Origin of the sequence: Pseudarthrobacter sp. AG30 (assembly GCF_003116525.1) — a bacterium.
Lineage (GTDB): Bacteria > Actinomycetota > Actinomycetes > Actinomycetales > Micrococcaceae > Arthrobacter.
The window spans coordinates 230,687-287,430 of sequence record NZ_QEHL01000012.1 but is presented as its reverse complement, the minus strand read 5'-3'; the positions used below and the strand labels follow the sequence as shown (position 1 = coordinate 287,430).

The following is a 56,744-nucleotide window of genomic DNA, read 5'->3' as shown; positions in this document are numbered from 1 at the left end:
TGCGCCTGGGCGATGCGCCGGGACGTCGCCAGCCCCAGCCCGGTCCCGGGCCCGTCGCCGGGGCGGTTCAGGCGGACCAACGGCTGGACCGCCCGTTCCCGGTCCGCAGGCAGGATCCCCTTGCCGTTGTCGGCCACGGTAAGGGTGGCGCCTTGGGGTCCTTCGCTGGCGCCGACGATTATTCGCAGTGCACGGTCGGCGCGGCCATAGTTCAAGGAATTCGCCAACAGGTTCTGCACCAGCGTCCGCAGCTGGGCCCGGTCCGCGAAGATTTCCGCGTCCTCGCACGAGATGCCGCTGCCGTAGCCCAGATCCATGCCCAGGTCCTGCGCGGCCTCGGCGGTGACGGCCAGCAGGGATACCCGTTCCGGGCGGATTTCGCCGTCCACCCTGGCATAGGACAGCACTTCTTCCAGCATGCCCAGCATGCGCCGGCCGCCGGTGCCAATCAGGTCCAGGTATTCCGCGGATGGGTCTGACGGCGTGATTCCGGGATCATCCTGTGCCAGCTCCACATATCCCAGGATGGTGGTCAGTGGAGTGCGAAGGTCATGGCTGACCCGGCCGGCGAATTCGGAGAGCAAAGCGTTGCTGCGCCGCAGTTCGGCCAGGGCGTCGTTGAGCTGGAGGGTGCGGTGCTGCAGTTCCAGGAGTTCGACCACCTGGTGGGCCAACACCTCCAGCAGTTCGATTTGCTCCGGAGCAGGGAGTTTCGCCTCATCGGAGAACACGCACAGTGACCCAAGGACCAGTCCCGAGGATGTCTCCAACGGCACGGATGCGTAGAAGCGGACGTCGGCGATGCGGCCGGTGACGAACGGGTTGGCGGCGAACCGGGGATCCCGGGAAGCGTCCCGGACCACCGTGGTGCTGTGGTCGAGGAAGACCACGGCGCACATGGAATCCTCGCGGGCGCAGACCCCGGGGTCGATGCCATACGCAGCAATCTGGACCTGTTCACTGGACGTGATGATGTTGACCACGCTGTAGGGCACCCCGCACAGGGAGGCGGCGAGGCGGACCAGGTTCTCGAGCGCCTCCTGCGCCCCGTCATCAATCAGGCCCGCTGTGTCCCCCGCTGCCAATGGCAGCAGTCCGTAGGCCCGCAGGCCCGCGTCGCGTCCTGCATCCTGATCGGTCAGCACTTGCATAGCCGCCCCGTCCATAATTCCCTTGTGCCCCCAGTATCATCAGCGTGGGCCCGTGGCCCTTCCGCGATCCTACCGGCTGGCCCAAATGGCTGATGTACGCTCTTGACACGGGCGCCGGCCTGTCCTTAGATATTACGTATGCTGAAATAACAGTTCCATGATGCGGAAGCCGCTCGGACGATCGGCGCCGGGTCAACCGGCATCCGCATAGCCGTCACCATGGATGCCAGCATGACCACCAAGGAATACGCCAGCATGAAGCTTGCCGAATTCAACACCGCGGAGCCCGCCACGGCCCGGGCCACCCTCCGGCCCTGCATCGACGTCACCCGCTGGGTGGAGGCAGTGGCTGCAGCCCGGCCGTTCGCCAGCCGGGACGGGCTCCTGGCGTTCGCCGCGGACGCAGCCAAGCCGTTCACTCCCGCCGAAGTCGAAGCCGCCATGGCCCACCACCCGCGGATCGGGGAACGCCCGACGACGGCCGGCACCGAGGCGTCCATGTCCCGTTCCGAGCAGGCCGGGGTTGACCCGGCAGATACTGAGGCCGCAGAGGCCCTCGCCAGGGGGAACCGGGAGTACGAGGAAAAATTCGGCCGGGTCTTCCTGATCCGGGCCGCCGGACGCACCGCACCGGAAATCCTGCAGGCACTGAACCGGCGGCTCGCCAACTCCCCCGAAGAAGAAGACGCCATCGTGGCCCAGCAGCTGCGCGAGATTGCCGTCCTGCGGCTTGAAGGACTGATCAGCGAATGAGCGTTTCCCACGTCACCACCCACATCCTTGACACCGGCGCCGGACGCCCGGCGGCGGGGGTCGCCGTCGTCCTTTCAAAGAACGACGCCGGCACCTGGCGCGAGCTGGCGGCCTCCAGCACAGACGCCGACGGCCGGGCAAAGGACCTGGGCCCCGAGCAGCTGGAACCCGGGCAGTACAAACTGAACTTCGCCACGGGAGAGTACTACGCCGGGCTGCAGACAGCCACCTTCTTCCCCGAGGTTGACCTGGTCTTCGAAGTGACCGGCCCTGAGCACTACCACGTCCCCCTGCTCCTGAGCCCGTTTGCCTACTCAACGTACCGCGGGAGCTAGCGCGGACGTCAGGGTCGACGTGTCAAGCAGGTAAACCGAATGTCACGGCGGTCACAGTTCCGGCATAGGATCTGGAGGTATGGCTTCGAATAGAGACCCAGAATCCGATACCGACGCCGAGGGCGGCCAGTCCGGCGGGGTGCAATCCGTGGAGCGCGCCCTGACCGTGCTGGAGATCCTGGCCCGGGACGGCCATGCGGGCGTGAGCGAGATCGCCGAGGAAATGGGGATCCATAAGTCCACCGTCTCGAGGCTGATGGGTTCGCTCGTGACCCGCGAGATGGTCCACCAGAACAGCGAACGGGGCAAGTACCAGCTTGGCTTCGGGATCCTCCGGCTGGCCAGCTCCATTCCCGGGCGGCTGAGCCTGGTCCACGAGGCAAGGCCGGTCCTGGAAAGCCTTGCGGACGAGTTCAAGGAGACCGTCAACCTGGCGGTGCTGCGTTCGAATTACGCCGTTAACGTTGACCAGGCCATGGGCCCCTCGACGCTGGCCACCCACGACTGGGTGGGGAGCCTGACGCCGCTGCACGCCACGTCCAGCGGCAAGGTCCTCCTGGCCGCGCTGGAGGCCGACGACCGGGACCGCATCCTGAAGGAGACCGGCCTGGCCGCCCGGACCGCCCGGACCATCACCAGCCGCAAGGAACTGGACGCTCAGTTGCTCAAAGCAGCGGCCGACGGGTATGCCGTGGTGCGCGAGGAGTTCGAGATCGGCCTGAATGCCGTTGCGGTTCCCGTGCGCAACCACCAGGGAACCGTGATTGGCGCCATCAGTATTTCAGGGCCGGCATTCCGCTTCGACCCGGAGCGGATTCCAGGCCTGCTGGATACATTGAAGGAAGCAGGCCATAAGGTCAGCGCCAACATGGGCTACCACGGCCACTAAACGCCCTACCGGTGGATGGGCTTGTCGGAATCCGGTTCCGGCAAACCCGTCCACCGGCTGCATTTAACGGCCCGTTCCGTGATCAGCCCGAGCCTATTCCGCCGCCACACCCCGCGCCCCTGCAGCGCCCGCTATTACCTTCGCGAGCTTTAAGAACACCCACTTTGCGCAACTAATGGCGCAATACGCAACTTCTAGCCGGGGAATGCGGCGCTGTCAATAGTAATCCAGGGACGCGGGCGGCAGCCCCGTAACATCCGGATTTCAAGAAAGAACCCTTGACAAAGGGAGTGGCGTAAATCACTCTGTTGCGTAAGACGAAGTGCGTTGCTGCTAACACAACTCATTGAGTCACCCGAATTGCAGAAGAGTCGATCGCAGCTTGGCTGCCCTACCCCCGTTTCGACGACGTGCAGCGAGCACAATTCGAGACGTCCCCGATGTTGGGCCCGGAGCTGGAACGGATTCTCCCTGCGCCGGCGCGCGGCAAAATCTCTACCCCACCCAAAGCATGCGGTTCCAGCCTCCACCCAAGCAGGAGTACAGCCATGAACAACCCCGCCATCTCAGTTCGCGACCTTTGGAAGGTCTTCGGACCAGGGGGAGAGAAGATCCCGGGAAACAGGGAACTGTCCGCCCTTGGCTCTGCAGAACTGCTTGAACGCACCAGCTGCGTTGCGGCGGTCCGCAACCTGAGCTTCGACGTCGCAAAAGGCGAAGTCTTCGTGGTCATGGGATTGTCCGGATCAGGCAAATCCACCCTGATCCGATGCCTTACCAGGCTCATCGAGCCGACATCCGGACAGGTCCTGGTGGACGGCAACGATGTCCTGCAGGCAGGCGTGGCTGAACTTCGGGAGCTACGCCGGCGGAAAGTGTCGATGGTTTTCCAGCACTTCGGGCTGCTGCCGCACCGCACGGTCCTGGACAACGTCTCGTACGGGCTGCAGATACGCGGAACGGCGAAGAACGAACGCCACACCAAGGCCCGGGAAATCATCGAACTGGTTGGGCTCAAAGGCTACGAACAGCACTACCCGGACCAACTGTCCGGCGGTATGCAGCAGCGGGTCGGCTTGGGCCGGGCATTGGCCGGAGACCCCGACACCATTCTCTTCGATGAGCCCTTTTCGGCCTTGGATCCGCTCATCCGGCGTGACATGCAGGCGGAAGTCATTCGGCTCCACAAGGAAATGGGCAAGACCATGGTGTTCGTGACCCACGACCTCGCCGAAGCGCTGAAACTCGGAGACCGGATCCTGATCATGCGCAACGGAGAGCCTGTCCAGTGCGGCACCGGTGATGACCTTGTAGGATCCCCGGCGGACAAGTACATCGCGGACTTCGTCTCGGAAGTCCCCCGCGCCGACGTCTTGACCCTCAAATGGATCACGCGACCGCTGGCCGACACCACGCCCAGGGATGCCACAGTGCTCAACTCCAGGATGATCATCCGGGACGCCATCCCGGCCGTCATGCACTCCGCTTGCCCGGTCCTTGTCGAAGAGGGTGGCAGGATCACCGGACAGATCGACCGCGACAGCATTCTTTCGGTGCTGCAACCGGCAGAAGCGGCGGCCTGATGTCTGCCCTCCTCGAAAAACAGAACACCGTCCAGGCTGCCCCCATCATCCTTGAAGCACGCCGCAGGCCGAGCAGAAAGGCAGTCCTCCTGCTGGCCGCCGGCGCACTCTGGATCCTGGGATTCCTGCTCCTCAACGGCACGGCAACCCTGGCGTTGCCGGCCTCGGAACTGACTGACCTGCACCGCTCGCTGAACCAGTTCAACGCCTGGGTGGCGGCAAACCGGGCTGACAACCCGGTCTTCCTCTACTTCTTCACGCCGCTTCGGACGGCCGTGGATGCGGTGTCGAACCTGTTTACCACCACCTTCGCAGCAACCTCCACCGGCCTGCGCCTTCCGGAAATCGGCTGGCTGGGAACGGTAGGCCTGCTCACTTGGATCGCTCTTGCAGTCGGCAATGTCCGGGTAGCCCTGCTGACGGCCGTGGTGTTTGTCTTCTTCGGATTTCAAGGGCTGTTCGTGGAAGCCACCTACACGTTCGCCCTGGTTCTGACGTCCGTGCTCCTGACACTGCTGGTGGGCATCCCGCTTGGCGTACTGTCCGGCATCTACGGCAGGGTGGCCCGGGTCATCACCCCCGTGCTGGACTTCATGCAGACATTGCCCACCTTCGTCTACCTCGCCCCGCTTGCCCTGGTCTTCCTGATCGGGCCGGCGTCGGCGGTGATCGCCACGGTGATCTACGCAGCTCCGCCCGTCATACGCCTTACCGCACACGGCATCCGCCGCATTCCGGAGAACACCCGCGAAGCGTCCGACTCGCTCGGCACCACGGGCCTGCAACGGCTGCTGACATTGCAGCTGCCCATGGCGCGCCGGACCATCGTGATGGGTATCAACCAGGGGACCATGGCCGCCCTGTCAATGGTGACCATTGCCGCCCTGATCGCCGCTCCCGGCCTTGGCCAAACGGTGGTCCGGGCCCTGCAGTCCCTGGACGTCGGTACTGCAGTCAATGCCGGCCTCTCCATCGTCCTATTGGCCATCGTGCTGGACCGGGTGACCACAGCAGCCAGCCGCCGAGCGGAACCCGGCGCAGCCGCCAAACGCCGCCTGGGCCGCAAGGCCCGCGCCGGACTCCTCGGGATCGCGCTGGCCGTGGTCCTGGTCATGGTTCAGTTGTCCAGGACCATGCTGTGGGCGGCAGCCTTTCCCCAGGACCTGAACGTGGGGCCGGCCATCGTGCAGGCCGTGAACACCGCCAGCCACTGGCTGCAATCGAACGTGTCGCTGTTCACGGTATCCCTGCGTGAAGGTGTTACCGGAACAATCCTCAACCCGTTCCAGTCGCTGCTGACCGAGACGCCCTTCTTCATCCTCGTCGCAGTGGTCGCCATCATGGCCTACGCACTGGGCGGCTGGAAGCTCGCTGCCGTAACCACCGCCTGCCTGGGAGTCATCATCTACCTCGGGCTCTGGAGTGACGCCATGGTCACCCTCGCCGGAACCCTCGTTGCCACCGCCGTGGTGATGGTTTTGGGAATTGTCTTTGGCGTGGCCATGGGCCGGTCCAGCCGTGTCGACCAGCTCATGCGGCCCCTGCTCGACGCCGGCCAGACCATGCCCTCCTTTGTTTACCTGGTGCCCTTCCTTGGCCTCTTCGGAGCCACCCGCTTCACAGCGATCATCGCGGGCATCATCTACGCCGCCCCGGTCGCCATCAAGATCACCGCTGATGGGATCGCGGCGATCTCCCCAACGGTCGTCGAGTCCGCGATCGCCAGTGGTTCGACGCCGTGGCAGGTGATCACCAAGGTGCAGCTGCCCATGGCCAGGCAATCACTGGCGCTCGCTGCCAACCAGGGGCTGATCTATGTGTTGGCCATGGTGGTGGTGGGAGCCTTGGTGGGTGCCGGCGGCCTCGGTTACGACGTGGTGGCAGGCTTCGTCCAAAGCTCTATCTTCGGCAAGGGCCTCGCGGCCGGCCTGGCCATCGTGTTCCTCGGAATCATGATGGACAGGATGACGCAGGCTGCCGCCGCCGCTCCGACGCGCAGAATCCCGGTGTCCACCTCCGCCACGTAAGCGTCACAACCCCGCTTACGCCCCGAAATGCCCCCTGAAAACTTGCCTGCTCCCAGGCGAGAAGTCCCGTATGCCCTAACAAGGAGACCCACCATGAAGAAAGCTGAAAGGCTGATAAAACGCACCTTGCCGGCAATGGCCGGAGCTGCTGCCGCCGCCCTGTTCCTCGCAGGCTGTGGCGGCGCATCGGTAAACCAGGCCGCTGCGGCCGGCGGTGCCACGGGAACGCCCTGCGGCAATGTGAACGTCGCCATGAACGCGTGGGTGGGTTACACCGCTGACGCGGCCGTCTACAGCTACGTGGCGAAAAACAAGCTCGGCTGCAGCGTCGTCCAGAAGGACCTTAATGAGCAGGTTTCCTGGCAGGGCTTCGCCTCGGGGGAAGTGGACCTCATTATCGAAAACTGGGGGCACGCCGACCTGGCGAAGCAGTACATCACCGACCAGAAGGTAGCCGTCGATGCCGGCCCAACCGGCAACGAAGGGCACATCGGCTGGTACGTTCCGCCATGGATGGCAGAGAAGTACCCGGACATCACCGACGGCCAGAACCTCAACAAATACGCGTCGATGTTCACGACGTCGGAGTCCGGCGGTAAAGGGCAGGTCCTTGACGGCGACCCCGCCTTCGTCACCAACGACGAGGCACTCGTGAAGAACCTGAACCTTGACTACAAGGTGGTCTTCGCAGGGTCGGAGGCGGCGCTCATCCAGTCGTTCCGGACCGCGCAACAGAACAAGACACCCCTTCTCGGCTATTTCTACGAGCCGCAGTGGTTCCTTTCCGAGGTTCCGCTGAAGAAGGTGAACCTGCCCGCGTGGACCGAGGGCTGCGATTCCAACCCCGAGAAGGTTGCGTGCGACTACCCGACCTACAAGCTCAACAAGGTCATGTCGAAAAAGCTGGCGGACAGCGGCTCGCCGGCCGCCAAGCTCGCCAAGGCATTCACCTGGACCAACGAGGACCAGAACTCGGTTGCTACGGATATCCAAGGCGGCATGACGCCTGAAGCGGCGGCAAAGAAGTGGGTGGATGCCCACCAAAGCGTGGTGGATGGTTGGCTTAGCTGACACGCGTTCCCAGGGCCATACCAGGGGAAGCAGCCCGGAGCATTTCAGCGCCGGGCTGCTTCCCTTGGTCCTTACAGCCGCGCACGCAAGCTCACTGAGCAGCCAGGCTTCCCCGCTGCGGCCGGGCAGCCGGGCCCATGCAGCGGACCTAGGCGTTAAAGAGCGCCTCGCGCACCGCATGCTCGAAGCCACTCACGTGGACCTTGGCAAGCTCGGAAGCCCGCTCCTCGTCTCCGTCGATAACGGCCCGGAGCAGATCGAGGTGTTCGCGCACGTGGTGCGACAGGTCCGGAAGGCGGTCGATCACCATGCACCAGATCCGCGTTGCCAGGTTGTCGTACCGGATCAGGATGTCCTCCAGGTGCGGGTTGGCGGCGGCGGCATAGATGCCTTGGTGCACCCGGGCATCCAGCTGCAGCGTCTCGGTTACGGTTGCCGCGGCAACGTCGAACGCCTCGACCTTCTCGAGCGTGGCCCGCAACCCGTCCCGGACCGCAGGGGAGGCCACCCTTGCGGCCCGGGCGGCCGCAAGGGGCTCAAGCTGGGCACGGATCTCCGAGATGAAGGAAAGGTCCGTCACGTCCACCCGGGTGGCGAAAGTGCCCCGCCGCGGGTAGGTCTTCACCAGCCGGTCCAGCTCCAGCCGCTTCAGGGCTTCGCGCACCGGAGTCCGCCCCATGCCCAGGTTTCTGGCAAGGAGTTCGTCGTTGAGCAGCTCGCCGGGTTTGATTTCCAGCATAAGCAACCAGTCGCGGATGCTCTCATAGGCGACATCTGCCAGCGACTTCCTGCCGTCGTCGTCCCCCACCGCCAAAGCTCCAATTGCCATGCTGAGCCCCTTCTTCGCAACTTGGGAAAAACTATTGACCTCGCCTATGGCCCAGTATACGCTGACATCCAATCTAATATATCAGTCCGCAGCTTTTGAATATATCTAGTAGAAGGAGGAGGGACATGACCCTCATCGCAACAGCTTCAGCAACCGCTACCCTGCCAGCGCTCAAGGAAGAGCCGGCACGGAAGTTCGTTCTGACCTTGTCCTGCCGCGAGCAGGCCGGAATCGTGCAGGCCGTGACCACATTCCTCTTTGAGCGTGGCTTCAACATCGACGAACACCAGCAGTTCGATGACAGCCTGCGTGAGACACTCCACCTGCGCACCGCGTTCTCCGGCTCCCACGACTACACGTCGGCGATGCTCGAAGAGGAGTTCGCCGGCATCGCCAGCCGCTTCGACATGAAATCCAGCTTCCACGACCAGACCCCCAAGCGGGTCCTGGTCATGGTGTCCAAGTTCGGCCACTGCCTGAACGACCTCATCTTCCGCTGGCGCGGCGGCAGCCTCGGCGCAGAGTTGGTGGCGGTCGTTTCCAACCACGAAACCCACCGCGCCATGGCGGAAGCCGCCGGACTGCCCTTCATCCACGTCCCTGTCACCCCGGACACGAAGGCCGATGCCGAGCGCCGGCTCCTGGACCTGGTGGATGAGTACAACGCCGACCTCGTGGTCCTGGCCCGCTACATGCAGGTGCTCTCGGACGACCTCTGCCGGGCACTGGAGGGACGGGCCATCAACATCCACCACTCGTTCCTCCCCGGTTTCAAGGGCGCACGCCCCTACCACCAGGCCTACGACCGCGGCGTCAAACTGGTGGGTGCCACCGCCCACTACGTCACGGCGGACCTGGATGAGGGTCCAATCATCGAGCAGGAAGTCATCCGCGTGGACCACACCTATGGTCCGGCGCAACTGTCCACCGTGGGCCAGGACGCCGAAGCGCTGGCCCTCTCCCGCGCCGTCCGCTGGCACTGCCAGCACCGTGTGCTGCTGGACCAGACCAGCACCGTGGTGTTCCGGTGAGCACCGGCCCTTACCCAGGCACAATCCGTAAAGCAGCAGGAGAGACTACCTTGGAATCGTCGCCACGCATTGTCATTATCGGAGCCGGCATCGTCGGCACCAACCTCGCGGATGAACTCGTCACGCGGGGCTGGAACAACATAACCGTCCTGGACCAAGGGCCCCTCACCATGCCCGGCGGCTCCACCTCGCACGCCCCGGGACTGGTCTTCCAGACCAATCCCTCCAAGTCCATGGCCCTGTTCGCCAAGTACACCGTGGAAAAGTTGCTGTCCCTGACCGAGGACGGAACCAGCTGCTTCAACCAGGTGGGCGGCCTGGAAGTTGCCACCACCGAAACCCGCCTCTCGGACCTGAAGCGCAAGCTCGGTTACGCCTCCGCCTGGGGCATCGACGGCCGGATCCTCTCCCCGGCGGAGTGCAAGGAACTGTACCCCCTCATTAACGAGGAGGAGATCCTGGGTGGCCTGCACGTCCCCAGCGACGGCCTGGCCAGCGCGGCGCGGGCCGTGCAGCTGCTGATCAAGCGCACCGAGGCTGCCGGCGTGAAGTACCAAGGCAACACCACCGTCACCGGCATCGAACAGTCCGGCCGCCGCGTCACTGGCGTCCAGACCTCCGACGGGGTGGTCCCGGCAGACATCGTGGTCTCCTGCGCCGGCCTCTGGGGTGCAAAGATCGGCGAAATGATCGGCATGACCGTCCCGCTGCTCCCGCTGGCCCACCAGTACGTCAAGACCACCCCGGTCCCGGATCAGAAGGGCAAGAACGAGCTGCCCAACGGCGCATCGCTGCCCATCCTGCGCTACCAGGACCAGGACCTCTACTACCGCGAGCACGGGGACCGGTACGGCATCGGTTCCTACGCCCACAAGCCCATGCCCGTGGACCTTGACGAACTCGGCACCTTCAAGCCGGACGAAATCAGCGAGCACAACATGCCGTCGCGGCTGGACTTCACGGTGGAGGACTTCCTCCCCGCCTGGGAGGCCACCAGACAGCTGCTCCCCGCCCTGCGCCAAAGCGAAATCGAAGACGGCTTTAACGGCATCTTCTCCTTTACCCCTGACGGCGGCTCCCTCGTTGGCGAGTCCAGGGAACTCGACGGCTTCTTCGTTGCCGAAGCCGTCTGGGTGACCCACTCCGCCGGCATCGCGCGCGCTGTGGCCGAACTCCTGGTGGACGGCAGATCCTCCATCGACCTGGGCGACTGCGACATCCACCGCTTCGAGGACGTTCAGTTGACGCCCGAATACGTCAGCGAAACCTCGCAGCAGAACTTCGTGGAGATCTACGACGTCCTGCACCCGCTGCAACCCAAGCTCTCCCCGCGCAACCTGCGCGTTTCCCCCTTCCACGCCCGGCACAAGGAACTGGGCGGCTACTTCCTCGAAGGCGCCGGCTGGGAACGGCCCTACTGGTTCGAGGCCAACGCCGAACTGCTCAAAGAAATGCCCGCCGACTGGCAGCCCCCGGCACGCGATGCCTGGTCCGGGATGTTCAGCTCCCCCATCGCCGCGGCCGAGGCCTGGAAGACGCGCACCGCCGTCGCCATGTACGACATGACTCCGCTGAAGCGCCTCGAAATCTCCGGCCCCGGCGCCCTGAAGCTGCTCCAGGAACTCACCACCGCCGAGCTGAACAAGAAACCCGGGGCGGTCACCTACACGCTGCTGCTTGACCATGCCGGCGGCATCCGCAGCGACATCACCGTGGCCCGCCTGTCCGAGGACACCTTCCAGCTGGGCGCCAACGGCAACATCGACACCGCCTACTTCGAACGCGCCGCCCGGCACCAGACCGAAGGCGGCGGCGCCGGCGATTGGGTCCAGGTCCGCGACACCACCGGCGGCACCTGCTGCATCGGCCTGTGGGGTCCGCTGGCCCGGGACCTGGTCAGCACCGTCAGCAGCGACGACTTCTCCAACGACGGCCTGAAATACTTCCGTGCCAAGAAGGTGGTTATCGGCGGCGTGCCGGTCACCGCCATGCGCCTGTCCTACGTCGGTGAGCTTGGCTGGGAGCTGTACACCAGCGCCGACAACGGCCAGCGGCTCTGGGATGCACTGTGGAAGGCGGGCCAGCCGTTCGGCGTCATCGCAGCCGGGCGGGCAGCGTTCAGCTCGCTCCGCCTGGAAAAGGGCTACCGTTCCTGGGGCACGGACATGACCACCGAGCACGACCCCTTCGAAGCCGGCCTGGGCTTCGCGGTAAAGATGGCCAAGGACAGCTTCGTCGGGAAGGCCGCCCTGGAAGGCCGCACCGAGGAGAACTCAGCGCGTCGCCTGCGCTGCCTCACGGTCGACGACGGCCGCAGCCTGGTGCTCGGCAAGGAACCGGTGTTCTACAAGGACCAGGCAGTTGGCTACGTGACCAGCGCCGCCTACGGCTACTCGGTCCGGAAACCGATCGCCTACTCCTACCTCCCCGCCGACGTTTCGATCGGCGATTCCGTGGAGATCGAATACTTCGGGCGCCGGATCGTCGCCACGGTCACGCAGGACCCCCTGTACGACCCCACCATGACCCGGCTCCGCGGGTAGGGCCATGATCAGCTCAGAGTCACTCAGAAGCTACCTCGCCCGGCTGGCCGCCAAGCAGCCCACGCCCGGCGGCGGTGCTGCCGCGGCGCTGCACGCGGCCCAGGGTGCAGCGTTGGTGGCCATGGTGGCGCGGTACACCACCGGCGCCAAGTACGAGCAGCACGCACCCCTGGTGCAGCGCATCACGGCGGATGCCGACGGCCTTATCGAGGAGGCGCTGCACCTGGCCGAGGCGGACGAGGCGGCCTTCCAGGCAGTCATCGACTCCTACAAACTCCCGTCCGGGACGGCTGAGCTCAAGGCCGCCCGTGCAGCCGGGATCCAGTCCGCACTCATCCAGGCGGCTGAAACACCCGCCCGGCTGGTCACGTTGTCCGGCGAGATCGTGGACCTGGCCACGGAGCTGTACGACGTCGCCAACGCCAACGTCATCAGCGACGTGGCAGCGGCCGCAGATGCCGCCAGGGCAGCCGCCACTACTGCACGCGTGAACATCGACATCAACGTTGTGGCAGTCAAGGATCCGCAGGCACGCGCCCGGCTTGCGCGGCAGACGGACGGCATTGAGGAAAAGGTGGTCTTGGCGGCAGATGCCCTCTCGGCCCGCGTGCGCGAAAGGATCCTTGGTTGAGCACCACAGTACTTTCCGGGAAGCCGTTGGCCGGTTTGTTCCACCAGGAGGTCCAGGCACAGGTCAGGTCGCTGGAAGTTGAGGGCGTCCGCCCGGTCGTGGCAGTGGTCATGGCAACCGGCGACGAATCAACGCACTGGTACGTCCGTTCCATCCAGCGGGCAGCAGAGCGCGCCGGAGTCGGCTGCCGGATCATCGACCTGGGACACGACGCAACGGAGCCGGTCCTGGCCGGCATCCTGCGGGACCTCAGCGCCGAACCCTCCGTCAACGGCATCATCCTGCAAACACCCCTGCCTCCGGGAGTCCGGACCGACAACCTGGTGGGCCTCATCGCCCCGGAAAAGGACATTGACGGCGCCAATCCACTGAGCCTGGGACGCCTTGCCGTCGGCCAGCCGGCCTTTGCACCGGCTACCGCGCGCTCCGTCGTCGAAATCCTGGAGCATTACCGGATTCCGCTGGCGGGCAAGGGCGTTGTGGTGGTGGGCCGGTCCGCCGTGGTGGGCAAACCATTGTCCCTCCTGCTGCTGGCACGCGACGCCGCCGTGACGGTCTGCCATTCCAGGTCCGGGCCGCTGGCGCGCTATACGAAGGATGCCGATGTGGTGGTGGTCGCCGCCGGCCGCGCCGGACTGCTGGGAGGCAGCGACGTCTCCTCCCAAACAGTGGTGGTCGACGTCGGCACGAACGTCCTTCCCGACGGCTCGCTGGTGGGTGACGTAGACGAAGCCAGCGTCACCGGGACAGCAGCAGCGCTCACTCCGGTTCCCGGCGGCGTGGGCTCAGTGACCACGGTTTTGCTGCTCCTTCACACCGTAGAGGCAGCACGCAGGCAAGTGTCATCCCCGCCGCTGGCGCCCGAGGCCCCGGAGCTCCAGGTCCTGGAAGCCGCAGGCTAGGAACGCCACAGCGTTGGCAACGGGCGTCCCGTTCTCCGTGAAAGGTGCTTCGATGGGCCTAAGACCTGGGGAGGTATTCCTCATCGAAGCACCGTTTTCGGAAAACGGGACCCCGCAACAGCCGTGCCCGGAGCGCGCAACAGGAACGCTTACGGGCTACGTCTTTCTCAGGACACACTCTTGACATTGGGTGTGGGCTAGCGCACGATTTTGTTGCATACAGCGAACGTTGTTGATCATCACGGAACGTAAATCTCCTGGATATGCTCCTCCCGCCCTTCCGAGGCCACCCGCGATGGCATGGAAGCAGCCGGACAGAATTTATGAAGGCCGATCCGAGGGGGAGCCCGGCCCGCAACTCGGCCGCACACGCTGCCGCATCCACGCGGCAGCGCCAGATCACTAAAGGAAACTGTTTATGACTATCAAAGGTGCCAGCACCATCGATCAAAGCAGTGCCGAAGGGACCAGCTCGAAGTTCAAACGCCGCTTCATGGTGCGGCTCGTCGCTGTCTTCATCGGCGGGATGTTCCTCGACGGCTACATCCTCGGAATCATCGGACCCGTCACCGGCCCCATGCGGTCAGACCTCCAGCTCGACGCACTGTCCCTGGGCATGATCGCCGCAGGCCCGCTGGCCGGTATCTTCGTCGGCTCCCCGCTGGCCGGCTGGGCTACTGACAAGTTCGGACGCAAGCCCATGTTCCTCGTGGACATGGGCCTGTTCCTGGTTGCCTCAGCGGCCCAGTTCTTCGTAACCTCCGGAGACGGTGCCGTGATCCAGCTGGCCATCATCCGGTTCATGATGGGTGTCGCGATCGGCGGCGAGTACTCGATCGGCGGCCCCTTGCTGTCGGAGTTCTCTCCTCCAAAGCTCCGCGGGCGGTTGCTCGGGCTGACCCTGATCGCCTGGTACGTCGGTTTCATGATGGCATTCATCATCGGCACGCTCCTGCACGAGGCCGGCACCCCCTGGCGCCTCGTCATCGGGACGAGCACCATCCTCGCGTTCGTCCTGTTCCTCGCCCGCATCGGCCTCCCCGAATCGCCAAGCTGGCTCATCACCAAGGGACGGCGTGACGAAGCACTGGCGATTGCCCACAAGTATGTCGAATCGCCGCAGATGCACGACAGCATCACCGAGGAGATCGACCTGCGGATGATCCAGGAGGCCCAGGCCGCAAAGGGCAGGACCAAAATCAAGAACGCCTCCTTCGGAATGCTGTTCTCGAAGGAACACTGGCGCGCCACCGTCTTCACTTCCGGTTTTTGGTTCTGCGCGGTCACTCCGTACTTCGCGATCGCGACCTTCGCCGACGACGTGCTCACGCAGTTCGGCTTCGGCGGCGGCTGGGCCGGTGGAGTGGGCTTGTCCGCCCTTGCGGCCGCGGGTGTCGTCACCAGCGTGCTCCTGATTGACAGGCTCGGCCGCCGGATCCTCACCGTGCCCGGGCAGTGGCTCTGCGCAGGCATCCTGCTGGTCATCGGGGTCTGGGCTGACGCGCCGGCAATCCTGGTGCTGGCCCTGTTCCTCGCCTTCTCCTTCTTCAACGCCGGCTACACCACGTTGACCCAGGTCTATCCGGCCGAGGTATTCCCCGGCGACCTGCGCGGCATCGGCATGGGCTTCGCCGCGGCCTTCAGCCGCATCGGAGCCGCACTCGGCACCTTCGCCCTGCCGTGGGCGATCAGCAACATCGGCATGGGCCCAAGCATGGTCGTGGCAGCCGCCGTCGCATTACTCGGCGCAATACTCTCGCAATGGCTCGCGCCTGAGACGAAGGGGCGCACCCTCGCCGAGATCTCAACCAACTTCTCGCACTGACACCGGGCAACCGACCGCAACCCACAGGAGGCCTTCGCCGCACCAGCGGCGGAGGCCTCCGTCATTCCCGCCCTTCCCGGAGCCAGCCTGAACCCGCTGAAACAGTGACGGCAGCCGCAGCAACAATGCCGGAAACCCTTGACATTCCTTGTGAGCTACGCCACCGTGTTGCATATAGTGCTGCGCGTTGCTTATAGCGAAGCGCGGAGCCACGCACCAACCAGGAGAACCACGAACCATGAGCGCATCACCCCGCGTCGTCATCATCGGAGCCGGCATTGTCGGCACCAACCTCGCCGACGAGCTGGCAAGCCGCGGCTGGAATGACATCACCGTCGTCGAACAGGGCCCGCTGGAGCTGGCAGGCGGCTCCACGTCGCACGCTCCGGGCCTCGTATTCCAGAACAACCCGTCCAGGACCATGACGGAATTCGCGACCTACACCGTCAACAAGCTGCTCGCCCTGGGCAAGGATGGCCAGTCCTGCTTCAACCAGGTGGGCGGCCTTGAACTGGCAACGACTCCGGAGCGCCTGGCTGACCTCAAACGCAAGATGGGCGTGATGACCTCCTGGGGCGTCGAAAGCCGGATCGTGGATGCCGACGAGTGCGAAAAGATCTACCCCCTGCTGACCACGGGGAAGCTCAGCGGCGGCCGGGAAGTCCTGGGCGGCCTGCTCATCCCCACCGACGGCCTCGCCCTGGCGGCCCGCGCCGTCCAGCTGCTGATCGAGCGCACGCGCGAACACGGCGTCACCTACCGCGGGTCCACCACCGTCACCGGCATCGCCCGTGAGGGCGGCAAGGTCACCGGCGTCGAGACCTCCGCCGGACTCATTCCTGCCGATATCGTGGTGTCCTGCGCAGGGTTCTGGGGCCGTGAGCTCGGCAAGATGGTGGGCCTGGAGGTGCCGCTGCTGCCGCTGGCCCACCAGTACGCGGTCACCACGCCTCTCGCCGAACTTGAGGGCGTCAACGAGCTTCCCAACGGCGCCGGCAAGCCCATCCTTCGCTACCAGGACAAGGACCTGTACTACCGCGAATGGGGCGACCGCATCGGCATCGGCAGCTACGCCCACCGGCCGATGCCGGTGGACATGTCCGCACTGCCGAAGGTCCCGGCCGGGGAGATGTCCGACCACCGCATGCCCTCCCGGCTGGACTTCACCCTGGAAGACTTCGTTCCCGCGTGGGAGGACAGCCAGGACCTGCTGCCGGCACTGCGCAGCACCGAAATCCAGGATGGCTTCAACGGCATCTTCTCCTTTACCCCCGACGGCGGCCCGCTCATGGGCGAAGCACCGGACCTCGAAGGCTTCTTCGTGGCCGAAGCCGTGTGGGTCACGCACTCCGCCGGCGTTGCGAAGGCCATGGCAGAGCTGATCATCGACGGCCAGCCGCAGACAGACCTGCACGGCTGCGAACTGACCCGTTTCGAGAAGGTGCAGACCTCGGACGCCTACGTCAGCGAAACCTCGCAACAGAACTTCGTGGAGATCTACGATGTCATGCACCCGCTGCAGCCGCGTGAATCCCCGCGCGACCTGCGGGTCAGCCCCTTCAACGTCCGCCAAAAGGAGCTGGGCGCGTTCTTCCTGGAATCCGCCGGCTGGGAACGCCCGCACTGGTTCGAAGCCAACCGCGCGCTCCTCGAAGAACTCCCGGCCGAATGGCAGACCCCGGAGCGGGACTCCTGGTCCGCAATGTTCCACTCCCCCATCTCCGCCGCCGAAGCGTGGAAGACGCGCACCGCCGTCGGACTTTACGACATGACGCCGCTGAAGCGCCTCTCCGTCGCCGGCCCGGGCGCGCAGGCACTCCTGCACCGGCTCAGCACGGGCAACATCGCCAAGAAGCCGGGTGCCGTGACCTATTGCCTGTTGCTGGCGGACGACGGCGGCATCCGCAGTGACGTGACCGTGGCCAGGCTGGCGGAGGAAGAGTTCCAGTTGGGCGTCAACAGCAACGTTGACTTCGACTACCTCCGGGTGGAAGCCCGCCGGCAGTCCGCCGCCGACCCCGGCCAGTGGGTCCACGTCACCGACATCACCGGCAGCACCTGCTGCATCGGCCTGTGGGGTCCCCTGGCCCGCGAAGTGATTGGCAAGGTCAGCACCGACGACCTCACCAATGACGGCCTGAAGTATTTCCGGACCAAGGAAATCTCGGTGGGCGGCATCCCCGTCACGGCCATGCGGCTCTCCTACGTCGGCGAACTCGGCTGGGAGCTCTACACCACCGCCGAGTACGGTTTGAAGCTCTGGGACCTGCTGTTCGAGGCGGGCCAGGAGCACGGCATCATCGCTGCCGGCCGCGGCGCCTTCAACAGCATGCGCCTTGAGAAGGGCTACCGGCTGTGGGGCACGGACATGACGTCCGAGCACCACCCGTACCAAGCGGGCCTCGGTTTCTCCGTGGCCAAGGACAAGACCGGATTCGTGGGCGCCAAGGCCCTGGCGTCGCTCCGCGAGCAGCCTGCGGCGAAGATGCTGCGCTGCCTGACGGTCGACGACGGCACGTCAGTGGTGCTGGGCAAGGAACCGGTGTACGTGGCCGGGGAAGCCGCTGGTTACGTCACGAGCGCGGCGTATGGCTTCACCATCGGCAAGCCCCTTGCCTACGCCTGGCTGCCCTCGTCGGTGTCCGAGGGGGACGCCGTGGAGATCGAGTACTTCGGCCGGCGCGTAGCCGCCACCGTCAGCGCCGAGCCGCTCTTTGACCCGGGCATGGAGCGCCTCCGCGGCTGATCTGCCCCATCCACCACAAGGTGGTTGGGCCTGCTTGAGACCGGCAGGCCCAACCGCCTCTTTTGTTGCCCGCGGAGCGCGCGCTGTTCCACCCCGGCATGCCAACGGCGGCACCCCTGCTGAGCGGGGCGCCGCCGTTGGAACCTTGCCGTTCTTCACAAACGGGAACCGCGCATCAGTTGTTGAGGTAGCCGTTCGGGTCCAGGACGTACTTCGTTGCCGCGCCGGCGTCGAACTCCGCGTACCCGCGCGGGGCGTCGTCAAGCGAAATGGCCTTGGCGTTGACCGCCTTGGCGATCTGGATCCGGTCATGGAGGATGGCCATCATCAGCTGCCGGTTGTACTTCATGACCGGGCATTGGCCCGTGGTGAAGGACAGGGACTTCGCCCAACCGGTTCCCAGAGACAGGGACAGGCTGCCCTTCCGTGCGGCTTCATCCGCGGCTCCCGGGTCCCCCGTGACGTAGAGGCCGGGGATACCCACGGAGCCGCCGGCGGTGGTGAGGTCCATCAGCGAGTTCAGCACGGTGGCAGGTGCTTCCTGGGCGCCGTGGCCGTGGCCGCGTGCCTCGAAGCCGACGGCGTCGATTCCGGAGTCGACCTCCCGGACGCCGAGGATCTGCTCGATCTGGTCTGCCGGGTCGCCGTTGGCCACATTGACGGTTTCGCAGCCAAAGGACCGGGCCTGGGCCAGGCGGTCCTCGTTGAGGTCGCCCACGATGACCACCGCAGCTCCCAGCAGTTGGGCGCTGGCGGCCGCGGCAAGCCCGACGGGGCCAGCACCGGCAACGTAGACGGTGGACCCGACGCCGACGCCTGCCGTGACTGCGCCGTGGAAGCCGGTGGGGAGGATGTCGGAAAGCATGGTCAGGTCCATGATCTTTTCCAGGGCCTGGTCCCGGTCCGGGAACCGCAACAGGTTCCAATCGGCGTAGGGAACCAGGACGTATTCCGCCTGCCCACCCACCCAACCGCCCATATCGACATAACCGTAGGCAGAGCCGGGACGGTCCGGGTTCACGTTCAGGCAGATCCCGGTCTTGCGCTCCTTGCAGTTCCGGCAGCGCCCGCAAGAGATATTGAACGGGACGGAGACGATGTCCCCCACCTTGACGAATTCGACGTCGGGTCCGGTCTCAATGACTTCGCCGGTGATTTCGTGGCCCAGGATGAGGCCGGCAGGGGCCGTCGTCCGGCCGCGGACCATGTGCTGGTCCGAGCCGCAGATGTTGGTGCTCACGGTGCGCACGATGACCCCGTGCGGCACCTTCCGGCCGACGTTGGCGGGATTGACACCGGGGCCGGCCTTCAGTTCAAACGACGGATACGGGGTATCGATGACCTCGACAACCCCGGGCTCCTTGTACGCAACGGCTTTGTTACCTGACATGGGCGTGGCTCCTATGGTTAGGGTTCAATTGCCACGGAAGGCCTGACGCCGGCTGCATCAGACCTTCCGTGTGGTTATGACTTTCACTTGCGGTAAAACGTGGGACGGCGCGCGGCGCCGGCGGCTCAGGGAAGCGGCTAGGCGTCGATCACCATGTCGGTGCGCGCGGTGGAGCAACAGGGAAGGAACTTGCCGGCATCGATTTCCCGTTTGCGGATTCCACCCTGGTGGTTCATGTCGATCTCCCCGGACAGCTTGACCACCTTGCAGGAGCCGCACATGCCCTCCTTGCAGTTGGCGCCGATCCGGACACCGGCCCGCTGGGCCACACCCAGGATGGGTTCCTGCGGGTCGATCCGCACATTGATTCCGGTGCGCATGAAGGACAGGGTGAGGCTGCCAGTTCCCACGGTGTCGAAGCTTGACGCATCCGGGGTGGCGGCTTCGGTTGCGGCTTCGGCGGCTTCCACGGACGCGGCTTCCGCGGAGGCCGGGGCTGCAGCTTCCAGCGCCAGCCACGTGGCCTGCAGGGTTCCATCCTCGTCGTAGCCGGGCTCATAAATCCCGAACGCCGCCGGCTGGCCCTCGAAGTAGTCCTCGGCGGACTCCGCGATCTCGTCGGCGATTTCCTCGGCGATGTCCGCCGCCAGGGCGAGCTCGGCCTGGTATTCGAGGAGGGTCTGCCGGTCGCCGGAGAAGAACTCCATGTAGATGGAGGTATCGTCGACGCCCACGTTCCTGAGCAGTTCAGTGGCGGTGTTCAAGTACCCCTCGGGTCCGCAGGCGTACACCTGCCGGCCGTTGGCGTCCGGCGCCACCTCGTCGATCATGGCCGCCGTCAGCCGTCCGGTGAAGCCCTCCCAGTCCTCGGGCCTGCCGCGGTCGCCCAGAGCGTAGAAGACCTTGACGCGCGAGTCCACCGACGCGATGTAGGCCAATTCCCGGTGGAAGGCGAAGCCGCCGGCTTCCGCGCCGTGGTAAAGCACCACCACATCGGCGGTTCCGGGCAACGAGTGGATGGTGCGCAGCATCGACATGATGGGGGTGATGCCTGCGCCGGCGGCCAGGAAGAGGTACCGTGCCCGCCGATCGGCGTCAGGCAGGTGGAATGCCCCGACAGGTCCCAGCATGTCCAGGACAGTTCCGGGCCTGACGTTCCCGTGCACCCACGGGGAAACCAGTCCACCCGGGTCGCGCTTGACGGTGACGCTGAAGGTCCACGGTTCCGTGGGTGAACTGGACAGCGAGTAGCTGCGGTCCACCGGTTCCTGGTCCTCGCCGTTCACGGGGAAAGCGATATTCACGTACTGGCCCGCGCGGAACGCCAGGGGCGCACCGTCGCAGCGGCGGAAGACGAAGGTCATCATGCCGCCGGCTTCGGGAACGGTTTCGACGCATTCGGCCATGAACTCCTGCGGATGCCACGGGCCCAGCGCCTTGGCTGCACTGGCCGGGCCTTCCATGCTGCCCATCACCCGGTTCCACGGCATTTCAAGGCCGCGGATGCGCTGTGGTTCCCGGACCGGCGCCTGAGTGAGGACGTCAATCATGCCAAGTGCTCCTGCACGCGCTGGACGTACCAATTGATGAAGGCCTCCACCTGGTATTCGCTCTTCATGTAAGGGCCGGGCTCGTACGCGGGGCTGGCAGCACCCTGCTGGCACAGCTCAACGAACGCCTTGTCCTGCAGGTTGGTCTGCTTCCAGGTGTAGGTGAGCTTTTCGAGGTCGTAGTCAACGCCTTCCTCGGCGTCGTCAGCCACCAGCCAGGTGGTGCGGACCAAGGACTGGTGCTCGTTGATGGGGAAAACACCGAACGTGATGACGTGGTCACCCAGGAAGTGGAACCAGCTGTTGGGCTGCAAGTGCATCGAGCAGCGGCCCAGGCGGAAGTCCCGAAGGTCGCCGAGCAGCTTCTTGGAGAGCCTGCGGCCGTCTGCGGAGAACGACTCGCCTTCGCCGTCCAGGGATTCGCGCGAGATGCGGATACCGGCAATGCGGGTGTCGAGTTCCTCCACCACCTCGTAGGGCAGGCCGTAGCGGCGGCACCGCTCCTCGAGGGAGGACTGGGCTTCCTTGTTGCGGTCCCAGACCTCTTCCAGGTGGGCCGGGATCAGTCCCTCGGTCAGGCCCCACGTGGGGAAGAGCGAGCAGGCGAGTTCCGGGTGGCCGTCGCAGTGGTAGCACTCACGGTTGTTCTCCATGACGAGCTTCCAGTTGCCCTCTTCGATGATGTTCTGCTGGTAGGCAATCTTGGTCTTGGACAGGTCGTGGGGCGCGAGGTAGGGCTCGAAAATCTTGGCGGTTTCGTCGAAGTCTGCGGGTGGCTCGTCAGCAATGCAGACGAAGATGAGCCCGGCAACCTCGCGGCTGTGGGCGCGCTTGAGGGCAAAGCAGTTCTTGTCGAACTTGGCTTCGCCGGGGGCGGATGCGTGGATCAGGTTGCCCTCGGGGGAATACGTCCAGGAGTGGTAGCCGCAGACCAGGTTTCCGGTGGAACCGGCGGCTTCGGTCAGGACGCGGGCACCGCGGTGGCGGCAGACGTTGTGCAGGACATTGACGCCGCCCTCGTCGGTGCGCAGCACGATCAGGGAGTAGGGTCCGTAGTCGACCGTGATGTAGTCGCCCGGCTCCGGCAACTCGGCAACGCTGCCGGCAAAGATCCAGTGCTGGCCGAAGATGGCTTCCATGTCGAGCTTGAAGATTGTCGGGTCAGTGTAGAACGGGGCATCAAGGGAGTAGCCGGTGCGCCGCAAAGCAAACAACTCGGTAATTTCGGCCAGCTGCTCGGCAGGCAATGTTGAGGCGAGCTTTCCGCGTGCGCTGAGGGGCGCATTCACTGAGGTAGTCATGTGTTTCCTCCCGATAGGGCTGGGCATGGGGCGATTTGTGGGTGGATACGGAGCAGGTGGGGCACAAGGGGTGTTCAAGACGTTCTGTCAACGAATGTGGGGAGGTTCATCAGCAACAGAAGCGACAACTCCGGAATAAAACTGAAGCGCCTAACGCAACAACGATCACCATATGCAACAGTGTGACTCCAGCCACGCTCACTGTCAATCAATTTCGGATATGACGAAAAAGCATGGCCGACATGGTTGCGGGGCCGGATGCGCCGGTGCAGGCGCAGGAGATGGCGGTCGCGGCGGAGATCGGGTGTGTTTGGCCCTGGGTCCGCGCGCCGTGTCGTCGTTCCTGACGGCCTCGCACGGCGTAGTTACCTCATTGCCGAGGACATTGGAGGGGCTGCAGGCCGGGACCCTGTCGTGGCAGCATGCGGTGGTGATGGCGGATGAGACGCGTACCTTGATGCCGCGGGGGCGGCCGGGTTGGAAGCCCACTTCCTGGACCATGACGCCCCGGACCCGGTGCGGGGATGACCGGTGGGGCGGTTGCCGGCGCACCGGTTCAAAGCCAAGGCCCGGACCTGGCGGGAACGCCACCACGCCGAGAGCATCGAGAAACGCCACGTCGAGGGGGTGTCAGATCGGCGGGTAGAATTCCGGGCGGACCAGGACGGGATGGCCTGGCTCTCCGCGTTTCTTCCCGCGGACCAGGCCCTGGCGGGGTGGAACCGGCTCACCGCGATCGCTCGTGGCAAGGACCTTGACCCGAAAGCCGGTCCCGACGGGAACCACCCGGCATAAAAACCTGTGTGGGGAACGGCGACGGCGGCACCCGGCACCTGCCGGACTGCCGCCGTCGTCATTGCCCGCACCGGCGCACCTTACCCATCCGGTGGGGCTAGGCGTGCGTTCCGGCCAGCTCCCCTGCAGATTCCCCGGCAACCGCAGGCTCTCCCCGGTGCGGCTCGAACCTGACGAACATGGCCTTGAAGCCGGGGGTGTTGGATACGCGGGCCACGTTTTCCTTGTGGACCAGCGCGTTCGCTTCGGGGAAGTACGCGGCCGCGCAGCCCTTGGCGGTGGGATAGGCCACCAGCCGGAACTTGTCTGCCCGGCGGTCCACGCCCTGGAAGGTGCTGACGACGTCCACGAGTTCCCGGTCCTGGAATCCTTGCTCGGCGAGGTCCTCAGGGTGGATGAGGATCACGCGGCGGCCGCCGGAGATGCCGCGGTAGCGGTCGTCCAGGCCGTAGAACGTGGTGTTGTACTGGTCGTGGCTGCGGATGGTCTGCAGCACCAGGTGCCCCGGCGGCGGGGTGAGGTATTCCAGCGGGCTGACGGTGAACCGGCCGCGGCCGATGTCGGTGGCGAAGGAGCGGGTGTCGCGGGGCGGGTTGGGCAGCACGAAGCCGTTCTTGCTCCGCACCCGCGCGTTGAAGTCCTCGAAGCCGGGCAGGACCCGGGCGATGTGGTCGCGGATCACGTCATAGTCCTCGGCCATTGCCTTCCAGTCCACTGGGTGGTCCGGGCCAAAGGTGGCCTCCGCCATCCGTGCCACGATGACGGGCTCAGCCAGCAGGTGCTCGGAGACTGGGGTGAGGCGGCCTTGGGTGGAGTGGACCACGGACATCGAGTCCTCCACGGAGAGGAGCTGTGCGCCGTTGGGATGCTTGTCGTCCTTGTCGGTGCGGCCCAGGGTGGGCAGGATCAGTGACGTGCGGCCGTGCACCACGTGCGAGCGGTTGGGTTTGGTGCTGATGTGCACGGTCAGCCCGATCCGCTGCATGCCCGCTTCCAGCGCCTCGGTGTCAGAGCAGGCGAGCGAGAAGTTTCCGCCCATGGACACGAATACGTCCACCTCGTTCCGTTCGAATGCCTCCATCGACTCCACGGCGTCGTAGCCGTGGTGCCGCGGAGACGTGATGCCGAACTCGGCGTCCAAGGCCTGCAGGAGCCACTCCTTGGGTTTCTCCCAGATGCCCATGGTCCGGTCGCCCTGGACATTCGAGTGCCCGCGGACCGGGCAGGCGCCGGCGCCGGGCTTGCCGAAGTTGCCCTGCAGCAGCAGGACGTTGACCATTTCCTTGATGGTGTCCACCGAATGCGGCTGCTGCGTCACGCCCAGCGCCCAGCAGAAGATCGAGGCCTTGGACGCCACCAGCATCGCCGCGACCTTCTCAATCTGGCCCCGGGTGAGGCCGGTGGCCTTCTCGGTTTCATCCCAGTCCAAGGTGCGCCGGGCGTCGCGGTAGGCATCGAACCCGTCCGTCTGGGCGGCAATAAAGGAATGGTCGACGACGGTCCCCGGGTTGGCTGCCTCGGCCTCCAGCAGCAGGTGGCCGAGCGCCTGGAACAGCGCCAAGTCCCCGCCCACCTTGATCTGCAAGTACTCATCGGCCAACGGCGTCCCGCCGCCCACCACCCCGGAAACGGTCTGCGGGTCCTTGAAGTTGAACAGGCCGGCCTCGGGCAGCGGGTTCACGGCCACCACCTTGCCGCCCTTGTCCTTGCACTCCTTCAACGCGGACAGCATCCGTGGATGGTTGGTGCCGGGGTTCTGGCCCACCACGAAGATCAGTTCGGCGTCGTGGATGTCATCCAGGGAGACCGTGCCCTTGCCAATGCCGATGGTCGGGTTCAAAGCCGAGCCGGAGGACTCGTGGCACATGTTGGAGCAGTCGGGGAGGTTGTTGGTGCCCAGGGACCGTGCGAAGAGCTGGTACAGGAATGCGGTCTCATTCGCGGTGCGGCCGGAGGTGTAGAAGACGCTGCGCTCCGGGGTGGTCGCCCGGAGGTGTTCACCGATCAGCTCGAACGCGTCAGCCCATGAGATCGGCGAGTAATGCGTCTCCCCTTCGCGGATCACCACCGGTTCGCTCAACCGGCCCTGGTTGCCCAGCCAGTACTCGGTCTTCTCCGAGAGTTCGGCGATGGAGTGTTGGGCCCAGAACTCCGCGCCGACTGTACGCAAGGTGTTCTCCTCGGCCACCGCCTTGGCGCCGTTCTCGCAGAACTCGGCTGCTTTTCGCTTCTTGTCCGATTCCGGCCACGCGCAGCCGGGGCAGTCGAAACCGCCCCGCTGGTTCAGTCGCAGCAGCGACTGCGCCGTCCGGGCCACACCCGCCTGCGCCACCGCACGCTCGAGCGCAACCATGACGGCCTTGACCCCGGCCGCCTCCGTTTTGGGTTTGTGGACCGAAAGATCGTCCTCATTGATGTCCGCAACGGGGGCGGGCTGCTTGCCGAACTTCATCGTTCCAACTTCCTAACCGGCTTGTGCTGATGGATCGCCGGCGGAGGCGCGCCGGGTCCTCCCAGCGCGCCTCCGCCGGGCGCTTTCTTGACTTCTGGTTACTGCGTCACCTTCGCCAGCGTTTCCTGCTCGGCGGCGATGGTGGTGTTGTCCCCATGGCCGGTGCGGACCACAGTGTCGGCGGGCAGTGTCAGCAGCCGTTCACGGATGGACGCCAGGATGGTGGGGTAGTCGCTGTAGGACCGCCCGGTGGCACCCGGGCCGCCGTTGAACAGGGTGTCGCCGGTGAACACCGTTCCCTCGCTTTCCAGGTAGAAGCACGTGGACCCGGGCGAGTGTCCCGGAGTGTGGATCGCACGCAGGGCCGCCCCGCCCACCTCGAACACGTCACCGTCGGAGTGGTAGCGGTCCGGTTTCGCGTCCGGGTATACCTGCTCCCAAAGCACCAGGTCCTCCTGGTTCAGCAGGATCGGTGCCTCCAAGGCGTCCGCCACCTCACGCGCGGCACCGATGTGGTCGTTGTGCGCGTGGGTGAGCAGGATGGCCTTCACCTTCCGGCTGCGGACCTGGTTGATGATCGCCGCTGCGTCGTGCGGCGCATCGATGATGATGCATTCCTCGTCATTGCCCACGATCCAGACGTTGTTGTCAACGTCCCAGGTGCCGCCGTCGAGCGAAAAAGTTCCCGAGGTGACCAGGTTCTCGATGGTGACGCTCATGCGGACGCCCCGGCAGGCTGGACCTCGACGACGGAGCGCAGCACCTTGCCCCCATGCATCCGCTCGAAGGCCTCTTCCACCTGGTCGATCGTGATGCGCTCGGACACGAACGCGTCCAGGTCCAGGTTGCCCTGCTTGTAGTGCGAGACGAGCATGGGGAAGTCGCGGGAGGGCAGGCAGTCGCCGTACCAGGAGGACTTCAGCGAGCCGCCGCGGCCAAAGACGTCCAGCAGCGGCAGTTCAAGCGTCATCTCCGGCGTCGGAACACCCACCAGCACCACGCGGCCGGCAAGGTCGCGGGCGTAGAAGGCCTGCTTGTACGTTTCGGGCCGGCCGACGGCGTCTATCACCACGTCCGCCCCGTGGCCTCCGGTGAGGGCCCGGATGGCTTCCACGGCGTCCTCCTGCTTGGAGTTGACCCCGCGGGTTGCACCGAGGGACCTGGCCATCCCGATCTTGTTGTCGTCGATGTCCACGGCGATGATCGTCGTCGCCCCCGCGAGCTTCGCGCCCGCGATCGCGGCAATCCCCACGCCGCCGCAGCCAATCACTGCCACGGACTCGCCACGCTTGACCTCTCCGGTGTTGATCGCGGCACCGATGCCTGCCATCACGCCGCAGCCCAGCAGGCCCACCGCGGCAGCATCAACCTCCGGGTCCACCTTGGTGCACTGCCCGGCTGCCACCAGGGTCTTTTCCGCGAAAGCACCGATGCCCAGGGCAGGCGAAAGCTCGGTGCCGTCCTCAAGGGTCATCTTCTGCGTGGCGTTGTGCGTATTGAAGCAGTATTGCGGCTGGCCCTTGGCACACGCACGGCACTCCCCACAGACCGCGCGCCAGTTCAGGATCACCCGGTCGCCCGGGGCCACCTGGGTCACATCGGGGCCAACGGCACTGACAACCCCGGTGGCCTCGTGCCCGAGCAGGTAAGGGAAGTCATCACCGATACCGCCCTGCTTGTAGTGCAGATCCGTGTGGCAGACACCGCAGGTCAGGATGTCCACCAGCGCCTCCCCCGGCCCGGGATCCGGGACCAGGATGGTCTCCAACGACACAGGGGCGTTCTTCTCCCGGACAACAACTGCTTGAACTTTGTGAACCATGGTTCTTGTGTTCCTTTCCTGGATCCGCCCGGATCCGTGAGTCGGCACCAACTGCCAATCTAACTGACAGGCCGGCCCGGGGACCACGGCGCCTCAGCGTTCGAAGCGCAATGAGTTGCATAATAAACAACAGAATGCACATAGTGCCTACAGCAGAATATGGCAGCGACAAGACTCCATGTCAATAGATATATCAGTCTCCGAGCAGTTGCCTACCAGTGTGCCACTCCCGCCTCTCCGGGCCGGGAGCGCCAGGCATCCCCAGACACCCGTTTCCCGGAGCAAAACAGTGGGCAGTAGGCTGGATGGCATGTCTTTTGAAGAAACCCCCGCCGAGCGGCGCGAGGTTACCGTCCGCCGGGCACCCAAGTACGTTCCCTTCCTGGTGGTCGGAGCGCTGCTGGGAGCCGTCGCTGCCGCGGTGGTGGCGTACGGGGTGCCGGGGGACACCACCTTCGACCCCGGTGCGGTGTTCGGTTTCTTCCTGGTGATGTTCGCGGCCGCAGGGGCCATCCTGGGCGCCGGGCTGGCCCTCGTGCTGGACCGCCGCAGCGTGAAGCGCCAGCAGCGGGCGGTGGTGGAAGCCGTGCCGGATTCCGAACCGGATACCGACCCCCAGGCCTAGCAGGTCACAATCGGGCAGCCGGAAAAGTCCTACCCCATATCGTGCGATAATCGATCAGTGGCACGCGGCGATGGAAAACTTTCCCATGATCTTCTCCCCGGCGAAAAAGGCCCGCAGGACGCTTGCGGCGTCTTCGGCGTTTGGGCACCAGGCGAAGAAGTAGCAAAACTTACCTATTACGGGCTGTATGCACTGCAGCACCGCGGTCAGGAGTCGGCTGGCATAGCCACCAGCGACGGCAAACGGATCAACGTCTACAAGGACATGGGACTCGTCTCCCAGGTCTTCGACGAGACCACCCTGAACACCCTGACCGGGCACCTGGCCGTGGGCCACTGCCGCTACTCCACCACCGGCGCCAGCCACTGGGCCAACGCGCAGCCCACCCTCGGCGCCACCTCCACCGGCACGGTTGCCCTGGCACACAACGGGAACCTGACCAACACCGCCGAGCTCAACGCCATGATCAACGAACGCAACGGCGGCCAGCTCACCGGCGAAATGAAGCAGGGCAACACCTCCGACACCGCCCTGGTCACCGCTTTGCTTGAAGGCGAGCCGGGCAAGACCCTCGAAGAAACCGCCACGGAACTCCTGCCCAAGATCAAGGGCGGCTTCTGCTTCGTCTTCATGGACGAAGGAACCCTCTACGCCGCACGCGACACCTACGGGATCCGTCCGCTGGTCCTCGGCCGGCTGGAGCGCGGCTGGGTGGTGGCCTCCGAGCAGTCCGCCCTGGCCACCGTCGGCGCCAGCTTCATTCGGGAGATCGAGCCGGGCGAATTCATTGCCATCGACGAGGACGGCGTGCGGTCCAAGCGGTTCGCGGAGCCGACGCCGGCCGGTTGCGTTTTCGAGTACGTCTACCTCGCCCGCCCGGACGCCGCCATCGCCGGCCGCTCCGTCTACGAGTCCCGCGTGGAGATGGGCCGCCAGCTGGCCCGGGAAAACACGCAGCAGGCGGACATCGTCATTCCCGTACCGGAATCCGGTACCCCCGCCGCCGTCGGCTACGCCGAGGAATCCGGCATCCCCTTTGCGCACGGTTTCGTCAAGAACTCCTACGTGGGCCGCACGTTCATCCAGCCCTCGCAGACCCTGCGCCAGCTCGGCATCCGCCTCAAGCTCAACGCCCTCGAGTCCGTGATCCGCGGCAAGCGGGTTGTGGTGGTGGATGACTCGATCGTCCGCGGCAACACCCAGCGCGCCATTGTGCGGATGCTCCGGGAAGCCGGCGCCGCAGCCGTCCACGTCAAAATCTCCTCCCCGCCGGTGCAGTGGCCCTGCTTCTACGGCATCGATTTCGCCTCACGCGCGGAACTCATCGCCAACGGCGCCACCATCGAGGAAATCTCCCAGGCCATCGGTGCGGACTCACTGGCCTACATCTCCGAGGACGGCATGATCGGGGCCACCCGGCAGCCCCGCGAACGGCTCTGCACCGCCTGCTTCACCGGCAAGTACCCCATCAAGCTGCCGGACGCCGACAAGCTGGGCAAGAACCTGCTGGAGCGCACCGACCTTGGCGGCCTCAAGCCGTCCCCGGCCGCGCTTCCCGGCGAGACGGCCGCCCTGGCCGTTGATGCCGCGGAGGACCCGGCTGAGAAAGCCGGCGCCACCGGCTGCGATCCCGGACCGGACGCCGAATTCGAAAACCTGCTGACCGAAGCCGACCTCGTGCCCGACGTACACGCCGCCACCAGCGCCGACAAGAAGGACTCCGTATGACTTCCGCCAACACCGCCGCAGAAAACTCCGGCATCACCTACGCCTCCGCCGGCGTGGACGTTGAAGCCGGGGACCGCGCCGTCGAGCTCATGAAGGATGCCGTCAAGGCAACCCACAACTCCTCGGTGATCGGCGGGGTGGGCGGCTTCGCCGGCCTCTATGACGTCTCCAGGCTCCTGACGTACAAGAAGCCGCTGCTGGCTACCTCCACGGACGGCGTCGGCACCAAGGTGGCCATCGCCCAGGCCATGGACATCCACGACACCATCGGCTTCGACCTGGTAGGCATGGTGGTGGACGACATCGTGGTGGTCGGCGCCGAGCCGCTGTACATGACCGACTACATCGCCTGCGGCAAGGTGGTCCCCGAACGCATCGCGGACATCGTGCGCGGCATCGCCGCAGCCTGCTCCGTGGCCGGCACTGCCCTGGTGGGCGGCGAGACCGCCGAGCACCCGGGCCTGCTGGGCGAACATGAATACGACGTCGCCGGCGCCGCCACCGGCGTCGTGGAAGCCGACGCCCTCCTCGGCCCGGACCGCGTCCGCGCCGGCGACGTGGTGATCGGCATGGCCTCCTCCGGCCTGCACTCAAACGGCTACTCGCTGGTCCGCCGCGTCATCAACCACGCCGGCTGGGCACTGGACCGCCAGGTATCCGAACTGGGGCGCACGCTGGGCGAGGAACTCCTTGAGCCCACCCGCGTCTACGCAGCCGATTGCCTGGACCTGGCCCGCACCTTCCCGGTCAGCGCCGGCGCCGCCGTCCACGGCTTCAGCCACGTCACCGGCGGCGGCCTGGCCGCCAACCTGGCCCGGGTCCTCCCGCAGGGCCTGGTGGCAACCGTGGACCGCGCCACCTGGGAACTGCCCGCGATCTTCAAGCTCGTGTCCGAACTGGGAAATGTCCCGCTGCCCGACCTCGAGCGCACCCTGAACCTCGGCGTGGGGATGGTGGCCATCGTGTCCCCCGACGCCGCCGACGCCGCAGTGGCGCGCCTGAACGACCGGGGCCTGCCGTCCTGGATCATGGGCGCGGTCACGGAGGACTCGGATGCCATTTCCAAGTCCGGCCCCGATTACGTCCAGGGCGCCAAGGGCGTGGATGGCGGCGCCGTCCGCATGGTCAACGCCTACGCCTAGAGCCACCAACCATTGGGGTCCCGCACCGCACGGTGGGGACCCCTATGGTCTTAACTGACCTGGATGAGGCTGAGGATGCCGCCCTGCGGGTCCCGGATGGTGGTCAGTGAACCGTCAGCGGCATGCTCGTCCGGCTCAACGATGATTTCTCCCCCGGCCTGGACCGTTGCCGCCGCCGCAGCACGGACGTCCGCGGCGCCAAAGTAGACCTGCCAGGCTGCGTCCCCGCCTTCTTCGGCAGGAACGACGCCGGCCACCTCGGCACCGTCGACAAGCAGCGTACTGTAGCTGCCGCCGTCGTCCTGGGGATATTCGGTGACCTCGTGCCCGAACAGCTGCTGGAAGAAGCCCACCGCGGCCTGCGGCCCGGGCGTGGACAGTTCGGCCCAGGCCAGCGCCCCCGGCTCGTTGAAGAGATGGCTCCCGTAATGGGTTCCGGCCTGCCAGATCCCGGTGGTGCCGCCGCCGGGCGGGGCGAGGAACGCCAGCACGCCGGTAGCGCCCACCTGCTCCGGCCCGAACTGGACGGTCCCGCCGGCAAAAGCGGCATCGTCAAGGAGCGTTGTGGCGTCCGACGCCGCGAAATAGATGTTCCACCGGGCCGGCGTGCCGGGCGGCTGCAGGGGGCCCTGCGGCGCGATGGTGGCGACCAACCGGCCGTTCATGAAGGCCTGCGCGTAACTGCGGCCGTCCGGAGTAGGAAAGTCCTGGTAGGTCCAGCCGAACACCCTGGCGTAGAAGTCCTTGGCGGCGGCGACATCGGGGGTCTGCAAATCCGCCCAGCAGGGCTCGCCATTGGCGTAAGTCGTCCGAACAGTCATCCGGTCAGGGTACCAACGCGGGAAAGCCCGCTGCCACCGGGTATCCCGGAAAGCAGCGGGCTTCCTCATGTCAGCGGTCACCCGAAAACGGGTACTAAAAAGGAGGTCCTGTGCCATCCCAACGCTGCGGGAAGGCACCTGCGGAGCTTGTAGCGCGTAGCTGCGGTACGGCCTGGAAATCCGGGGCCACGGCGGCTTTACGACAACTAGCCGATGCGACGGCTGTCAACCTCGTCGTCATCGTCATCCAAATCATCCGCGTACTTATCCACATAAGCCGAATAGTCCGGCTCGACCGGTTCATTCGAGTAATGGCTCGTTGAACGACTGCCTGGGCCCGTCAGCTCGCGCTGAAGTGCCGAGTAATCAGTGTTCGGGGAGTAGTACTTGATGTCCCGAGCCTGCTTGGTAGCTTTTGCCTTTTGACGGCCGCGCCCCATGGCGTGACCCCCTTTTGTACTTGGACCGGAGGTGGTCACCTTGGCGATCGGTGAGGCCCCGGAATGTTTGGTCAATTTGTCGTACACCTAGATTACATGCTTTCGGCTGCCCCTGCTTGCCGCCCAGGGCCCCGGGACGGGGCGTGGGGTACCATGATGCACTTCGAGCCGCAGGAACACGGGATTTTTCTTCGCTAGAGTCACTTAGGAAGTGGCTGTTTCGCCCGGCCGTTGGCGAGCCGCGGCACACAAACCCAGGAGGATGCGCACCCGTGAACCACCAGGACATCCCACCCAAGCCTGCCTCGCCGCCGCGCACCGGCAGCCTGCCGGCGGCCCCACGCGGGGGCAGCGGTTCGGCGCCCGCCCCGGAAGATGTGACCTGGTCCCAGCGGGTCCCGGATCCCCCGCAGCGCCGGGCAGCCAACAGGGCCGCCTCCTGGAAGGTGTTCCTCATCGTCGTGATCGCGGCCGTCGCCGGCTCACTGACATGGCTTGCCGTGTGGTTGAACTCATCCTCCGGCGCGGAGAAGTCCGCGGCCGACGCGCCCGGAGTGCTGGAGACCACCGCCACCGCGCCGGCCACTCCCCAGCCGCTTCCACGCAACGGGGTGGCACCTGCCGCTTATGCGGTGGGCGACTGCTTCAAGGACTTCGATCCGGAAGCCCTGGCGTCCACCGTCGTCGCCTGCGATACCGGCCATTCGGCACAGCTGGTGGCAACATACCGCTACCCCGCCGGAGCCGCCTACCCGGGGGCTGATCCACTGAAAGCCAAGGCCCTGGAGGCATGCCAGGCGGCCACCCTCGGTCCGGCAGCCAACCAGTTCCACCTCAACTACCAGCGCAGCTTCCCCAGCAGCACCAGCTGGGATTCGGGCGACCGCCGGGTGGACTGCTACGTCACGGCCGATTCCGGCAACGTGATCACCGCCAGCGTGCTGCCCTGACGATCCGTCCGTCCAGGCAGCACGCCTGGGGCGTGAGTTTGGCCGCTAGTCTTTCCGCCGAACGGACAAACCCGAGCTGGGGGCGCCTGTCAGCGTGTCTACCGCGCCCTCGGTCAGTTCGCCAAGGTCCGCCGCGGTATCAACCAGGACGGTGTCGCCGTCGCTGATATCCCCGGCCAGGATGGCCTTGGCCAGCCGGTCGCCGATCTCGCGCTGCACCAGCCGGCGCAGCGGGCGGGCACCGTACGCCGGATCGTAACCGGACAGGGCCAGCCACGCCTTGGCGCCGTCGGTGACCTCGAGGGTGAGCCGGCGTTCGTAGAGCCGGCGGCCCAGTTCGGCCACGTGCAACTCCACGATGTGGGCGAGCTCCTCCACCGTGAGGGCATCGAACAGGACCACTTCGTCGAGCCGGTTAAGGAACTCGGGCTTGAAGGACGCGTTGACGGTGGCCATGACGGCATGGCGCTTGGCTTCGGGGTCCAGGGTCTGGTCCACCAGGAACTGGCTGCCCAGGTTGGAGGTCAGCACCAGGATGACGTTCCGGAAGTCCACGGTGCGGCCCTGGCCGTCGGTGAGGCGGCCGTCGTCGAGCACCTGCAGGAGGATATCGAACACCTCGGGGTGCGCCTTCTCCACCTCGTCCAGCAGCACCACGGAGTACGGGCGGCGGCGGACCGCCTCGGTGAGCTGTCCGCCTTCCTCATAGCCGACGTAGCCCGGAGGCGCTCCGACCAGCCGGGCCACGCTGTGCTTCTCGCCGTACTCGGACATGTCGATGCGCACCATGGCGCGTTCGTCGTCGAACAGGAAGTCCGCCAAGGCCTTGGCGAGTTCGGTCTTGCCCACGCCGGTGGGGCCGAGGAACAGGAAGGAGCCGGTGGGGCGGTTGGGATCGCTGATTCCGGCGCGGGCGCGGCGGACGGCGTCGGAGACGGCAGCCACGGCCTTGGACTGGCCGATCAGCCGCCTGCCCAGCTCCTGCTCCATGTGGAGCAGCTTCTGGCTTTCGCCCTGGAGCATCCGGCCGGCGGGAATACCGGTCCAGGCCGAGATGACTTCGGCGATGTCCTCCGCCGTCACTTCCTCAGCCACCATCTGCGCCGGTTTGTCCGTCACGGCGGCCTCCGCCTCGGCAGCGGCGTTCAGCTCGCGTTCAAGCGCCGGAATTTCCCCGTACAGGATCCGCGATGCGGTCTCCAGGTCGCCCTCGCGCTGGGCCTTGTCCGCTGCGGAGCGCAACTCGTCCAGCTTGGCCTTCAGGTCGCCCACCCGGTTGAGCCCGGCCTTCTCGGCCTCCCATCGCGCGTTCAGCGCCGAGAGTTCCTCCTCCTTGTCCGCCTTGTCGGCACGGAGCGCTGCCAGGCGTTCCAACGAAGCGGCGTCGGTCTCGCCCTCCAGCGCAAGCTCCTCCATGGTGAGCCGGTCCACCTGGCGACGCAGCTGGTCGATTTCCTCCGGAGCGGAGTCGATCTCCATGCGCAGCCGGGACGCGGCTTCATCCACCAGGTCGATTGCCTTGTCCGGCAGCTGGCGGCCCGAAATGTAGCGGTTGGAAAGGGTGGCCGCGGCCACCAGGGCGGAGTCCGCGATGGAAACCTTGTGGTGCGCCTCGTAGCGTTCCTTGAGGCCGCGGAGGATGCCAATGGTGTCCTCCACGCTGGGTTCGCCTACGTAGACCTGCTGGAAGCGGCGTTCCAGGGCGGCATCCTTTTCGATGTTTTCGCGGTATTCGTCCAGCGTGGTGGCGCCGATCAGGCGCAGTTCGCCACGGGCGAGCATGGGCTTGAGCATGTTGCCCGCATCCATGGAGGAATCGCCGGTGGCCCCGGCGCCCACCACCGTGTGGATCTCGTCGATGAAGGTGACGATCTGGCCCTCGGAGCCCTTGATCTCCTCAAGGACAGCCTTGAGCCGCTCCTCGAACTCTCCACGGTACTTCGCGCCGGCCACCATGGACCCGAGGTCCAGGGAGATGAGCGTCTTGCCGCGCAGGCTTTCGGGGACGTCGCCCGCCACCATCCGCTGGGCCAGGCCTTCCACCACTGCAGTCTTTCCGACGCCGGGTTCGCCGATCAGTACCGGGTTGTTCTTGGTCCGCCGGGACAAGACCTGGACCACGCGCCGGATCTCGGAGTCGCGGCCAATCACCGGGTCAAGCTTCCCGGCCCGGGCCATGGCAGTGAGGTCCGTTCCGTATTTTTCGAGGGCCTGGAAGGTGTTTTCGGGGTCGGGGCTGTCCACTTTGCGGTCCCCCCGGACCCCGAGCAAGGCAGCAAGGAGCGCCTCACGGGACGCGCCGGCGTCGCGGAGCAGCCGGGCGGCGGCGTCGTTGCCGGCCGAGAGGCCCAGCAGCAGGACCTCGGTGGACACGAAGCTGTCGCCCAGCCGGTCCGCTTCCTCTTTCGCGTTCTGGATGGCCTGCAGGGCGGGCCGGCTCAGCTGCGCCTGCTGGCTGGAGCCCCCCGACGTCGCGGGCAGGGCCTTGATGGCGCTGCTGGCCTGGACGCTGACGGCATCGGGATCGGCGCCGGTGGCGCGGAGGAGCGCGACGGCGACACCCTCCCGCTGGTCCATCAGCGCCTTGAGCAGGTGGGCCGGCTCCACTTGGGGGTTGCCGGCGGTGGAGGCATTCATTGCCGCAGCGGAAAGAGCCTCCTGGCTCTTGGTGGTGAATTTGACGTCCAAAGAGGGCTCCTTTCGGGGGCTTGATAACTAAGTTGAGTGTACTACGCTCAACTTTTTAGGACGAGGTTCTTAAGCCATGTTTGCCCACGGCGAAACCGCTGTCCAGAGCCGGAGGTCCCGCCACGCCGCGCTAGGTCCCGTAGACGGAAACTGCGGCTGCTTTGACCACGAAGTGCACGGCCAGCCCCGGCACCAGGCCCAGGTCCGCGGACGCGGCCGGCGTGATGTCGGCGGCCAGGCCTCCGGCCCGGACGCGGATCTGGTCGCCGTGCGGCTCAAGGTCGCTGATGGTAACGGCGAAGGAATTGCGGGGGCTGCCGTGCGCGTCGGTGAGGAACACGGAAACGGCCGACGGCGGGAACACGGCCACCCCGGGGTTCCCGGACCCGGCCACCGGGGCGGGTTCCCCGGACCTGCCCGGCTTCCCGGGCGCCGCCTGCTGCCCGTCGGCTTCCGGATCCCCGCCATGGCCGGCGATCCGCAGGCCTTCCTCCGTGCGCACGGCGGCCCCGTCCAACGTTCCGGGGACGAAGTTCAGCCCGGCCAGGCCGGCCGCAAAGGCACTGCGCGGGCGTTCCAGCACCTCCCGGGTTGGACCGTCCTCGGCAATCCTGCCGTCCTCCAGGATGACCACCCTGTCCGCGAGGATCAGCGCATCAAGGACATCATGGGTGACGATGATGGCCTGCCGCCCCGCGAGGACGCGCTTGAACAGTCGACGCAACAACGGGGCTGAGTGGATGTCGAGGGCAGCGAGGGGCTCGTCCAGCAGGAGGAGCGAGGGATCCGCGGCAAGCGCGCGTGCCACGGCAACGCGCTGGGCCTGGCCGCCGGAGAGTTCGGCGGGGCGGCGACCGGCCAGGGCTTCAGCTTCAACGTCAGCCAGCCAGCCCAGGGCACGCTGCCGGGCTTCCCGTTTGGGAATGCCGGCACTGCGGGGCCCAAAAGAGACATTGTCCACCGCGCTCAGGTGCGGAAAGAGCAAGGGTTCCTGGGCGAGCAGGGCGGTTCCGCGATGGTGCGGCGGCACCCAGGTGCGGTTGCCGCCGTCGAGGTCGAACAGGGTCTTTCCGTTGAGTTCCGCCCTGCCGCTGTCCGGCCGCAACAGCCCGGCAATACTGGAGAGCAGGGTGGACTTCCCGGCGCCGTTGGGCCCCATCACGGCGACGGTTTCACCGGGCCCCACCGTCAGGGACACGTCGAATCCACGCCCGGCCACGGCTGCCTGGAAGGACAACGTCACTTGCTGTTCCTTCCTGCCGGTACCGGCGTCGTCGGCCGTTTTCCTGCTCCGCTGCGCGCTGCGGGCCGGCGGTACGCGAGCGCCACCACCGCCACGGCGACGGCCACCAGCACCAGCGACAGGGCGACGGCCGCGTCCGGATCTGTTTCCCGCTGCAGGTAGATTTCCAGCGGCAGGGTGCGGGTCACCCCCTGCAGGCTGCCTGCAAACGTCAGTGTGGCACCGAACTCACCCAGGCTGCGGGCGAACGAGAGGACAGCGCCTGAAGCGAGGCCGGGCAGGACCAGGGGAAGCGTGACCCGCCGGAAGACGGTGCCCGGGCGCGCGCCGAGGGTGGCGGCCACGGCCTCATAGCGGGAGCCTGAGGTGCGCACGGCACCCTCCAGGCTGACCACCAGGAAGGGCAGCGCCACGAACGTCTGGGCCAGGACCACGGCGGTGGTGGAGAAAGCAATCTGCAGGCCCAGCATGTCGAAGGCCCGCCCCAGCAGGCCCTGGCGGCCGAACGTATAAAGCAGCGCGATGCCGCCCACCACGGGCGGAAGCACCAGCGGCAGGAGCACCAGCGAACGCAGCAGCCCCTGCAGCCGGAAAGAATCCCGGGCGAGGACCAGCGCCAACGGGACACCCAGCACAATGCACAGCAGCGTGCTGGCCGCGGAGGTCCGCAGGCTCAGTCCCAGCGCCGTCAGGGACGAGTCCGAGGTCACGAGCGGAATGAACCGGGTCCAGTCCACCCGCAGCACCATGGCGAGCAGCGGGAGCAGCACGACGACGGCGGCAACAACAGCCAGTGCGCGGACCCAGCCGGGAACGCCGGAATAGCCTTGCCCCACCACTTTGGTACCTTCCGTGTATGCCTCCCTCAGCGAGGTCCGCTGAGGAAGACCGTTATTGTCCACCGGGTCCGAATCCCGCCCCGGCCAGGACCTTTTGCCCTTCCGCGCCGGTCACCAGCGCAATGAACGCCTGCGCGGCCGCCTTGTTCCGGCCACTGGCCACGCCGGCGATGGGGTAGGTATTCACGGCGCCCTGCGACTCAGGAAATTCGATGCCCGCCACCTTTGCGCCGGCCGCCCGGACATCCGTGCCGTACACCAGGCCCGCGTCGGCCTCCCCGGAGGCGACCTTGCCCAGAACGTCGGTGACGGCATTTTCCTCGCTGACGGGAGCCAGCGAAATCCCTGCCGTGCCCGCCACCTTTGCCGCCGCGGCCCCGCACGGGACCTGCTTGGCGCAGACCACCAGCTTGACGCCCGGCCGCGCCAGGTCCTTCAGCGCCGAAATGCCGGCCGGATTGCCCGGTGGAACCGCGATGGCCAGGGTGTTGGTGGCGAAGTTGCGGGGTGTGCCGTCGACCAGGCCGGCGTCCTGCAGCTTCTTCATGTTGGCCGTGTCCGCCGAGGCAAAGACGTCCGCGGGTGCGCCCTGGTTGATCTGGCTGGCAAGGTCCGAGGATCCCGCGAAGCTCAACGTGACTGTGGTTCCGGGGTTCCCTGCTTCGAAGGTGTGCGCCAGTTCGGTGAAGGTGGCCTTGAGGGAGGCTGCCGCGAAGACCGTGATGGTTCCTGTTGGCGCACCGGAGCCTGCGCCCGCAGCGGAAGTGGTGCCCGCGGCCGGTCCGCCTGCCGGCGCGCAGCCGGAGAGGACGGCCAGTAAGAGTACCGCCAGCGGGAGGACGGCAGCCCGGACGGTGGACCCGGCGGGGCGGACAGCTTGCCTGCTCATGCGGTGGCCCGGCCTTTCGGGGATTCGATGATGACTGTTGTTGCCTTGACCACGGCGGTGGCGACGGCACCGGGCTCCAGCCCAAGATCGCGCACGGCTTCGCTGCTCATGAGGGACACCACCCGGAAAGGCCCGCACTGCAGCTCCACCTGGGCCATGACCTTGTCGGCGACGACGTTCGTGACGAGGCCGACGAACCGGTTTCGGGCCGAACTGCCGCCGCGTTGCGGATCATCCGGGAGCTGGGCCAGCTTCCGGGCATGCGTGGCGAGCTCCAGCCCGTCGACGGCCAGCCGGCCGGACTCGTCGCGGAACGGCGTCAGTGTTCCGTGATCGGTCCACCGGCGGATGGTGTCGTCGCTCACGCCCAGGAATCGGGCGGCTTCTGAAACGCGGATAAGGGCCATGCGGCAATCCTAATCCGCAAATGCAACCGCCGGGACGTCTTTACTGCGCAAATGAGGAATGCGACTGGAGCGCCGGGCTGGCAGGAACTGGACCGCCGGGCCGCCAGGAGACCGCCCAGTGGCAGCACTAGACTCCTTCCATGGCCATCTACATCGACCCGCCATTGTGGCCTGCTCACGGTACGCACTTCTCCCACCTGGTGTCCGATACGTCGCTGGACGAGCTGCACGCGTTCGCTGCCGCAGCGGAAATCCCTGAGCGGGCGTTCGACGGCGACCACTACGACGTGCCGGAGCGCCGCTTCGATGAGCTGGTCGCGGCGGGGGCCGTCCCGGTCGAAGCCAGGCTCCTGGTCCGCAAGCTGATCGCCAGCGGACTGCGGATACCGGCACGCCGGCGGAACAAATCGCTGAAAGTTCCGCTGCTGAACCGCTGGGAAGCCATCATGCCCGGGCACGATGCCCTCTTCCTGGACCTGCTGGACCGCTGGAGCGAACCCCACCGCCACTACCATGGCTGCACCCACCTGCTCTCCGTCCTGGAAGCACTGGACCTGCTTACCGAGCCGGCCGGGGCACCACGGACCGTGCTGCTGGCAGCGTGGTTCCACGACGCCGTGTACCGGGGCACGGCGGGACAGGACGAGGAAGAATCCGCCCGGCTGGCCGAGGACCGGCTCACCGCGGCCGGCCTGCCGGAGGCGGACGTGGCAGAGGTGGTCCGGCTGGTCCTGGTGACATCGGACCACCGGCCCGAACCCGGTGACGACGACGGCGCCCTCCTGAGCGACGCGGACCTGTCCGTCCTGGGCGGGGAACCGGAGGAGTACGCCCGCTACGTCGCGGCCGTCAGGAAGGACTACGCGCACGTCGGTGACGCCGACTTCGCTGCCGGCCGGGCCGCCGTCGTGCGTCACCTGCTGGAACTGGACCCGCTCTTCCGCCACCGCCGCGCCAAGGAACTGTGGCTGGCCGCCGCGCACCGCAACCTGAAAGGCGAACTGGCATGAACGCTCCCCGTTCCACGCCGCGGCACACGCACTCAGCGAACGCCGCGCACCGGCAGCTCCCGTTCGAGGTTCGGCTTGACTGGGGACTGAACGGCGCCAGGACCGTGGCCCCGGGTGCGGACATCGCGGTGGTGGTGGACGTCCTGTCCTTCAGCACCTGCGTCAGCGTGGCGCTGGACCGGAACGCGGAGGTCTTCCCCTTTCCGTGGCGCGATACCCGGGCCGAAGACTTCGCCGCCCACCACCACGCCCAGCTGGCAGGCCCCCGCGACGGCGGTGGGCTGAGCCTCTCTCCGGCAAGCCTGCGCAGCGCAGCAACGCTGGACCGGATTGTCCTGCCATCCCCCAACGGCTCTGAACTGTGCCACGAGCTGGCAGGAGAGGTTCCACTGGTGGCCGCAGTGTGCCTCCGCAACGCCGCGGCCACGGCGGACTGGGTTGCGGCCAACCTTCCCGGCGACGCGGTGGTGGCGGTGGTTGCGGCCGGCGAGCGGTGGCATGACCGTACCCTTCGGGCCGCCGTCGAAGACCAGATCGGGGCCGGGGCTTTCATCGCAGGGCTGGCGGCCGCCGGGAAGGGCGGCTACGAAGCCGGCGACGGCAGGCACGGCTATGCGCCGGAAGCCGTGGCGGCGATGGCCGTTTTCGAAGCCGCCGAGCCGCGGCTGCGCGAGGTGCTGTTACGGTGTTCCAGCGGCCGCGAACTGACAGGTGCCGGCTACACGGAGGACGTGGACATCGCGGCCGAACTGGACGACAGCGGGTCCGTGGCCATCCTGCGGGACGGGGCGTTCCGGCCCCTTCCGCCGGCGCACTGACCCTCAGCGGTAGTTGCTGGCAAACGGCCTGCTCGACGGCACGATCTGCTTGCCCAGCGGCATCAGGGACACCGGGATCAGCTTGAGGTTGGCGATGGCCAGCGGGATGCCCACGATGGTCACCGCCATGGCGAACGCCGTGAGCACATGGCCGATGGCGATCCAGATGCCGGCAACGAGCAGCCAGATCACGTTGCCCAGCAGCGAGAAGACACCGTTGCCGCCGGGCCGGTCAACCACCATCCGGCCGAAGGGCCAGAGCGTGTAGGCAGCGATCCGGAAGGACGCGATGCCCCAGGGGATGGTGACGATCAGCAGGCAGCAGACCACGCCCGCGAGGAAATAGCCCAGGGCAAGCCAGAAGCCGCCAAAAACCAGCCAGATAACGTTCAGAAGTGTCTTCATGCACCCATTCTGCCCCCGGACCTCTGGCAAAAAGGTAGGGGACTCCCCTGATCTTGCCCTGAGCCGGGCGACTACACGGCGGCGGTTGCCTTGGCGGCCTGCACGAAGGCGCGGATCTTCGCCAGGTCCTTCACGCCGCGGGTCGCTTCGACGCCCGAGGAGACGTCCACGCCCCAGGCCTGGGCAGCGGCCGAGGCCTGGCCAACGTTGGCCGCGTCCAGGCCGCCGGCAAGCAGCCAGTCCCGGCCCTGCAGCACCGGCAGCGCCGCCACGGAGGCGTAGTCCCAGGACTCGCCGGAGCCCGGCGCCGCCGCATCGATCAGGAGCAGGTCCTCGCCCCAGTCTTCGAATTCATCCTCGGAGGCACCCATGGTGATGGCCCGGACCAGCTTCATGCCGGCATTATGCACCGTTGCCACGTCCGCCCGGGAACGGTTCCCGTGCAGCTGGATCCATTCAAGGCCCGCCGCCCGGGCAATGGCGACGGCGTCCACCACGGGTTCGTCGCGGAACACGCCAATCGGGCGAACTCCAGCGGGCACCTCCGACAAGAGGGAGGCGGCCTGGGAGGGCGAGACCACCCGGGGGCTGGCGGTGAGCACGAAACCTACGGCGTCGGCCCCTGCTTCCACCGCCGCGCGGACCGATTCGGGCGTACTGAGACCACACACTTTGACGAACATTCCCGGCTCCTTCAGGCTGTTTTCGTGATGACCCCCGGAGGAGATTAGCAGGACGGGACGCAACCTGCGACGCCGGACCCTGAACCTGCCGGGCTTGGGAACTAGGCTGGGCGGATGCAGATCATCCGCTTCGCAGGGCTCAAGGCCGAACCATGGCGCAACGGGGGCGGGGTGACGAGGGAAATCGCGCGCCAGGGCTCGTCCGACGCCGGCTGGGATTGGCGGGTGAGCATCGCGGACGTCACCAAGGCAGGTGACTTCTCCGCGTTCCCCGGCATGGAACGGGTCCTGACCGTGATCGAGGGTGAACTGCTGCTGCTCACGGTGGACGGAGCAGAGCAGCCGTTGGAGAAATACCGTCCCTTCCGGTTCGACGGCGGCGCGGCCACGACAGGGTCACTGCCCACCGGAGACATCCGCGACCTGAACGTCATCACCCGCGCCGCGGCATACAAGGGGTACACCTCCATCATCGAGCTGTCCAAGAAGCGGGCGCATCCGGTGTTCGACGGCCAGCTGGCGGTGCTGCTGCAAGGCCAGGCTGTGGTCAGTGCAGGCGGCAGCGGGCAGGCGGACACCTACCCGGTGGAACTGGGCCGCTACGACGCCGTGGCCGGATCCGACGCCAACAGCCCGGAGATCCTGGGCCGGGGATTCCTGGCAGTGGTGTCGGTCGACCCGCTGGAGACCGCCGGGTAACCCCCCCCGCATGGTGAGGTTGGGCACCATCGGTGGCCGCCCGGCGTCGTGCGTTGCTACGCTAGAATCCAAGGCTCCGCACCAGAGCCTCCGGACGACGGTTCAGTACCCGGCACGCGACAAGACTGGCCAAAGGATCTGGTCATGTCGTGGATAATCCTTCTTCTTTCCGGAGCCCTCGAGGCCGTCTGGGCAGCCGCCCTGCACCGGTCCGCCCAGGTTTCCGGCCTCCGCCGCCTCGCGCCCGCGGCTGTGTTCCTGGTGGCCGTCGCGGCGAGCACCGGCGGCCTCGCGATCGCCATGCAGTCCATCCCCACCGGAACGGCCTACGCCGTCTGGGTGGGGGTCGGAGTCGTACTGACCTCCGCCTACGCCATGGCCACCAGGGTTGAACGCCCGACGGCGGCCCGGCTGGCGCTGCTCACCGGCATCGCCGCGTGCGTGGTCGGCCTGAAGGTGGTGGCGTAACCGTGAAACGCTCAATTCCCTGGCTGGTACTGCTGGCCTCCGCGGTGCTGGAAGCTGTCTGGGCCACCGCCCTGGGCTTGTCCGAGGGCTTCAGCAAGCCCCTCCCCACCGTTGTTTTCGCCGTCACGGCGGCCCTGAGCATGCTGGGCCTGGGCATGGCCATCCGGAGCATTCCGCTTGGCACGGCCTACGCGGTCTGGGTGGGCATCGGTGCTTCGTTGACGGTCGGCTGGGCGATGCTCACGGGCGTGGAGCCCTTCAGCGTCCTGAAGCTGCTGTTCATCGCCGGCATCGTGGGTTGTGCCACCGGCCTGAAGGCGCTTCCCGCGAAGGACCAGGCGGCCGCGCGCAGCAGTGACTAGGCTCTTGCCATGGACTCCCCCGAGATCGCCCAGGCCGTCGAGGCGCTCCGGCGCAGGCTGGCGCCGGAGACGCGCACCATCCTGGGCATCGCGGGCGCGCCGGGATCCGGGAAGTCCACGTTTGCCGCGTGGCTGCAGGAGCAGTTCAGCCCCGGTTCGGCGGTGGTGGTCCCGATGGACGGCTTCCACCTGGGCAACGCGATCATTGAGGGGACGCCGCTGAGGGAGCGCAAAGGCGCCATTGATACGTTCGACGGCGGCGGCTACCTTTCGCTGCTGCGCCGCCTGGCGCGCCGGGACGAGGCCGTAGTGTACGCACCGGAGTTCCGCCGCACCCTGGACGAGCCGGTGGCTGCCTCGATTGCGGTGCCCGCGGACGTCCCGCTGGTCATCACCGAGGGCAACTACCTGCTGGCCGCGCAGGAGCCGTGGAAGGAGGTGCGGGCGCAGCTGGACGAAGTATGGTTCCTCGAAACTCCGCCCGCACTCCGCCTGCAGCGGCTGGTGGACCGGCACGTGTCATTCGGCATGGACCGTGCGGCCGCCCTGGCCTGGGCCACCGGACCCGATGAAGCAAACGCTCGGCTGATCCAGGCCGGCCGGCAGGCGGCCGACCGGATCATCCCCTGGCTGTAAACGACCACCACTCCACACTGCAGGAACCGAATAGGAGCACCCATGGCACACACCCCCACTGACCACGGCCACCCGGTCCAGCTCGGCGACGGCCTGGCCGTCAGCCCCCTGGGCTTCGGCGGCATGGCCCTCACCCCGGTCTACGGCGACGTTGACCCCGCTGAGGCGCTCCGGACGCTGCACCACGCCGTCGATGCCGGTGTCAGCTTCATCGACACCGCGGACATTTACGGCGGAGGCAGCAACGAGGAGCTGATCTCCCAGCTCCTCAAGGAGCGGCGGGCCGAGATCCAGCTGGCCACCAAGTTCGCGCTCGTGGGCACCCCCGCGGACGGCTACACGGACATCCGGGGCGACGCGGAATACGTACGCCAGGCTGTGGACCGCAGCCTGCAGCGGCTGGGCACCGACGTCATCGACCTTTACTACATGCACCGCCGCGACGTCAGGGTCCCCATCGAGGAAACCGTGGGCGCCATGGCGGAGCTGGTGCAGCAGGGCAAGGTAAAGCACCTGGGCCTGTCCGAGGTGACGGCCCAGGAACTCCGGGACGCCTCCGCCGTCCACCCGATCTCCGCAGTCCAGAGCGAGTGGTCCATCTGGAGCCGGGATGTGGAACGCAACGTGGTTCCTGCCGCAGCAGAGCTGGGTGTGGGCTTTGTCCCCTACTCCCCGCTGGGCCGCGGCTTCCTCACCGGCACCGTGGATACGTCAAGCCTGGGCGAGAAAGACTTCCGCCGGAATATCCCGCGCTTCGCCCCCGATGCCGCAAGCGCCAACCAGGCAGTGGTGGACACCGTCCGGTCCGTCGCGGAACAGCTGAACGCCACGCCGGCGCAGGTTGCCTTGGCGTGGCTCTTCGCCCAAGGCAAGCAGCTGGGCCTGCCCGTCGTCCCCATCCCCGGGACCCGGAAGGCGGCCCGGATCGACGAGAACCTTGGCGCCCTGGGCCTGGACCTTACCCCGGCCCACCTGGCCGTCCTTGCCGCGGCGTCGGACGCCGTCGTCGGGTCCCGGTCCGCGAACCCCACCTGGGTGTCCGAAGGGCGCGAATAGCCGGCCGGCCGGATACGGCAAAGGGCGGCTCCCCCGGAGGGAGCCGCCCTTTTGGCCAGGCCGTGGGGATCAGGAGCTGCGTGCCGCGCGGACCAGTTCCGCGCAGCGTTCGCCGATCATCATCGTGGTGATGTTCGGGTTCACGGTGGTCAGCTCGGGCATCACGGACGCATCGGCCACCCGGAGGCCGGTGACGCCCTTGACCCGCAACTGGGGATCCAACGGCGACATGTCGTCGTCGGCCGCTCCCATCCGCACCGTCCCCGCGGGGTGGTACACGGTGTTGTGGGTCTTGCGGATGTAGTCGGCGATCTCCTCGTCGGTCTGGATGGCGTCGCCCGGATACAGCTCGGTGCCTACCCAGTCGGCGAGTGCAGGCTGCGCGGCGATCTCGCGGGCCTTGCGGATTCCCGCGGTCATGACGCGCATGTCGTGGCCGTCCGGGTCGGTGAAGTAGCGCGGATCCACCTTGGGCTTGTCCCGGAAGTCCTTGCTGCGCAGCTTCACCGTGCCGCGGGAGCGGGCGTGGGTGACGTTGGGGGTCAGGCAGAAGCCGTTCTCCGTGGTGGGGAAGCCCTGGCGCAGGGTGTGCATGTCGAACGGAACCGACCCGTAGTGGAACATCAGGTCCGGCCGGTCCAGGCCCTCTTCGGTGGTGGTGAAGATACCGGCCTCCCACCACTGGGTGGACGTCTTGGTCATGGGCTGCTTGGCCTCCCACTGGATGACGCCCTCGGGGTGGTCCTGCAGGTGCTCGCCCACGCCGGGGGAATCAACGCGAACGGGGATGCCGAACTCTTCCAGCTGCGCGGCCGGGCCGATCCCGGACAGCAGAAGCAGCTTGGGCGAATCGATGGCGCCGGTGGAGACGATCACTTCGGACCTTGCGGTGAGCTGGTGTGTTTTGGCGAAGGCGTTGTCCACCACGGCCACGCCGGTGCAGCGGTTGGTCCCGTCAAAGGTCAGTTCCTTGGCGCGCAGACCGGTCAGCAGGGTGAAGTTCTTCCGGTCCATGATCGGGTGGATGTAGGACACCGAGCTGGAGGACCGGGTGCCGTCCGCGCGGCGGTTGATCTGGAAGAAGCCCGCGCCGTTGATCACGGTGTCGCCGGTGTTGAAGTGTGCCTTGGGGATGCCCGCCTGTTCGCAGGCTTCCAGCATGGCGCGGCCGGTGGGGTCCGTGGCCGGAACGTTCATGAGGTGGACGGGGCCGCTGTCGCCGTGGTGCGGCGCGTCCGGGCCGGCGTCCTCGTTGGTTTCCAGCTGCTTGTACAGCCGGTAGGCCGTCTCGGAGTTCCAGCCGGCGGCGCCGAACTTCTTCTCCCACTCGTCAATGTCTTCCCGGGGCGCCCAGAACGCAATGCAGGAGTTGTGGCTGGAACACCCGCCCATCACCTTGGCGCGGGCATGCCGCATGAAGGAGTTGCCGTTCTCCTGCTCCTCGATGGGGTAGTCCCAGTCGTAGCCGGATTCCAGCAGCTCCATCCAGCGGTCCAGCTGCAGGATCTCGGGAATGTTGCGGTCATCCGGGCCGGCTTCCACCAGGGCAACGTCCACCGACGGGTCCTCGCTCAGGCGGGATGCCACGGCGGCGCCGGCGGAACCGCCGCCGATCACGATGTAGTCGAACTCTGTCTTTGCTTCGCTTGCCATGTGTCCTACTTCCCCTCTGCAGCGGCGGCATGGTCGCTGAACCAGCCGGTGACCTGCGGATCGATGTTCTGGTAGACGTGCTTGGCTTCCTGGTATTCGGCCAGGCCAGTGGGGCCCAGTTCGCGGCCCACGCCCGACTGGCCGAAGCCGCCCCACTCCGCCTGCGGCAGGTAGGGGTGGAAATCGTTGATCCAGATGGTTCCGTGGCGCAGCGCCCGGGCAACCCGCTGGGCCTTCCCGGCATCCTGGGACCAGACGGCACCGGCCAGGCCGTAGTGGGTGTCGTTGCCGATCTTGATGGCCTCCGCCTCGGTGGTGAAGGTTTCCACCGTGACCACCGGCCCGAACGCCTCGTCAACCACCACGGACATGCCGCTCTTGACCTGGTCCAGGACGGTGGGCAGGTAGTAGAAGCCCTTTTCGAGCTCCCCGCCGCCCCAGGCGCCGCCGCACCGGAGCCGGGCGCCTTCGGCGATGCCCTTCTCCACGTAGGCGGTGACCTTGTCCCGGTGCGCGGCAGAGATCAGCGGGCCGGTCTCGGCGTCGGGATCGAACGGACCACCCAGCCGGATCTTTTCGGCCCGGCGGACCAGTTCGGCCACGAACTTCTCCGCAATGGACTCCTCAACCACCAGGCGTGCACCGGCGGAGCAGACCTGCCCGGAGTGCACGAACGCGGCGTTGAGCGCGTTGTCCAGGGCGGCGTCGAAGTCGGCGTCCGCGAAGATGATGTTCGGGTTCTTGCCGCCCAGTTCCAGCGCCACCTTCTTGACGGTGGCGGCTGCCGAGGCCGCGATGGCTTTCCCGGTCTCCAGGCCGCCGGTGAAGGAGACCAGGTCAACCTCAGGGTGGCCGGAGAGGACGGGCCCCACGATCTTGCCGTCGCCCAGGACAAGGTTCGCGACGCCGGCGGGCAGGCCCAGTTCCTGCAGGACTTCCATCATCAGGATGGAGGTGTGCGGCGTCAGTTCGCTGGGTTTGAGGACGAAGCTGCAGCCGGCGGCCAGGGCGGGCGCAATTTTCCAGGCGGCCTGGAGCAGCGGGTAGTTCCACGGCGCGATCAGCGAGCACACGCCCACGGGCTCGTATTCGATCCGGCTGACCACGGTGCGGCTGCCCGCGTCCACCACCCGTCCGGAGTCCTGGCCGGCCAGCTTGCCGAAGTACTCAAAGCAGTTGGCGATGTCGTCCATATCGATTTCGCTTTCCACCAGTCGCTTGCCGGTGTCCAGCGTCTCGGCGCGGGCGAAGTCATCCTTCCGTTCCCGCAGCCTGGCGGCGACCCCCAGCAGGAACGAGCCCCGCTCCAGTGCCGAGGTGCCTGCCCATTCCCCGGCGTCGAACGCCGTCCTGGCCGCGTGCACGGCGCGCTCGGCGTCCCCTGCTGTTGCTTCCGCAACGGTCCCGACCAGCTGCCCGTCCGCGGGGCAGTGGATGTCCCGGGTGCCGCCGTCGGACGCTGCAACCCAACTGCCGCCGATGAAAAGCGTTGACGTGCTCACTTAGTTTCCTCCTGCATGTCGAAGTCGGATTCCCAATTGTCTTTTGCCACCTGATCCTCCACGAGGAGGGTGATTCCGGGCGCTGCACGGTTCAGGTGCAGGAATTCGAGGTGCTGTTCGTAGTGGTCCAGGACATCCGTGATGACCTGTTCCCTGGTGTAGCCCATGAGGTCGTAGCCGTGGCTTCCCTCCTGTGCGAACACTTCCATCCGGTAGTAGTGGTCATCCGGATCCGCCCGGCGGGTGGCGTAGCTGGGGGTCTCGTACCGGACCGGGTAGATCTGGTATTTGAACGCCCGTTCCTCCCCCATGGCCAGCTGCAGGTCGATGCTCGGAATCCCGCAGGCCTCCACCGTGGTGATGGCCAGGGTTGTTTCGGCGCCCTGCTCGCGCAGCTCCGCTTCCACTTCCTCCAGCGCCGGAATGGCCACGGTTTCGGCGAACCGGATGGTCTGCTTGCGGCCGGGATAGTTCATGGCCCGGACCAGCCGCTGCCGCCAGGTCCGGCCGGCACGCTGGTCCGCCGCCCGGCCGGTAATGATGCCGGGCAGGCTCGCCCGGTAGCTGTCGTTGAGCGAGTTCTCCACGCGGAGGGCCTTGTACAGGCCCAGCATGATCAGCACCAGCAGCAGGGACAGCGGCAGCCCCATGACGATCGTGGCGTTCTGCAGCGTGGTCACGCCGCCAACGGTCAGCATGGCCAGGGTCAGCAAGCCGGTGGCCACGGCCCAGAACACGCGCATCCACTCGGGACCGTCCGAGTCCGCGTCCTTCAGGTGCGAGGTGAAGTTGGACATGACCAGCGCGCCGGAATCGGCGGAGGTCACATAGAACAGCAGGCCCGTGAACGTGGCCACGGCGGCGGTAACCGGCACGGCCGGAAACTGCTCCAGCAGGCTGTAGAAGCCGCGCTCCGGGTGGCTCATGGCCGCCTCGCCGAACGCTGCGTTGCCGTTCATGATCAGGTCGAGGCTGGAGTTTCCGAAGATGGAGATCCACAACACGATGAAGATGAACGGAACGGTCATGGTGCCCAGGACGAACTGCCTGATGGTGCGGCCACGGGAGATCCGGGCCAGGAACAAGCCAACGAACGGGGCCCAGGCGATCCACCACGCCCAAAAGAACAGGGTCCAGGCGTTCATCCAGTCGGTGGGACGGTCATAGGCGAAGGTATCCAAAGTCATGCCCGGGAATCGGCTCATGACGTCGCCGACGTTCTGGACGATCCCGTCCAGCAGGAAGCTGGTCTTCCCGGTTACCAGCACGAACAGCATCAGCGCCACCGCCAGGATGACGTTCAGTTCCGAGAGCCGCCGGATGCCCTTTTCGACGCCGGACACCACGGAGACCGTTGCCATCACCACGGACAGCACGATCAGCCCGATCTGCACGGCCAGGTTCTCCGGAATGCCGAACATGAAGTTCAGCCCGTAGTTCAACTGGACGACGCCGATGCCCAGGGATGTGGCGATGCCGAAGATGGTGCCGAGCAGGGCGGCGATATCCACCGCGTGCCCCATGGGCCCCTCGATCTTCTTGCCGAAGATGGGGTAGAGCGCGGAGCGGATGCTCAGCGGCAGGTTGTGGCGGTAGGAGAAGTAGCCCAGGGCGAGCCCCATCAGGGCGTACAGGGCCCAGCCGGTGATGCCGTAGTGGAACAGCGTCCACACCAGCGCCTGGCGGGCGGCTTCCGCGGTACCCCCTTCGCCCTGCGGCGGGGCAAGGTACTGGCTGACGGGTTCGGACACGGAAAAGAACATCAGGTCGATGCCGATGCCTGCCGCGAACAGCATGGCCGCCCAGGTGAACATCCCGAACTGTGGCTTGGAGTGGTCCGGCCCGAGCTTGGTCTTGCCCACCCGGGACAGCGCGGCGACCAGGACGAAGATGACCACGGCGGTGACGATCAGGAAGTAGTACCAGCCCATGTTGGTGGACACCCAGCCCACCATGGACCCGATGACGGCGTCGGCGTTGTCCTTGGCAAGAATCGCCCAGAGCGCGATGCCCACCACGCCGATGGCGGAGCCGAGGAAGACAGTTTTGTTGACCCGGGTCCTGGCCTCCGGGCTGCCTGTTCCGGCCACCGCCGGCGGCTTCTGTTCCGATGTTTCACGCCCCGCGGTGCCCACGGGGGGTGCTGCTTTTTGGCTCATTGGATCCCATTTCAGTTTTGAGGCTGCGGTCCGGACGCCGGTTCCACGTGCTTGGTACTGACTGGGGAAAAGCACTCAGCCGGCGTCGCAAAGAGTCTGGCTTGACTTCCGACGCTAACAACCGGAACTGCAGAAGGCCCACTTTTATGAATCTCCTCACGGCGGATGCAGCCGCAGGTCACACCGGGATTTGGGTCCGGCAAGGGCGGGAAGAAAGCGGTCCGCAGCCGTGTTGCACGCAGTGGGTACCGGTCAGCCGGCCGTACCACGCCCATGCCCATGCCCATGCCCATGCCAAGGAGCCTCATGCCTGCCATCGTCCACTTCGAAGTCCGGATCGACCCCGCCCGCCGCGACGACGCCGCAAAGTACTTGTCCGAAACGCTCGCGGCCACCCGCGCGTGGCCTGGTAACCAGGGCATCGAGGCGCTGGTGGATGACGCGGACCCCTGCCACATCCTGGTCGTGGAAACCTGGGCCACCACGCAGGACCACGACGACTACGCCGCCTGGCGCACTACACCCGAAGGAAAAAACGCGCTGCACGAAATCCTGGCCGGCCCGCCGTCCAAGCAGGTCTACTCCACTGCCTTGCCGCTGGGCCTGTAGCCCGTCCCTAGACTGAAGCCATGGACTCACTTCTCTACGACCTGCCGGCCATCACCATCCGCAGCATCTCCGTCAGCGCAATGGACAACAACGTGTACCTGCTGACCGCCAAGGAAAGCGGCGCGCAGCTGCTCATTGACGCCGCTGACGACCTTCCGGCCATCCGGCAGTTGCTCGCGGACGGCGCCGCGGACACAGCCGCGGCTCCGCGGCTGGCCCTGATCGCCACCACGCACCAGCACTGGGACCACGTGCGGGCGCTGAAGGAACTGGTGGACGCCACCGGGGCCAGGACAGCGGCGGGAGCGGACGACGCCGATGCGTTGCCGGTTCCGGTGGACGTCCGGCTAAGCCACGGGGACGTCGGGAATTTCGACGGCTTCGACGTCACCGCCGTGCACCTGCGCGGCCACACGCCGGGCTCGATCGCCTTTGTGTACCAGGACCCGGAAGGACCGGCGCACATCTTCTCAGGCGACTCGCTGTTCCCCGGCGGGGTGGGCAACACGAAGAAGGACCCGGAACGGTTCGCCCAGCTCCTGTCCGACGTCACGGAGCGGTTGTTCGACGCCTACCCGGACTCCGCCGTCGTGCACCCCGGCCACGGCAAGCGGACGACGCTTGGTGCCGAACGTCCGCACTTGGACGAATGGCGTGCCCGCGGCTGGTAAAACCAGGCGGCTATTTGGGTTAAAACACAGCGGTGGTTGAGCCTGTCGGAACCGACAAGCTCAACCACCGCTGTACTTTAAGGAGCGCTTCTAGCGGCCGCGGCGCTCGTTCGACGCCGGAGCCGATGCGCGGCGGGGGCCGCTGCGGGCGGGACGGCCCGAGCCGCCGTTGCCACCGCTGCCGGAGCCGTAGGATCCGCCTGAGGTTCCGCCGGTGTTGGAGGACCAGACGGCCTTGCTGCCGCCGGTGCCTGAAGAACGCTGGCCGGAGGCACCTGCCGCTGCACGCTGGCCGGTTGCCGGGCGCCCGCTGCGCTGGCCCCCGCCGGACGCGGGGCGTCCGCCTGAGGCCGGGCGGCCGGAGCCGCCGCGCGGGGCATCGCTGCGGGTGATCCGGGAATCGCCCCGGCCCTCCGCTGCACGGCCGTCGGAACCGCGGCCGGCCGATGAGCGGCCACCTGCTGCGGGGACGTCGTTGCGGTGGGTTGAGGCGGTCCCGCGGCCGCGGGCATTACGGCGGGCAGCCGCAGCTGCAACTGCGCGGTCCTCGTTCTGCTCTGCGTTGCGGTCGAAGGCGGCGCGGGCTTCGGTCCGGCCTTCGAAGGCTGCTGCGCGGCGCTCAGCACGGGGGGCGTCGCTGCGGGCGGGCTCGGCCGAAACCTTGCCACGTCCACCGCGGCCACCACGGCCACCGGCACTCGGGGCAGCCTGGCGGCGTGCACGCTTGCGCTCGGCGTTGGCACCGGTGGAGGTTCCGGCGCCCTGCTTGGGGGCCTTGGCCGCCAGCAGTGCGGCGCGGGTGCGGGGATCGACCTTTTCGGCGATATCGCCAACAAGCTCGGCCACGATCGGCGAGCTGGCGGTGACGCGCTCGAAGCTGACGTCCACGCCGGCGGCCTTCATGAGCTTCTTCACGTCGGACTGCTGCTCCGGCAGGGTCAGCGTGACCACAGTGCCGTCGGAGCCGGCGCGCGCGGTGCGGCCGGAACGGTGCAGGTACGCCTTGTGCTCGGTGGGCGGATCCACGTGGATGACCAGTTCGACGTCGTCGACGTGCACACCGCGGGCGGCGACGTCGGTGGCCACCAGGACGCGGACGTCGCCGTTGGAGAACTCGGCGAGGTTGCGGTCACGGGCATTCTGCGACAGGTTGCCGTGCAGGTCCACGGCGGGGATCCCGGCGTCGGTAAGGGTCTTGGCCAGCTTGCGGGCGTGGTGCTTGGTCCGCATGAACAGGACGCGGCGGCCGGCACCCGAGGCGAGCTCCACGATCAGCTGCTTCTTGACGGTCTGGTCGTTGACCACCAGCACGTGGTGCTCCATGGTGGTCACGGCCGCCTGGGGGTCGTCCACCGAGTGGGTGAGCGGGTTGGACAGGTAGCGCTGGACGATCTTGTCCACGCCGTTGTCCAGGGTGGCGGAGAAGAGCAGGCGCTGGCCCTGGCTGGGGGTCATGTCCATGAGCTTCTTGACCACGGGCAGGAAGCCGAGGTCGGCCATGTGGTCGGCCTCGTCCAGGACCGTGATCTCCACGCCTTCGAGGGTGAGGATGCGCTGGCGGATCAGGTCCTCCAGGCGGCCGGGGCAGGCGATGACGATGTCGACCCCGGCGCGCAGCGCCTTCTCCTGCCGGGCCTGGGAGATGCCGCCGTAGATCACGGTGGTGTTCAAACCGGCGGCCTTGGCCAGCGGCTCGATGGTGGCGTTGATCTGGGTCGCCAGTTCACGGGTGGGTGCCAGGACCAGGCCCATGGGGCGGCCGGGCTTGCGGAAGTACTTGGCTTCCCGCTCAGCGAGTCTTGCTACAAGCGGGATAGCGAAAGCAATGGTTTTACCGGATCCGGTCCGGCCACGGCCAAGGACGTCACGGCCGGACAAGGTGTCCGGGAGGGTCTTCACCTGGATGGGGAACGGTTCAACGATTCCCTGCGCGGTGAGGGTGTCTGCAAGGGCCTTGGGAGTACCGAGGGCAGCAAAAGTAGTCATGTAGTTTTTTACGGTCTTTCTGGCGGTATCCGGGCGGATATCGGCCCCCGGTGCCGGTTGGCCCAGGGGTTTCGCCGAAGAAAAGTCAGGTGATCAACCGGGCGCTGCACATAGGGACAGCCGGCCGGGACCAAATGGAACGCGTTCATCGACGCAGGATGTGCCTCTCACATGAAGAAAGCCCACTCCCTGGAAGGAACTCCAGATCCGGAGCAGGCGGCATCACTGCACATCAAGTTCCTCCAGTCTAGCATCCCGAGGCCGGGCGGCCGTCCGCGGCGTTGCCAACGGGGTCATGGCGGGGCAGTGTTGGAGCATGAGTGAACACCCGGGGCAGGGCCAGGACACGCACCAGGAGGAAGCGCACCGGCAGCACGCGCACGACGCCGGCGGGTCGCCGGAAGCGGGCAGCGGCGTCGACCCCGGGGCGGTTTGGGACGAGCGGTACCGGAGCAAAGCCCGGCTCTGGAGCGGAAAGCCGAACCCCCAACTGGTCCATGAGGCCGGCGGCCTGCGCCCCGGCAAGGCACTGGAACTCGGGTGCGGCGAGGGCGCCGACGCCATCTGGCTTGCCCGGCAAGGCTGGTCCGTCACCGCCGTCGATGTTTCCGCTGTGGCGCTGGAACGGGCCCACTCGCACGAACTGGCCGAGCTGGCACGCGAAAGCGTGAACACATCCAGCGGGGACATCCGCAGCCGGATCACGTGGCACCAAGCGGACCTCACGACGTGGCAGCCCGAGGGTTCCTACGACCTCGTGACCTCACAGTTCCTGCACTCCCGGGAACTCGACTGGCGGGTCCCGCTGCGCGCAGCCGCCGCTGCCGTCAAACCAGGCGGGACCCTGCTGGTGGTGGGCCACCACCCGGACCGGCTGCCGCCATGGGGCAACGACCACCACCAGCACCTGGACATGTTCTACACCGGAGACCAGCTGGTCCGTGAACTGGCCCTGGACGGCCCCGGCTGGCAGCTGGAAGTCCTCACCAGCCGGGCGCGCCCTGTCACCGGGCCGGACGGGCAGGAGGCGACCATTGCCGACGTCGTCCTGCGCGCCACCCGCCTTCCCTAGCCCGCCGCCCCCTGCCTGCCGGTGACCCGCGGCGCCACCAGCACCGCGGCCAGCCCGAGGGCCGCGGTGAAGGCGAAGACGCCGGCAAAGGACTGGACCGCCGTGGTAAATGCCGCGAAGACTATCCCGGTGGCGGCGAGTGAAAGAGCCCCGCCCAGCGAGTCGGCGATTGACATGGCGGAGCTGTTGAAGCCCTCGTTGTCCTTGCTGGACAGTGCCAGTGTCATCACGCTCAGCCGGGGGTAGAGCAGGCCCATCCCGCCGCCGGCCAGCACCCACCCGGCGATGGCGACGGCGGCCGGCCAGTGCAGTCCCGCCGTGGCCAGGGCCAGGAGGATGGCAGCGAGCACCATCAACGAGCCCACCCGCACAGCCCTCCGGTGCTCCAGCCGCGGGCCCATGCGGCCCTGGACCGCCGCGGCACCGGCCCACGCCAGCGCCCCGCCGGTGAGGGTGACACCGGCCAAGGTGGGCGGGAAGCCGAACTGGTCGATCAGCAGGTAGGGAAGGTAGACCTCCGCCCCGAAGAAGGCCGCCGAGGCGAGGCCGCGGGACAGGATCACGCTGGGCAGTCCCCGCCGTGCCCTAAGGGTCCCGGCGGGCACCAGCGGCCGGACCGCTGCCAGGGCAAGGACGACGGCGGCAACGGCCAGGAGTGCCTTGGCGGGCGGGAAGGCGGGGATGCTGAGGCCGGAGGAGAGGTTGAGCCCCAGGACGGCAAGGGCTGCCAGCGCCGCCCAGCCGAGCCGGGCCGGAGCCCACGGCGGGAGGTTTCCTTCCGCTCCGCCGGCTGGTTCCGGCGGGTCCAGTCCGCGCAGGACCGGCACGATCATCGCGAGCGCCGGAATGACCAGCCCCACCACGCCCAGGAACACCCAGTGCCAGCTGAAGACCTGCGCCACCACACCGGCCGCGACGGGCCCCACGAGTGAGGGCACCACCCAGGCGGCCGAAAACGCCGCGAAAATCCGGGGATGCAGGGTGCCCGGGTAGAACCGCGCCACCAGGACGTAGAGGGCCACGGTGAGGGCGCCCCCGCCGAAGCCCTGGACCAGGCGGCCCGAGACCAGCATGGGCATGGAAACCGAGGTGCCCGCGACCAGCAGGCCGGCCACGAACAGCGCTACGGAGGCATACAGCGGCAGGGCGGGCCCGCGCCTGTCGGACCAGTTGCCGGCGCCCACCATGCCGATGACACCGGTGGCCAGGGGCCCTGCGAAGGCCAGCGCATAGAGGTTTCCGCCGTTCAGTTCCCTGCTGACCAGCGGCATGATGGTGGTTACGGCGAGGGATTCGAAGGCGGCCAGGAACACCAGGGCGCAGGTGCCCACTGTCACCCAGAAAAACGGTGGCCGGAAGATTCCGGTGGCATGGTGGACGGCCGGAAGCGTGGGGTCCTGCATTACGTTTCCTCGCCCACATACCGGTTCCGGCCGGAGCGGTAGCCGAAGACCGCCGCGAGCAGGCCCACCACCGTGAACAGGACGCCGGCGGGAACGAAGGACCCGGTGGCCTGGTGGAGTTGACCCACCAGGAGCGTTCCGGTGGAACCCACCC

The 56,744-nt window shown here is 66.8% G+C and carries 49 protein-coding genes, 1 pseudogene and 1 riboswitch (2 of these 51 running past the window's edge); of the genes and pseudogenes, 27 read left to right on the top strand and 23 right to left on the bottom strand.

Annotated elements, in window-relative coordinates; genetic code table 11:
• Positions 1-1,151: the 5' portion of an ATP-binding protein gene (locus tag DC347_RS12010; RefSeq protein ID WP_109045600.1), read on the bottom strand. The gene continues 76 nt to the left of window position 1, outside the view; 1,151 of the gene's 1,227 nt are visible here — the first part of the coding sequence; the start codon lies at positions 1,149-1,151; its stop codon lies off the left edge, out of view.
• A gap of 255 nt (positions 1,152-1,406) precedes the next feature.
• Between DC347_RS12010 and uraD the strand changes: the two genes are divergently transcribed.
• The 6 genes from uraD (at position 1,407) to DC347_RS11980 (ending at position 7,809) form a co-directional block, all read left to right on the top strand.
• Positions 1,407-1,904, top strand: a complete 498-nt coding sequence (uraD, locus tag DC347_RS12005) for a 2-oxo-4-hydroxy-4-carboxy-5-ureidoimidazoline decarboxylase (RefSeq protein ID WP_109045753.1) — start codon at positions 1,407-1,409, stop codon at positions 1,902-1,904.
• A complete protein-coding gene (gene uraH / locus DC347_RS12000) occupies positions 1,901-2,239 on the top strand; it encodes a hydroxyisourate hydrolase (protein WP_018760849.1) in 339 nt (112 codons plus the stop codon). Before uraD ends, uraH begins: the two co-directional genes overlap by 4 nt.
• Positions 2,240-2,318: 79 nt before the next feature.
• A complete protein-coding gene (locus tag DC347_RS11995; RefSeq protein WP_109045599.1) occupies positions 2,319-3,128 on the top strand; it encodes an IclR family transcriptional regulator in 810 nt (269 codons plus the stop codon).
• A gap of 548 nt (positions 3,129-3,676) precedes the next feature.
• Positions 3,677-4,711 carry a glycine betaine/L-proline ABC transporter ATP-binding protein gene (locus DC347_RS11990; protein ID WP_109045598.1) on the top strand — a complete coding sequence of 345 codons (1,035 nt, stop codon included), beginning with the start codon at positions 3,677-3,679 and terminating at the stop codon, positions 4,709-4,711.
• Positions 4,711-6,738 carry a proline/glycine betaine ABC transporter permease gene (locus DC347_RS11985; protein WP_109045597.1) on the top strand — a complete coding sequence of 676 codons (2,028 nt, stop codon included), beginning with the start codon at positions 4,711-4,713 and terminating at the stop codon, positions 6,736-6,738. The genes DC347_RS11990 and DC347_RS11985 overlap by 1 nt, the downstream gene beginning before the upstream one ends.
• Before the next feature lie 93 nt (positions 6,739-6,831).
• The gene (locus tag DC347_RS11980; RefSeq protein ID WP_206073928.1) at positions 6,832-7,809 is read left to right on the top strand and encodes an ABC transporter substrate-binding protein; all 978 of its coding nucleotides are present in this window, start codon (positions 6,832-6,834) and stop codon (positions 7,807-7,809) included.
• A gap of 148 nt (positions 7,810-7,957) precedes the next feature.
• Here DC347_RS11980 and DC347_RS11975 read toward each other — a convergent pair whose 3' ends face one another.
• On the bottom strand, positions 7,958-8,638 hold the full coding sequence (locus DC347_RS11975) for a GntR family transcriptional regulator (RefSeq protein WP_109045596.1): 681 nt from the start codon (positions 8,636-8,638) through the stop codon (positions 7,958-7,960).
• 125 nt (positions 8,639-8,763) lie between these two features.
• Here DC347_RS11975 and purU point away from each other — a divergent pair, with 125 nt between their 5' ends.
• From purU to DC347_RS11945, 6 genes are all read left to right on the top strand, one after another.
• The gene (gene purU / locus DC347_RS11970) at positions 8,764-9,669 is read left to right on the top strand and encodes a formyltetrahydrofolate deformylase (protein WP_018760845.1); all 906 of its coding nucleotides are present in this window, start codon (positions 8,764-8,766) and stop codon (positions 9,667-9,669) included.
• 50 nt (positions 9,670-9,719) lie between these two features.
• The gene (locus tag DC347_RS11965; RefSeq protein ID WP_109045595.1) at positions 9,720-12,212 is read left to right on the top strand and encodes an FAD-dependent oxidoreductase; all 2,493 of its coding nucleotides are present in this window, start codon (positions 9,720-9,722) and stop codon (positions 12,210-12,212) included.
• 4 nt (positions 12,213-12,216) lie between these two features.
• On the top strand, positions 12,217-12,843 hold the full coding sequence (locus DC347_RS11960) for a cyclodeaminase/cyclohydrolase family protein (RefSeq protein ID WP_109045594.1): 627 nt from the start codon (positions 12,217-12,219) through the stop codon (positions 12,841-12,843).
• Positions 12,840-13,745 carry a bifunctional 5,10-methylenetetrahydrofolate dehydrogenase/5,10-methenyltetrahydrofolate cyclohydrolase gene (locus DC347_RS11955; protein ID WP_109045593.1) on the top strand — a complete coding sequence of 302 codons (906 nt, stop codon included), beginning with the start codon at positions 12,840-12,842 and terminating at the stop codon, positions 13,743-13,745. Before DC347_RS11960 ends, DC347_RS11955 begins: the two co-directional genes overlap by 4 nt.
• 418 nt (positions 13,746-14,163) lie before the next feature.
• Complete coding sequence (locus tag DC347_RS11950) at positions 14,164-15,570, top strand: MFS transporter (RefSeq protein ID WP_109045592.1); 1,407 nt, start codon at positions 14,164-14,166, stop codon at positions 15,568-15,570.
• A 238-nt stretch (positions 15,571-15,808) separates the two neighbouring features.
• The gene (locus tag DC347_RS11945) at positions 15,809-18,316 is read left to right on the top strand and encodes an FAD-dependent oxidoreductase (RefSeq protein WP_109045591.1); all 2,508 of its coding nucleotides are present in this window, start codon (positions 15,809-15,811) and stop codon (positions 18,314-18,316) included.
• Positions 18,317-18,491: 175 nt separating this feature from the next.
• On the opposite strand, the gene fdhA is transcribed toward DC347_RS11945, so the two are convergent.
• The 3 genes from fdhA to DC347_RS11930 form a co-directional block, all read right to left on the bottom strand.
• Positions 18,492-19,706 (bottom strand): formaldehyde dehydrogenase, glutathione-independent, encoded by a 1,215-nt coding sequence (gene fdhA / locus DC347_RS11940; RefSeq protein WP_109045590.1) that lies wholly within the window; start codon positions 19,704-19,706, stop codon positions 18,492-18,494.
• A gap of 137 nt (positions 19,707-19,843) precedes the next feature.
• Positions 19,844-21,256 (bottom strand): ferredoxin reductase, encoded by a 1,413-nt coding sequence (locus DC347_RS11935; RefSeq protein ID WP_109045589.1) that lies wholly within the window; start codon positions 21,254-21,256, stop codon positions 19,844-19,846.
• Positions 21,253-22,557: an SRPBCC family protein gene (locus DC347_RS11930; protein ID WP_109045588.1), complete on the bottom strand. Its 1,305-nt coding sequence runs from the start codon at positions 22,555-22,557 to the stop codon at positions 21,253-21,255. The genes DC347_RS11935 and DC347_RS11930 overlap by 4 nt, the downstream gene beginning before the upstream one ends.
• Positions 22,558-22,802: 245 nt before the next feature.
• On the opposite strand from DC347_RS11930, the pseudogene DC347_RS11925 reads away from it, so the two are divergent.
• Positions 22,803-23,301, top strand: a pseudogene (locus tag DC347_RS11925) (endonuclease); the annotation flags it as partial.
• A 148-nt stretch (positions 23,302-23,449) separates the two neighbouring features.
• On the opposite strand, the gene DC347_RS11920 reads toward DC347_RS11925, so the two are convergent.
• The 3 genes from DC347_RS11920 to DC347_RS11910 all read right to left on the bottom strand — a co-directional run bounded on the left by DC347_RS11920 (position 23,450) and on the right by DC347_RS11910 (position 27,626).
• Complete coding sequence (locus DC347_RS11920; RefSeq protein ID WP_109045587.1) at positions 23,450-25,804, bottom strand: FdhF/YdeP family oxidoreductase; 2,355 nt, start codon at positions 25,802-25,804, stop codon at positions 23,450-23,452.
• A gap of 98 nt (positions 25,805-25,902) precedes the next feature.
• The gene (locus DC347_RS11915; protein WP_109045586.1) at positions 25,903-26,523 is read right to left on the bottom strand and encodes an MBL fold metallo-hydrolase; all 621 of its coding nucleotides are present in this window, start codon (positions 26,521-26,523) and stop codon (positions 25,903-25,905) included.
• Positions 26,520-27,626, bottom strand: coding sequence for an S-(hydroxymethyl)mycothiol dehydrogenase (locus DC347_RS11910; RefSeq protein WP_109045585.1), 1,107 nt, complete (start codon positions 27,624-27,626; stop codon positions 26,520-26,522). The genes DC347_RS11915 and DC347_RS11910 overlap by 4 nt, the downstream gene beginning before the upstream one ends.
• Positions 27,627-27,936: 310 nt before the next feature.
• On the opposite strand from DC347_RS11910, the gene DC347_RS11905 reads away from it, so the two are divergent.
• From DC347_RS11905 to purM, 3 genes are read left to right on the top strand one after another with little or no spacing between them, the layout of a single operon-like run.
• Positions 27,937-28,251 carry a hypothetical protein gene (locus DC347_RS11905; protein ID WP_018760832.1) on the top strand — a complete coding sequence of 105 codons (315 nt, stop codon included), beginning with the start codon at positions 27,937-27,939 and terminating at the stop codon, positions 28,249-28,251.
• A 57-nt stretch (positions 28,252-28,308) separates the two neighbouring features.
• On the top strand, positions 28,309-29,979 hold the full coding sequence (gene purF, locus DC347_RS11900) for an amidophosphoribosyltransferase (protein WP_109045584.1): 1,671 nt from the start codon (positions 28,309-28,311) through the stop codon (positions 29,977-29,979).
• Complete coding sequence (gene purM / locus DC347_RS11895) at positions 29,976-31,121, top strand: phosphoribosylformylglycinamidine cyclo-ligase (protein WP_109045583.1); 1,146 nt, start codon at positions 29,976-29,978, stop codon at positions 31,119-31,121. The genes purF and purM overlap by 4 nt, the downstream gene beginning before the upstream one ends.
• Before the next feature lie 50 nt (positions 31,122-31,171).
• Here the strand turns inward: purM and DC347_RS11890 are convergent, their stop codons facing one another.
• Both DC347_RS11890 and DC347_RS11885 read right to left on the bottom strand, forming a co-directional pair.
• Positions 31,172-31,942 carry a VOC family protein gene (locus DC347_RS11890; protein ID WP_026264364.1) on the bottom strand — a complete coding sequence of 257 codons (771 nt, stop codon included), beginning with the start codon at positions 31,940-31,942 and terminating at the stop codon, positions 31,172-31,174.
• A 206-nt stretch (positions 31,943-32,148) separates the two neighbouring features.
• Entirely contained in the window at positions 32,149-32,382 is a 234-nt protein-coding gene (locus DC347_RS11885) for a DUF3073 domain-containing protein (RefSeq protein WP_018760828.1), read from the bottom strand.
• A 272-nt stretch (positions 32,383-32,654) separates the two neighbouring features.
• On the opposite strand from DC347_RS11885, the gene DC347_RS11880 reads away from it, so the two are divergent.
• Positions 32,655-33,332 (top strand): septum formation family protein, encoded by a 678-nt coding sequence (locus DC347_RS11880; protein WP_018760827.1) that lies wholly within the window; start codon positions 32,655-32,657, stop codon positions 33,330-33,332.
• A 45-nt stretch (positions 33,333-33,377) separates the two neighbouring features.
• Here the strand turns inward: DC347_RS11880 and clpB are convergent, their stop codons facing one another.
• The 5 genes from clpB to DC347_RS11855 form a co-directional block, all read right to left on the bottom strand.
• Positions 33,378-36,020, bottom strand: a complete 2,643-nt coding sequence (clpB, locus tag DC347_RS11875; RefSeq protein ID WP_109045582.1) for an ATP-dependent chaperone ClpB — start codon at positions 36,018-36,020, stop codon at positions 33,378-33,380.
• 130 nt (positions 36,021-36,150) lie between these two features.
• Positions 36,151-37,263 (bottom strand): sulfate/molybdate ABC transporter ATP-binding protein, encoded by a 1,113-nt coding sequence (locus DC347_RS11870; RefSeq protein WP_109045581.1) that lies wholly within the window; start codon positions 37,261-37,263, stop codon positions 36,151-36,153.
• Positions 37,260-38,102, bottom strand: coding sequence for an ABC transporter permease (locus DC347_RS11865; protein WP_109045580.1), 843 nt, complete (start codon positions 38,100-38,102; stop codon positions 37,260-37,262). The genes DC347_RS11870 and DC347_RS11865 overlap by 4 nt, the downstream gene beginning before the upstream one ends.
• Positions 38,103-38,154: 52 nt before the next feature.
• Positions 38,155-38,991: a molybdate ABC transporter substrate-binding protein gene (modA, locus tag DC347_RS11860; RefSeq protein ID WP_109045579.1), complete on the bottom strand. Its 837-nt coding sequence runs from the start codon at positions 38,989-38,991 to the stop codon at positions 38,155-38,157.
• Positions 38,988-39,398: a molybdopterin-binding protein gene (locus DC347_RS11855; protein WP_109045578.1), complete on the bottom strand. Its 411-nt coding sequence runs from the start codon at positions 39,396-39,398 to the stop codon at positions 38,988-38,990. The genes modA and DC347_RS11855 overlap by 4 nt, the downstream gene beginning before the upstream one ends.
• Before the next feature lie 140 nt (positions 39,399-39,538).
• On the opposite strand from DC347_RS11855, the gene DC347_RS11850 reads away from it, so the two are divergent.
• Both DC347_RS11850 and DC347_RS11845 read left to right on the top strand, forming a co-directional pair.
• Positions 39,539-40,408 carry a DUF4031 domain-containing protein gene (locus tag DC347_RS11850; protein WP_109045577.1) on the top strand — a complete coding sequence of 290 codons (870 nt, stop codon included), beginning with the start codon at positions 39,539-39,541 and terminating at the stop codon, positions 40,406-40,408.
• On the top strand, positions 40,405-41,226 hold the full coding sequence (locus DC347_RS11845; RefSeq protein WP_109045576.1) for a 2-phosphosulfolactate phosphatase: 822 nt from the start codon (positions 40,405-40,407) through the stop codon (positions 41,224-41,226). The genes DC347_RS11850 and DC347_RS11845 overlap by 4 nt, the downstream gene beginning before the upstream one ends.
• A 3-nt stretch (positions 41,227-41,229) precedes the next feature.
• Here the strand turns inward: DC347_RS11845 and DC347_RS11840 are convergent, their stop codons facing one another.
• Both DC347_RS11840 and DC347_RS11835 read right to left on the bottom strand, forming a co-directional pair.
• Entirely contained in the window at positions 41,230-41,631 is a 402-nt protein-coding gene (locus DC347_RS11840) for a YccF domain-containing protein (RefSeq protein ID WP_018760819.1), read from the bottom strand.
• 71 nt (positions 41,632-41,702) lie between these two features.
• Positions 41,703-42,314 (bottom strand): phosphoribosylanthranilate isomerase, encoded by a 612-nt coding sequence (locus tag DC347_RS11835; RefSeq protein ID WP_109045575.1) that lies wholly within the window; start codon positions 42,312-42,314, stop codon positions 41,703-41,705.
• A 114-nt stretch (positions 42,315-42,428) separates the two neighbouring features.
• Between DC347_RS11835 and DC347_RS11830 the strand changes: the two genes are divergently transcribed.
• From DC347_RS11830 to DC347_RS11810, 5 genes are all read left to right on the top strand, one after another.
• Positions 42,429-43,013, top strand: a complete 585-nt coding sequence (locus tag DC347_RS11830) for a HutD family protein (protein WP_109045574.1) — start codon at positions 42,429-42,431, stop codon at positions 43,011-43,013.
• A 68-nt stretch (positions 43,014-43,081) separates the two neighbouring features.
• Positions 43,082-43,147, top strand: a riboswitch (guanidine-III (ykkC-III) riboswitch).
• Positions 43,148-43,157: 10 nt separating this feature from the next.
• Positions 43,158-43,481 carry a multidrug efflux SMR transporter gene (locus DC347_RS11825; RefSeq protein WP_109045573.1) on the top strand — a complete coding sequence of 108 codons (324 nt, stop codon included), beginning with the start codon at positions 43,158-43,160 and terminating at the stop codon, positions 43,479-43,481.
• Positions 43,482-43,483: 2 nt separating this feature from the next.
• On the top strand, positions 43,484-43,843 hold the full coding sequence (locus tag DC347_RS11820) for a multidrug efflux SMR transporter (RefSeq protein WP_109045572.1): 360 nt from the start codon (positions 43,484-43,486) through the stop codon (positions 43,841-43,843).
• 9 nt (positions 43,844-43,852) lie between these two features.
• Positions 43,853-44,479 (top strand): nucleoside/nucleotide kinase family protein, encoded by a 627-nt coding sequence (locus tag DC347_RS11815; RefSeq protein WP_109045571.1) that lies wholly within the window; start codon positions 43,853-43,855, stop codon positions 44,477-44,479.
• Positions 44,480-44,521: 42 nt separating this feature from the next.
• The gene (locus DC347_RS11810) at positions 44,522-45,535 is read left to right on the top strand and encodes an aldo/keto reductase (RefSeq protein ID WP_018760813.1); all 1,014 of its coding nucleotides are present in this window, start codon (positions 44,522-44,524) and stop codon (positions 45,533-45,535) included.
• Between the two features lie 69 nt (positions 45,536-45,604).
• On the opposite strand, the gene DC347_RS11805 is transcribed toward DC347_RS11810, so the two are convergent.
• From DC347_RS11805 to betT, 3 genes are read right to left on the bottom strand one after another with little or no spacing between them, the layout of a single operon-like run.
• Entirely contained in the window at positions 45,605-47,188 is a 1,584-nt protein-coding gene (locus tag DC347_RS11805) for a GMC family oxidoreductase (protein ID WP_109045570.1), read from the bottom strand.
• A 5-nt stretch (positions 47,189-47,193) separates the two neighbouring features.
• Positions 47,194-48,690 carry an aldehyde dehydrogenase family protein gene (locus tag DC347_RS11800; RefSeq protein ID WP_109045569.1) on the bottom strand — a complete coding sequence of 499 codons (1,497 nt, stop codon included), beginning with the start codon at positions 48,688-48,690 and terminating at the stop codon, positions 47,194-47,196.
• Positions 48,687-50,849, bottom strand: a complete 2,163-nt coding sequence (gene betT / locus DC347_RS11795) for a choline BCCT transporter BetT (RefSeq protein WP_109045568.1) — start codon at positions 50,847-50,849, stop codon at positions 48,687-48,689. The genes DC347_RS11800 and betT overlap by 4 nt, the downstream gene beginning before the upstream one ends.
• A gap of 306 nt (positions 50,850-51,155) precedes the next feature.
• Here betT and DC347_RS11790 point away from each other — a divergent pair, with 306 nt between their 5' ends.
• Both DC347_RS11790 and DC347_RS11785 read left to right on the top strand, forming a co-directional pair.
• Positions 51,156-51,458: a putative quinol monooxygenase gene (locus DC347_RS11790; RefSeq protein ID WP_109045567.1), complete on the top strand. Its 303-nt coding sequence runs from the start codon at positions 51,156-51,158 to the stop codon at positions 51,456-51,458.
• Positions 51,459-51,478: 20 nt separating this feature from the next.
• On the top strand, positions 51,479-52,129 hold the full coding sequence (locus DC347_RS11785; protein ID WP_109045566.1) for an MBL fold metallo-hydrolase: 651 nt from the start codon (positions 51,479-51,481) through the stop codon (positions 52,127-52,129).
• 90 nt (positions 52,130-52,219) lie between these two features.
• Here the strand turns inward: DC347_RS11785 and DC347_RS11780 are convergent, their stop codons facing one another.
• Entirely contained in the window at positions 52,220-54,115 is a 1,896-nt protein-coding gene (locus DC347_RS11780) for a DEAD/DEAH box helicase (protein ID WP_109045565.1), read from the bottom strand.
• Positions 54,116-54,431: 316 nt separating this feature from the next.
• Here DC347_RS11780 and DC347_RS11775 point away from each other — a divergent pair, with 316 nt between their 5' ends.
• Entirely contained in the window at positions 54,432-55,187 is a 756-nt protein-coding gene (locus DC347_RS11775; protein ID WP_109045564.1) for a bifunctional 2-polyprenyl-6-hydroxyphenol methylase/3-demethylubiquinol 3-O-methyltransferase UbiG, read from the top strand.
• On the opposite strand, the gene DC347_RS11770 is transcribed toward DC347_RS11775, so the two are convergent.
• Positions 55,184-56,590, bottom strand: coding sequence for an MFS transporter (locus DC347_RS11770; protein ID WP_206073927.1), 1,407 nt, complete (start codon positions 56,588-56,590; stop codon positions 55,184-55,186). The genes DC347_RS11775 and DC347_RS11770 overlap by 4 nt on opposite strands.
• Positions 56,590-56,744, bottom strand: the 3' portion of a protein-coding gene (locus DC347_RS11765; protein ID WP_206073926.1) for an MFS transporter. It continues 1,201 nt past the right edge of the window; only the last 155 of its 1,356 coding nucleotides appear in the window; the start codon falls outside the window, past its right edge; the stop codon is at positions 56,590-56,592. Before DC347_RS11765 ends, DC347_RS11770 begins: the two co-directional genes overlap by 1 nt.

Bases quoted from the DNA above. Each gene is read 5' to 3' on its own strand.
- uraD (WP_109045753.1), top strand. From the start codon at position 1,407: ATGAAGCTTGCCGAATTCAACACCGCGGAGCCCGCCACGGCCCGGGCC.
- uraH (WP_018760849.1), top strand. From the start codon at position 1,901: ATGAGCGTTTCCCACGTCACCACCCACATCCTTGACACCGGCGCCGGA.
- DC347_RS11995 (WP_109045599.1), top strand. From the start codon at position 2,319: ATGGCTTCGAATAGAGACCCAGAATCCGATACCGACGCCGAGGGCGGC.
- DC347_RS11990 (WP_109045598.1), top strand. From the start codon at position 3,677: ATGAACAACCCCGCCATCTCAGTTCGCGACCTTTGGAAGGTCTTCGGA.
- DC347_RS11985 (WP_109045597.1), top strand. From the start codon at position 4,711: ATGTCTGCCCTCCTCGAAAAACAGAACACCGTCCAGGCTGCCCCCATC.
- DC347_RS11980 (WP_206073928.1), top strand. From the start codon at position 6,832: ATGAAGAAAGCTGAAAGGCTGATAAAACGCACCTTGCCGGCAATGGCC.
- DC347_RS11975 (WP_109045596.1), bottom strand. From the start codon at position 8,638: ATGGCAATTGGAGCTTTGGCGGTGGGGGACGACGACGGCAGGAAGTCG.
- purU (WP_018760845.1), top strand. From the start codon at position 8,764: ATGACCCTCATCGCAACAGCTTCAGCAACCGCTACCCTGCCAGCGCTC.
- DC347_RS11960 (WP_109045594.1), top strand. From the start codon at position 12,217: ATGATCAGCTCAGAGTCACTCAGAAGCTACCTCGCCCGGCTGGCCGCC.
- DC347_RS11950 (WP_109045592.1), top strand. From the start codon at position 14,164: ATGACTATCAAAGGTGCCAGCACCATCGATCAAAGCAGTGCCGAAGGG.
- DC347_RS11945 (WP_109045591.1), top strand. From the start codon at position 15,809: ATGAGCGCATCACCCCGCGTCGTCATCATCGGAGCCGGCATTGTCGGC.
- fdhA (WP_109045590.1), bottom strand. From the start codon at position 19,706: ATGTCAGGTAACAAAGCCGTTGCGTACAAGGAGCCCGGGGTTGTCGAG.
- DC347_RS11935 (WP_109045589.1), bottom strand. From the start codon at position 21,256: ATGATTGACGTCCTCACTCAGGCGCCGGTCCGGGAACCACAGCGCATC.
- DC347_RS11930 (WP_109045588.1), bottom strand. From the start codon at position 22,557: ATGACTACCTCAGTGAATGCGCCCCTCAGCGCACGCGGAAAGCTCGCC.
- DC347_RS11920 (WP_109045587.1), bottom strand. From the start codon at position 25,804: ATGAAGTTCGGCAAGCAGCCCGCCCCCGTTGCGGACATCAATGAGGAC.
- DC347_RS11915 (WP_109045586.1), bottom strand. From the start codon at position 26,523: ATGAGCGTCACCATCGAGAACCTGGTCACCTCGGGAACTTTTTCGCTC.
- DC347_RS11910 (WP_109045585.1), bottom strand. From the start codon at position 27,626: ATGGTTCACAAAGTTCAAGCAGTTGTTGTCCGGGAGAAGAACGCCCCT.
- DC347_RS11905 (WP_018760832.1), top strand. From the start codon at position 27,937: ATGTCTTTTGAAGAAACCCCCGCCGAGCGGCGCGAGGTTACCGTCCGC.
- purM (WP_109045583.1), top strand. From the start codon at position 29,976: ATGACTTCCGCCAACACCGCCGCAGAAAACTCCGGCATCACCTACGCC.
- DC347_RS11890 (WP_026264364.1), bottom strand. From the start codon at position 31,942: ATGACTGTTCGGACGACTTACGCCAATGGCGAGCCCTGCTGGGCGGAT.
- DC347_RS11885 (WP_018760828.1), bottom strand. From the start codon at position 32,382: ATGGGGCGCGGCCGTCAAAAGGCAAAAGCTACCAAGCAGGCTCGGGAC.
- modA (WP_109045579.1), bottom strand. From the start codon at position 38,991: ATGAGCAGGCAAGCTGTCCGCCCCGCCGGGTCCACCGTCCGGGCTGCC.
- DC347_RS11855 (WP_109045578.1), bottom strand. From the start codon at position 39,398: ATGGCCCTTATCCGCGTTTCAGAAGCCGCCCGATTCCTGGGCGTGAGC.
- DC347_RS11850 (WP_109045577.1), top strand. From the start codon at position 39,539: ATGGCCATCTACATCGACCCGCCATTGTGGCCTGCTCACGGTACGCAC.
- DC347_RS11845 (WP_109045576.1), top strand. From the start codon at position 40,405: ATGAACGCTCCCCGTTCCACGCCGCGGCACACGCACTCAGCGAACGCC.
- DC347_RS11840 (WP_018760819.1), bottom strand. From the start codon at position 41,631: ATGAAGACACTTCTGAACGTTATCTGGCTGGTTTTTGGCGGCTTCTGG.
- DC347_RS11835 (WP_109045575.1), bottom strand. From the start codon at position 42,314: ATGTTCGTCAAAGTGTGTGGTCTCAGTACGCCCGAATCGGTCCGCGCG.
- DC347_RS11830 (WP_109045574.1), top strand. From the start codon at position 42,429: ATGCAGATCATCCGCTTCGCAGGGCTCAAGGCCGAACCATGGCGCAAC.
- DC347_RS11825 (WP_109045573.1), top strand. From the start codon at position 43,158: ATGTCGTGGATAATCCTTCTTCTTTCCGGAGCCCTCGAGGCCGTCTGG.
- DC347_RS11815 (WP_109045571.1), top strand. From the start codon at position 43,853: ATGGACTCCCCCGAGATCGCCCAGGCCGTCGAGGCGCTCCGGCGCAGG.
- DC347_RS11810 (WP_018760813.1), top strand. From the start codon at position 44,522: ATGGCACACACCCCCACTGACCACGGCCACCCGGTCCAGCTCGGCGAC.
- DC347_RS11805 (WP_109045570.1), bottom strand. From the start codon at position 47,188: ATGGCAAGCGAAGCAAAGACAGAGTTCGACTACATCGTGATCGGCGGC.
- betT (WP_109045568.1), bottom strand. From the start codon at position 50,849: ATGAGCCAAAAAGCAGCACCCCCCGTGGGCACCGCGGGGCGTGAAACA.
- DC347_RS11790 (WP_109045567.1), top strand. From the start codon at position 51,156: ATGCCTGCCATCGTCCACTTCGAAGTCCGGATCGACCCCGCCCGCCGC.
- DC347_RS11785 (WP_109045566.1), top strand. From the start codon at position 51,479: ATGGACTCACTTCTCTACGACCTGCCGGCCATCACCATCCGCAGCATC.
- DC347_RS11780 (WP_109045565.1), bottom strand. From the start codon at position 54,115: ATGACTACTTTTGCTGCCCTCGGTACTCCCAAGGCCCTTGCAGACACC.
- DC347_RS11775 (WP_109045564.1), top strand. From the start codon at position 54,432: ATGAGTGAACACCCGGGGCAGGGCCAGGACACGCACCAGGAGGAAGCG.
- DC347_RS11770 (WP_206073927.1), bottom strand. From the start codon at position 56,590: ATGCAGGACCCCACGCTTCCGGCCGTCCACCATGCCACCGGAATCTTC.